The organism is Streptomyces sp. NPDC030799 (genome assembly GCF_055572255.1).
In genome coordinates this window covers 97,170-152,416 of the sequence record NZ_JBVIDS010000002.1, presented here as the reverse complement: position 1 = coordinate 152,416, position 55,247 = coordinate 97,170, and the positions used below count along the sequence as shown (strand labels likewise).

Genomic DNA, 55,247 nt, shown 5'->3' with positions numbered 1-55,247 from the left:
CGTTGAGCGTGTCCGTGTGGATGGCGACCTGGATGCCGGTGCGGTCGGCGACGGTGAGCGCGGCGTCGATGACGGCCGGGGTCGAGCCCCAGTCCTCGTGCAGCTTCAGGCCGACGGCGCCGCCGCGGATCTGGGAGAGCATCGCCTCGTGCGAGACGGTGTTGCCCTTGCCGAGGAAGCCGATGTTGAGCGGGTAGGCCTCCATCGCCTCCAGCATCCGGGCCAGGTGCCAGGGACCGGGCGTGACGGTGGTGGCCTTGGAGCCCTCGGCGGGGCCGGTGCCGCCGCCGACCAGGGTGGTGATGCCGGAGGCCAGCGCCTCGTCGGCGACCTGGGGACAGATGAAGTGGACATGCGCGTCGATGGCGCCGGCGGTGAGGATCCGCCCGTTGCCCGCGATGATCTCGGTTTCGGGACCGATGACCAGGTCGGGGTGGACCCCGTCCATGGTGTCGGGGTTGCCGGCCTTGCCGATCGCGGTGATCCGGCCGTCGCGGATGCCGACGTCGGCCTTGACGATGCCCCAGTGGTCGACGATGACGACGCCGGTGATCACGGTGTCGGGGGTGCCCTCGGCGCGGGTGGCGCGGGACTGGCCCATGGACTCGCGGATGACCTTGCCGCCACCGAAGACGGCCTCGTCGCCGGACGCGCCGGGCCCTCCGGAGCGGTCCTCCTCGATCTCGATCAGCAGGTCGGTGTCGGCGAGCCGGATGCGGTCACCGGTGGTGGGGCCGAACAGGTCGGCATAGGCGCCGCGGGAGATCTCAGGCATCGAGGGCACCTCCGGTCTCCCCGCGCAGCCCCGGCACGATCCGGGCGCCGGCCAGGGGCACGAGTTCGACGTCGACGGGGATGCCGGGCTCGAAGCGCACGGCGGTGCCGGCCGCGACGTTCAGCCGCTTGCCGCGGGCCGCGGCACGGTCGAACTCCAGGCCGGGGTTGGCCTCGGCGAAGTGGTAGTGGGAGCCGACCTGGACCGGCCGGTCGGCGGCGTTGAGGACGGTGAGGCGGGTGACCTCACGGCCCGCGTTGACGAGGACGGGGGCGTCCGCGAACAGAATCTCTCCGGGAATCATCGCGGCCCTCTTCAGATGATCGGCTCGTGGACGGTGACGAGCTTGGTGCCGTCCGGGAAGGTCGCCTCGACCTGGACGTCGTGGATCATCTCGGGGACCCCGTCCATGACGTCGTCCCTGCTGAGGAGCTTGCGGCCGGAGGACATGAGTTCGGCGACGGTACGGCCGTCACGCGCGCCCTCAAGGATGTGCGACGTGATGAGGGCGACCGCTTCCGGGTGGTTGAGCCGTAGTCCGCGGGCCCGGCGCTTCTCGGCCACGTCGGCCGCCACGTGGATGAGCAGCCTCTCTTGCTCGTGCGGGGTCAGTTGCACGTCCCACCTCACAGTCCTTGCTCCGGCCCGTGCGGGGTCCGGTTGCCGCAGCCATCACGACGGGATAGGTGTAACACACAGACAAATCCCCGGATCGTCGTCAATCCGGGCAGAAAAACCCCTGATGGCGTGGATCGGCAGGCTAGAACGCCGGAGTTTCAGCGACGTTAACCAGACCTTGATCCGTCGATGACCGCGCGATGGGACCCCTGATACCCGCGCCGTTCACGACACGCCAGGACCGCGATGCTCGGCGGCGATCCCGAAGCGCTGCTGTTCGCGCGGGACGGAACCGGCCTCGCGGACACCCGAGACCGAGCTGATGACCTGCTCCTCGGCCGGCTCGTCGAGCGCGTCCAGCCGCTCCAGGTCGGCGGCCGAGACCAGCGCGACCAGCGGCTTGCCGTGCCGTGTCACCACGACGCGCTCTCCGCCGTACACCACGCGGTTGATCAGGTCGGCGAGCTCAGCCCTGGCTTGCGTCACCGGAATCTCGTAGGCCATACCGTCATCGTACGTCAGGTACGTCCTGTACATTTTTTACAGAAGCCGAGCCCACCGGAGGCCGTGCGATGAGGAGGGGTATGCCCATGTCCCGAGCGTTCGCCCGCTATGTCCTGCCCGAGTTCACTGAGCGCACCAGCAGCGGCGTGCGCACGCTCGACCCCTACGGCAAGCTCTTCGAGGACCGGATCGTCTTCCTCGGCACCCCGCTCGACGAGGCCGCCACGAACGACGTCATCGCCCAGCTGATGTACCTCGAACACGCGTCCCCCGACCGGGACATCACGCTGTACGTCAACTCACCGGGCGGCTCGTTCAGTGCACTGACGGCCGTCTACGACACGATGCGCTACGTCAGTTGCGACGTGGCCACCTACTGCCTGGGCCAGGCCGCGTCCCATGCAGCGCTGCTCGTCGCGGCCGGCGCACCCGGCAAGCGGTTCGCGCTGCCCGGCGCACGCATGGTGATCGAGCAGCCCCGGCTTCCCGAGCCGATGCAGGGCCAGCCCAGTGACCTGCTCATCCGGGCCGAGGAATTGGCAAGGATGCGCGCACTGACGGAGGAGATGCTCGTACGGCACACCGGGCGCACGGCACAGGAGGTACACCACGACCTGGAACGAGACGTGATCCTGGACGCCCCCGGGGCGCTGGCCTACGGTCTGGTGGACGGCATCGTGCCCGGCCGGCGGAGCACGCCCGGCGCACCGGACGCGAGGTGAGCCGCCGATGCTGCCGGAACTGCCGCCCCTGCCCGCACTGACCCGCGCCGAGGGAGATCTGATCGACCGTTACCTGGAGGCGGTCGACCTGCTGGGCAGGATCAATCCGGGACGGGACGGAGACACCTATCACGGGCTGCGCGCGGCCCAGGCCCTGGTGCGCAAGGCCGCAGAGCTGCGCGACGCCCTCGCGTTGATGCACCAGCGGGGTGAGACGGAGCTGCACGGGAACACGCTGGCACGGGCCCTGCGAGTGCTGGACGGTGCACGCCGCACCGCTCGCGTCACGCTCCCGACCGACGGCGTCGGCTGATCCGGACGCCCGACCGGCAGGACGGACCCGGATGTCGACACGCGCCGTCCGGGGCGGGCTCGAAACGCCCCGAACGGCGTACCCCCGACCGACGTATATCCAGATCGTTCTACGGACCTCCCGACTTGCGCACCGCGCGGGTCGGCAGCGTGGAGGACGAGGCTCCGTCCCAGGTCGGCGGCTACGGCCGGGATGTGACGGTGCCTCGAACGCAGCCCTGTCCACTCGAACGGGTGAGTGGTGAGTAACGCCACAAATCCGCGGATCCATTGGGATTTTCAGACAGCTGTGAGTGAAGATCCCTGTCTGACGACAAGCCCCCGCCACAACGGCGGGGCGGTCCGGGCGGACGCCGAGTCCTGCCGCCGCACGGATGACCGGTCGACGGAGTGGATCGGCAGGAGTGGAGGACCCGAGCAAGACGGGTCGCCGGAACGGAAGTTCGTCTGTGCGTCACAGACGGCCGGACGTTCCGAGCAGCCCTTGGGGTGAAGCCGCGACGCGGCCGGGCAACTTCGCCAGCCCGAATCCGACAGGTCATCCTTCACAGGCGGCTGACGAAGGGTTGCGCATGACTGCGCTGAATCGTGTCCCGTCGCTCATGGCCCGGGCCGGCACGGCCTCGGCTCTCACCCTCGCCGCCGTCGGCGGCTCGATCGCGGTCCCTGGTCTCGCCACCGACGCCTCGGCCGCCACCCTCGCGACCAAAGCACTGCAGGTCGCGGCCTCCAAAAAGGGTTCCCCATACCAATGGGGGGCCACCGGTCCGCACAGGTTCGACTGCTCGGGGCTGACGCTCTACTCGTTCAAGAAGGCGGGCAAGAGCCTGCCGCGCACCGCAGCCCAGCAGTACAACAAGACACACCACATCTCGGCCCTCAGCCGTAAGGCCGGTGACCTGGTGTTCTTCCACTCGGGTTCCAACGTGTACCACGTCGGCATCTACGCCGGACACGGGAAGATCTGGCACGCGCCCAGGACCGGGGACGTGGTGAGGCTCCAGAAGATCTGGACCAGGAGCGTCTGGTACGGCCGGGTGAACTGACCCGCCGTCAGGGCAGGAGCGGCTCCAGCAATAGGGCCGCTCCCGCACCGTCAGCGCCACCCCGGTGCCCGCCTGGAGCCCACGGGCGGCCCGGGGCCGGCGCAGCCACCCCCGGGGTGCCTCCCACGCCTTCGAGGCAGGGCAGGGTGCTCGACGGGCTTCAGCAGGCCCGGCACGAGCCGGCGCAGCCGGCCGGACTGACCGGACGTGCCGCTGTCGGCCGCCGGCCAGGGCCACAGCGGTGGCGCCCGACGAGGCCGACCCGGCGCTGCCCCACACCTACCACCCGGCCGAGACCGTTCCCGTGCCGTCGCCGGGCCGTTGGCACCCGGCCCGTCGCGGTTCCCGGCCCCGCCCGGAGCACACCGCAGGGACTGTCCGGCCGGTCACGACGCCCGCCGGCTCGACGCCGACCAGCCGGTAGCCACCGAGACCACCGCCCCGGGCCCGCCCCACCCTGCCCGCCACCCAACCAGCTCTCAGCGCCCCCGACTCCCCGCCCCCACACACACGACCAACCCGACCGTCCGAACCCGCCGCCACCCTGTCCGTCATCCACCAGCCCCGCTCCGCCCAGCCCGCCTTCTCCCCGCCCAACGCCGTCGCGCCCGTCCTCCCAGCCCTCACCAGCCGCCCCTCGTCCCCGCGCCCGTCCCCGAGCCCGTCGCCCCGGACTCGCCGCCCGTCCCCCCGTCCCCGAGCCCGCCGTCCCTGGGACCGTCGCCGGCCGGACTCACCACCCGGGCGCCGCCGCCCGGCCCCATCGCCAAAGGCCTGTCGTCCGGCGGAGCCGCCTCAAAGGCCCCGGGTGAAACAGCCCAGCACCTCCGCCCGGAGGGCTACGGTTCCTGTGGACCCCCTGCCGGAACCGCCTCGGCCGGGATGGTCCAGGGGAGTTCGATGGAGACTGTCTTGCCGCCCTCGCGGGTGGGGCGGACGCGGAGTTTGCCGCCGCACTCGGCGGTGAGCCAGCGGATGATCACCATGCCGCGGCCGTTGTCCTGCTGGACCGCCGCGGGCAGTCTCTTCGGGAAGCGGGGGTGACTGTCCGTGACGCCGATGCGCAAGTGTTCGTCACGGTCCAGCGCGATGTCGACCGTGAAGGTGGGTGACTGGCCCAAGGTGTGCTGTACGGCGTTCGTGGCGAGTTCGGAGACGATGAGCCGCACGCTGTCGGCCACGTCGGTGTCCGACGGCAGGCCCCACTCCTCAAGCGTGTCCACGACGTAGGAGCGGGCGGCGGACACCGAGGCGGGATCGCTCGGCAGAGTGACGGATGCTTCCAGATGGTCTGCCATGGCGACGTCGTCCCTTTCCCACGGGACCGCAGTCCGACATGGAGCGGATGGTTCGAGTACGGTCCCGGACTGGTGCTTGCTCGTCAGACTGCCATCACCGGGCCGGTCACGGGGAGCGATCCACCAAGATATGCATATATCTGTCGCCCAAAGCGGTGAACTCTACGACGCGAGACCGTATTTGGACGGCCCGGAAGGAGTAAGGAGGAGCCCATGCAGAACGGGCCGGCAGTGCGCCGCCGCAAATTGGGCGCCGAACTGCGCACGCTGCGTACCGGCGCTGGGCTCACGAGCGGTGAGGCAGCCCGGCTGGTCGGCTGGCACCAGTCGAAGGTGAGTCGTATCGAGACGGGTGCCAGCGGCGTGAAACCAGCCGATGTCCGGTTACTCCTGGACGCCTACGGAGTGGAAGACGGGCAGCTGCGCGAGTTGCTGCTGATGCTGGCGGGTTCCGAGGGCACGGGCGACCGGCACGGCTGGTGGCACGCCTACCGCGGGGTGCTGCCGCCCACCTACCGGGATTTCATCAGCCTGGAGTCGCAGGCGAGAGCGATGCGCACCCTGGAGACCACGGTCGTGCCCGGACTGCTGCAGACACCCGAGTACGCCCGCGCGGTGACCCGGGCCGCCGTGAAGGGCCTGGACGACGAACGCCTGGACGCGCTGGTGGAGGTGCGGCTGGCCAGGCAGGACGTGCTCCGCGCCGACCCGCCGCTCAAGCTGTGCGCGGTGCTGGACGAGGCGGTGCTCCGACGCCAGGTCGGCGGCCCGGAGGTGATGAACCGGCAGCTGGCGCGGCTGATGGAGGCCGCCCGCCTGCCCCAAGTACGGCTTCAGGTGCTGCCGTTCGGGGCGGGAGCGCATGTCGGCCTCACCGGGCCTTTCGTTATTTTCTCATTTCCGAGCACTTCTGATCTGGACGTGGTTGTTCTCGACCAGTTGACGAGTAGCCTCTACCTGGAGCGGAAAGAAGACCTCATGGCCTACTCGGAGGCCTTCGACACCCTTCGGATGCACGCCCTTTCACCCGAGGACACGTTGGAATACATCGCCGGAATAGGTGACGGCGCGTAAGGAGGCACCATGTCAGCACTGCCTCGGAACGTCCCTGCCAGTACCGACCTGCACGACGTGCGCTGGCTGCGCAGCAGCTACAGCACGGGAGCCAACAACTGCGTGGAGACGGCCCGGCCGTGCTCCGGTCCCTGGGCCGGACTGCTCGCCGTGCGCGACTCCAAGAGCCCGGCCGGACCCGCGCTGCTCTTCTCCGCCGGGAGCTGGACCGGTTTCCTCACCGCCCTCTGACCGAGGACGGCCACCGACCCACAACACGACCACGCGCGAAGCACGGCCGTGTCACGCCGACTCATGGTCGCGTTTCGCCGATCAGACGTACAGCGCGTTCGATCTCGGCCCCGGACAGGTCCGCGCGGGCGGTCAGCCGCAGCCGTGAGATGCCGTCGGGCACGGAAGGAGGACGGAAGCAGCCCACGGCCAGCCCCGCCGTACGGCAGTCGGCCGCCCAGCGCACGGCCTGGTCCGGGGACGGCGCCCGAACGGAGACCACCGCGGCGTCCGGACGCACCGCCTCCAGACCTGCGGCGGTCAGCCGTGCGTGCAGTTCGGCGGCCACCTCGCGGGCGCGCGCCGCGCGCTGCGGTTCGCGGACGAGCAGCCGCAGCGCCGCGAGCGCGGCCCCTGCCGCCGCCGGAGCCAGGCCCGTGTCGAAGATGAAGGTCCGGGCCGCGTTGACCAGGTGGTCGATCACCGGCGCCGGGCCGAGCACCACGCCGCCCTGACTGCCGAGCGACTTGGACAGGGTGGCCGTGACCACCACGTCCGGGGCGCCGGCCAGCCCGGCCGCGTACGGCGCGCCCCGGCCGCCGTCGCCCAGTACCCCGAGCCCGTGCGCGTCGTCCAGGACCAGCCCCGCGCCGTACTCCCGGCACGCCTCCGCGAGCTCGGCCAGCGGCGCCCGGTCGCCGTCGACCGAGAAGACCGTGTCGGAGACGACGATCGCCGCTCCCTGGTGGCCGGCCAGGGCCTTGCGCACCGCCTCGGGGTCGGCGTGCCCGACGACCTGCCTGCCGCCCCGGGCGAGCCGGCAGCCGTCGATGAGGGAGGCGTGGTTGCCGGCGTCGGAGACGATCAGCGAGCCGTGCGGGCCGAGCGCGGTGACCGCGGCCAGGTTGGCGGCGTAGCCGGAGGAGAACACCAGCGCCGCCTCGAAGCCGCAGAACGCGGCAAGCTCGCGCTCCAGCTCGGTGTGCAGCTCGGTGGTGCCGGTGACCAGCCGGGAGCCGGTCGAGCCGCCGCCCCAGACCCGGGCCGCCCGCGCGGCCCCTTCGGTGACCTCGGGGTGGTGGGCGAGGCCCAGGTAGTCGTTGCTCGCCAGATCCAGCAGCGGCGACTCGGCCGGGCGCGGGCGCAGGGTCCGTACGAGTCCGGCGCGACGACGCGCCTCCGCCTGCTCCGCGATCCAGCCGAACGCCATGGCTCCTCCGATGTTTTGTAGGTAGCGGACAGACACTAGCGGCAGGACCAGCCCCCCAGGGTGTGGCAATACCCACACGGTGAACCGTCTCCGTTGTGCAAACTCTCCTTGGCCCGGGGCGGTCCCGTAGGACAAGATCGGGCCTCATGGACCTGCTGAACACGCTGGTGGACAAGGGGCTTCGGCGCGAGCTGCCGACCCGCGAGGAAGCACTCGCCGTACTGGCCACCTCCGACGACGATGTGCTCGATGTGGTGGCCGCGGCCGGCAAGGTGCGCCGGCACTGGTTCGGCCGCCGCGTGAAACTGAATTACCTGGTCAACCTCAAGTCCGGCTTGTGCCCGGAGGACTGCTCCTACTGCTCCCAGCGCCTCGGCTCCAAGGCCGACATCCTGAAGTACACCTGGCTCAAGCCCGACGAGGCCTCCCAGGCGGCCGCCGCGGGCCTGGCCGGAGGCGCCAAGCGGGTGTGTCTGGTGGCCAGCGGACGCGGCCCGACGGACCGGGACGTGGAGCGCGTCTCGGAGACCATCAAGGCGATCAAGGAGCAGAACGAGGCCGTCGAGGTCTGCGCCTGCCTCGGTCTGCTCTCCGACGGCCAGGCCGAGCGGCTGCGCGACGCGGGCGCGGACGCCTACAACCACAACCTCAACACCTCGGAGTCCACCTACGGGGACATCACCACCACCCACACCTACGCCGACCGGGTGGACACGGTGAACAAGGCGCACGCGGCCGGCCTGTCCGCCTGCTCCGGTCTGATCGCGGGCATGGGCGAGAGCGACGAGGACCTGGTGGACGTGGTCTTCTCGCTGCGTGAACTGGACCCGGACTCCGTTCCGGTGAACTTCCTCATCCCGTTCGAGGGCACCCCGCTGGCCAAGGAGTGGAACCTCACCCCGCAGCGCTGCCTGCGGATCCTCGCGATGGTCCGGTTCGTCTGCCCGGACGTGGAGGTCCGTATCGCGGGCGGCCGTGAGGTCCATCTGCGCACGATGCAGCCGCTCGCGCTGCACCTGGCCAACTCGATCTTCCTCGGCGACTACCTGACCAGCGAGGGCCAGGCCGGCAAGGCCGACCTGGAGATGATCGCGGACGCCGGTTTCGAGGTGGAGGGCGCCGGCGAGGTGACGCTGCCGGAGCACCGGGTGGAGGGCGCGGGCGGCTGCGGCTCGCACGGGAGCGCCGGCTGCGGCTCCGTCTGCGGCTCGCACGAGGGCTGCGGCTCGCACGAGGGCGCGGAGGCGTGCGGGAGCGGGGGCGCGGAGGCGTGCGGTACGGCGACCGCGCCGGCCTCCCAGGAGGCGCGCACCGACCTCGTGGCCGTCCGCCGCCGGGGCGCCGGAACGGACCTCGCGCCCAATGCCTGACCTGCCCGCCCTGAGCGTGCCCGAGCTGCTGGAGCTCGACCGACGGCATGTGTGGCACCCGTACGGCCCGATGCCCGGACGTGCCGAACCGCTGGTGGTGGAGTCGGCGAGCGGGGTCCGTCTGAGACTGCGGCTCGCCGACGGGGCCCAGGAAGACCTCGTGGACGGCATGTCCTCCTGGTGGTCGGCGATCCACGGCTACAACCACCCGGTCCTCAACGAGGCGGCGCACGAGCAGCTCGGGCGGATGAGCCACGTGATGTTCGGCGGGCTCACGCACGAGCCCGCCGTACGGCTCGCGAAGCACCTTGTCGACATGTCGCCAGAAGGCCTGGAGCATGTCTTCCTGGCCGACTCCGGCTCGGTGTCGGTCGAGGTCGCGGTGAAGATGTGCCTGCAGTACTGGCGCTCGGTCGGCAGGCCCGGCAAGCAGCGGCTGCTGACCTGGCGGGGCGGCTACCACGGAGACACCTGGAACCCGATGTCCGTGTGCGACCCCGAGGGCGGGATGCACGCGCTGTGGTCGGGCGTGCTGCCGCGCCAGCTGTTCGCCGACGCCCCGCCGGCTGAGTACGACGAGTCGTACGCCGACCACCTGCGCGAACTGGTCGCCCGGCACGCGGACGAGCTGGCCGCGGTGATCGTGGAGCCGGTCGTGCAGGGGGCGGGCGGGATGCGCTTCCACTCCCCCGCGTATCTGCGGGTGCTGCGCGAGGCGTGCGACGCGCACGGCGTACTGCTGGTGTTCGACGAGATCGCCACCGGCTTCGGCCGCACCGGTGCGCTGTTCGCGGCGGAGCACGCGGGCGTCACCCCGGATGTGATGTGCGTGGGCAAGGCGCTGACCGGCGGTTATCTGACGCTGGCGGCGACGCTGTGCACCGCACGGGTCGCGGACGGGATCTCCAGGGGCGAGGTGCCGGTGCTCGCGCACGGGCCGACCTTCATGGGCAACCCGCTGGCGGCGGCCGTGGCCTGCGCCTCCATCGAACTGCTCCTGGGCCAGGACTGGCGGGCGGAGGTCATGCGGATCGAGGCGGGTCTGTGGGAGGGCCTGGCGCCGGCCCGTGAGCTGCCCGGCGTCCGGGACGTCCGCGTCCTCGGCGCGATCGGCGTCGTCCAGCTCGACCACGAGGTGGACATGGCCGCGGCCACCGCGGCCGCCGTACGGGAGGGCGTGTGGCTGCGCCCGTTCCGCGACCTGATCTACACGATGCCGCCGTACATCACCTCGGACGAGGACGTGACAAGGATCGCGCGCGCGGTGTGCGCCGCGGCGCGGGAGGGATGACATGCCGGTACTGGTGATCACGGGGACGGGTACGGAGATCGGCAAGACCGTCACCACCGCCGCCGTCGCCGCGGCGGCGCTCGCGGCCGGACGCTCGGTGGCCGTGCTGAAGGCCGCCCAGACGGGGGTGGGGCCGGACGAGCGCGGGGACGCCGACGAGGTCGCGTGGCTCGCGGGTCCGGTGACGGCCGCGGAACTGGCCCGCTATCCGGAGCCGCTGGCGCCCGGTACGGCGGCCCGGCGGGCGGGCATGGCGCCCGTACACCCGCACGAGGTGGCCGACCGGGCGGGGAAGCTGGCCGCCGACCACGATCTGGTGCTGGTCGAGGGGGCGGGCGGGCTGCTCGTCCGGTTCGACGCGGCCGGCGGCACCCTGGCCGACGCGGCGCGGCTGCTGGGCGCCCCGGTGCTGGTCGTCACCCAGGCCGGTCTGGGCACGCTCAACACGACGGAACTGACGGCGCTCGAACTACGGCGCCGGGGGCTGGAGTTGGCGGGCATCGTGATCGGCAGCTGGCCCGGCTCGCCCGACCTCGCCACCCGCTGCAACGTCACCGAGCTGCCGGAGGTCGCAGCGGCCCCCCTCCTCGGCGCGATCCCCTCCGGGGCGGGGGCGCTGGCACCTGCCGACTTCCGCACAGCGGCACCGACCTGGCTGGCCCCCCGCCTGGGCGGAACCTGGGACGCGGAAGCATTCCAGGTCCGCGAGGCACCGTAGCGGCAGCGCCGCCCCGAGCACGGCCCTCCGGGCCGGAGCCACCCAGCAGGCCCACCCTCCAGCCGCCCGAGCCGCGTAGTGGGCCCACCCTCCAGCCGACCGAGTCGGATGGTGGGCGGGCGAGGCGGAGTCCGGGGCGGGTGGCGGGGATGTGGAGGCGTTGTGCGGGGGACACTCCCCCTAGGCCCTGTCGTCCTAGGCCCTGTCGTCCGTCGGGGAGGTTCGCCATGCGGCTGCTGTCCGGTTCCGGCAAGGTCGCGCGCAGTCCCGTGCACCATCCGCTGTCCGCCCGCTGCTACGCCCGGTACAGCGTGAGCGCCGAGACCCGGCTGGGCATGGCCGGGGTGCGCGAGCGGCTGCTCGCCGGGCTGTCCGGACGGGTGATCGAGATAGGCGCCGGCAACGGGCTGAACTTCTCGCACTATCCGGGCACCGTCGCGGAGGTCGTGGCGATCGAACCGGAGCCGCTGCTCAGGAAGTTGGCGCTGGAGTCGGCCCTGCGCGCCCAGGTCCCGGTCGACGTGGTGCCGGGCGCCGCAGAGGCGCTGCCGGTCAAGAGCGAGGCCTTCGACGCGGTGGTGCTGTCCCTGGTGCTGTGCAGCGTGCGGGACGTACCGCGGGCGCTGAGCGAGGTGCGGCGGGTGCTCAGGCCGGGCGGCCAGGTGCGGTTCTTCGAACACGGCCGGGGCGGTGGCCCGCTGATGACACTGACCCAGCGCACGCTGGACCGGACCGTGTGGCCCCTGCTGACCGGCGGATGTCACGTGGCCCGCCGGCCGGTGGCCGCGCTGCGCGAGGCCGGGTTCGCCCTCGGCCCCCACCGGTGCGTGATGATGCCGCAGAGGGGTCCGGCGCTGCCGGCGTCGTACTGCACGCTCGGCGTCGCCTGGCGCCCGGACGAGCCGTTCACGCGCTGATCACAGGCTCCAGCGCCGCAGCTCCCGCGCGATGTCGTCCACGTCGGCCGCGCCCTCCTTCACCAGCCGGGCGAGGTCGCGCACCTGCTCGGGCGTGGTGACCACCTTCACGCCGCTGGCGACCAGGTAGGCGTAGGCGACCGCCGAGGCGAACAGCGCGTTGGAGCGCTCCAGCGCCGGCAGATGGACCAGCAGCTGGAGCAGGGAGGCGGCGCGGGCGTGCGGGTTGTCGTAGACCGGCACGCCGAATATCTCGGCGCGGTGCCGGGCGACGGCGGCGACCAGTGCGCCCCAGTCGGTGACCTGCGGGTCCCCGGGCGTCTTCTGCTCGGCGAGCATGAGGAGCCAGGCGAGGTCGATGCTGAGCTCGTTCAAGGGATCAGCGGCCGTCCCCGGTGCCGGCACCGCGGGGGGTCTCGGTGAACTCCTCGGCGAACACGGACTCGTACTGCTTCATGAAGTCGGCGGCGGCCTCGACGAACGTACGGCCGGCCTCACCGGTGTCCTGTCTGACCAGCTCCTCGATATAGCGGTTGACGCTGATGCCACGGGCCAGGGCGCGTTCGCGGGCCGCGCGGGCGGTGCCCTCGTCCACGCGCACGTTCAGCTGGGTCTTCGCCATGCTTCGACGCTAGCGCCGAGGTGCTAGCAAGACAAGGGCGCGCGTACGCGCTGCGCCGGGTCGGCCTGTCCCTTACGCTCGCCCGGGAACGGGCGGTTCGAACGACCGGGAGGCTGTCTTGTCCACACCAGCTGCGCAGCACGCCCCGGGCCGCACGCCGAACGGCGGAATCGCGGCCCGCGCCCGCGGACTGACCAAGGCCTACGGCTCCGGCGAGACGGCCGTGATCGCCCTGGACTCGGTGGACGTGGACATCGCGCGCGGCCGCTTCACCGCCGTGATGGGCCCCTCGGGGTCGGGGAAGTCCACGCTCATGCACTGTCTGGCGGGCCTCGACACCGTGTCGGCCGGTCAGGTGTGGCTGGGCGACACCGAGATCACCGGTTTGAAGGAACGGGAGCTGACCCGGCTCAGGAGGGACCGGGTCGGGTTCATGTTCCAGTCGTTCAACCTGATCCCGACCCTGACGGCCGCCGAGAACATCACCCTGCCGATGGACATCGCGGGCCGGAAGCCCGACGAGCAGTGGCTGGACCAGGTCATCGACACGCTGGGGCTGCGCGCGCGGCTGACGCACCGGCCCGCCCAGCTCTCCGGCGGTCAGCAGCAGCGGGTCGCCTGCGCGCGGGCGCTGGCCTCCCGGCCGGAGCTGATCTTCGCGGACGAGCCGACCGGGAACCTCGACTCGCGGGCCGGTCTGGAGGTGCTGGGCTTCCTGCGCGACGCGGTGGACGATCTCGGGCAGACGGTCGTCATGGTCACGCACGACCCGGGCGCCGCCGCCCACTCCGACCTCGTCCTCTTCCTGGCCGACGGGCGGATCGTGGACGAGATGGCACAGCCGACGGCGGACGCCGTACTGGAACGGATGAAGCAGTTCGACGTGGTCCGGGGCCGGCTCGGCGACGGCACCGTCCAGGAGGGCTGACCCGGTGCTGAAAGCGACCCTGAGGAGCTTCCTCGCGCACAAGGGGCGGCTCGCCCTGTCCGCACTGGCCGTGATCCTGTCCGTGGCGTTCGTCGCGGGCAGTCTGATCTTCTCCGACACCGTGACGCGTACCTTCGACCGGCTGTTCGCCTCCACCGCCGCCGATGTGACGGTTCAGCCGAAGCAGGATCTGCGGTCGGCCCGGCTGAGCGGTGCGGTGCAGACCCTGCCCGCCGCGCTGCGGGACCGCGTGGCGAAGGTCGACGGCGTCGCGGCGGCCCGCGCCGAGGTGTCGGTGGAGAACGCCGTGGTGGTCGACGCCCGCAACAAGCCCGTCGGCCCGACCACGGGCGCACCGACGCTCACGATGGCCTGGTACGTCACGCATCGCAGCCCGGTGCAGCTCACCTCCGGCCATGCGCCGCGGGGTGCGGGTGAGGCGCTGCTGGACGCCGACACGGCCGGCAAGCGGCACGTACGGATCGGCGACACGCTGACCGTGCAGGCACAGCCGGGCACGTTCCGGGTGCGGGTGGTCGGCATCGCCACGTTCACCACCACCAACCCCGGCGCCGCCCTGGTCTTCCTGGACCCGGCGGTCGCGGGCCGGGAACTGCTCGGGTCGGCCGCACAGGCGACCAGCATCACGGCGGACGCGGCGCCGGGAGTGACCGACGCGCAGCTCAAGCAGCGTGTCGGCCAGGCGATCGGCACCGGCACCTACGACCTGAAAACCGCCGGCGAACAGGCCAAGTCGGCGGCGGCCGGCCTCGGCACCTTCCTCGACGTGATCAAGTACGTGATGCTGGGCTTCGCCGGTGTCGCGCTGCTCGTGGGCGTGTTCCTCATCGTCAACACCTTCTCCATGCTGATCGCGCAGCGCACGCGCGAGCTGGGACTGCTGCGGGCGCTGGGCGCGGACCGCAGGCAGGTGCGGCGCTCGGTGCTGACGGAGGCGCTGCTGCTCGGGCTGGTCGGTTCGACACTCGGCCTGCTGGCCGGTATCGGGCTCGCGCTGGGGCTGATCCGGCTGATGAGCGCGTTCGGGATGAACCTGAAGGCCACGGAAATGGTCATCGGCTGGGGCACGCCCGTCGCGGCGTACGTCGTCGGTCTCGGCGTCACCCTCGTGGCCGCCTATCTGCCCGCGCGGCGCGCGGCGGCCGTCTCGCCGATGGCGGCGCTCGCCGACGCCGAGGTCGCCGGTGTGGGCAAGCCGTTGACGGTGCGGGCGGTCGTCGGGGCGGTGGTCGGGGCGGCCGGGGTGGCGGCGCTGGCCGGGTGTGCGGCGGCCACGAAGATCGCGCAGGCGGCCTCGCTGCTGGGTCTCGGCGTGGTCCTGACGCTGATCGCGACCGTGGTCGCCGGCCCGCTGCTGGTGCGGCCGGTGATCCGGGTCCTGGGCGGTGCGTTTCCCGCGCTGTTCGGCCCGGTCGGCCGGATGAGCCAGCGCAACGCCCTGCGCAATCCGCGTCGTACGGGTGCCACGGCCGCCGCCCTCATGGTGGGCCTGGCCCTGGTCGGCGGGATGTCGGTGGCGAGCGCCTCGATGTCGGCGTCGTTCGACCAGCAGATCGACAGGAACCTCGGCGCCGACTTCATCGTCCAGAACACCAACTTCGCTCCGTTCACCAAGGAGGTGCGGGACGGCGTGGCTCGCACGCGTGGCGTCGGGCTCGTCGTTCCGCAGCGGCTCACCCCGGTCGCCGTACGGCTGCCGAAGGGAGACCCGGTCCGGACGACCGCCGCCGCCTACGGGCCCGGGCTCGACGACGTCCTGCACATGACCTACGCGCAGGGCGGTTCGCGGGCCGCGCTCGCGGCCGGGCATCTCGCCATGGACGCGGACTTCGCCCGGGACCACGGTGTGCGCGTCGGCAGCGTCGTGCCGGTCGAGTTCCCGGGCGGACGGCACACCGAGCTGACCGTCTCGGCACTCACCGACCAGGCCACGACGGAGGGCTTCGGCACCGAGGGCGGCATCTACTTCGGCCTGGCGACCCTCGCGAAGTTCGCGCCCGGCGCCCAGGACTCCGCGCTCTACGTCAACGCGGCCACCGGAACGAAACCGCAGGACCTGCGGCCCCGTCTGGAAGGCGCGCTCACGCCGTTCCCGCAGGTGCAGGTGCGCGATCAGACCGACTACAAGGACCTGGTCCACAACCAGATCGCCGTCCTGCTGTACCTGGTGTACGCGCTGCTCGGCCTGGCGATCGTCATCGCCGTGCTCGGTGTGGTGAACACCCTCGCCCTGTCGGTGGTGGAGCGCACCCGCGAGATCGGGCTGCTGCGCGCGATCGGGCTGGGGCGGCGGCAGCTGCGCCGGATGATCCGGCTGGAATCGGTGGTGATCGCGGTGTTCGGTGCGGTGCTCGGGCTGGCGCTGGGGCTCGTGTGGGGCGTGTGCATGCAGCAGGTGCTGGCCCTGCGCGGGTTGACGGCGCTGGCGTTCCCCTGGACGACGATCGTCGCCGTCGTCATCGGTGCGGCGGTGGTGGGCGTGGTGGCGGCTCTGCTGCCGGCGCTGCGGGCGTCACGGATGAACGTGCTGGCGGCGATCGCCCACGAGTGAGGCGCCCTGCTGAGCGTGCGGCGGACGTGATGGAATCCCAGGGCCAGGATCAAGTCACCTGCCCACGAGGAGAGTTCATGCCGCGTCCGTTCCGCTTCGGGGTCAATCTGCTCACGCCCGCGCCCGCCGCCGAGTGGCGCGCGAAGTGCCGGCGCGCCGAGGAGCTGGGGTACGACGTGATCCTCGTCCCGGATCACCTCGGCATGGTCGCCCCGTTCCCGGCGCTGGTCGCGGCGGCCGAGGCGACCGAGCGCCCCCGGCTGGGCACGTTCGTGCTCAACGCGGGATTCTGGAACCCGGCGCTGCTGGCCCGCGAGGTGGCGACCACGGACGCGCTGACCGGCGGGCGCCTCGAACTCGGCCTCGGCACCGGGTACGTTCCGGCCGAGCACGAGGCGGCCGGGCTGCCGTACGGCTCGCCGGGCGAGCGGGTGGACCACCTCCGCCGTACGGTGGCGGAGCTCGACCGGCTGCTCACTTCCCCGGATCACGAGCCTGGCTGCGCCCAGTCCCGGGTGCCGCTGCTGATCGGCGCCAACGGCGACCGGATGCTGCGGCTGACCGCCGAGCACGCGGACATCGCGGCCTTCACCGGAGCCCGGCCGGGGAGGACACCGGGCGGGCTGGAGCCGCTCACCGCCGAGGAGCTGGACGAGCGGGTGGCGCGCTACCGGAGCCTCGCGGCGGGCCGGGCGGAAGAGGCGGAACTGAACCTGCTCGTCCAGCTCGTGGCGGTCACGGACGACCCAGGACCGGTGCTGAAGCCGCTCCTGGAGCGGCAGTCGCAGCTGACCCTGGACGACGCACTGGCTCTGCCCATCGTGCTGGCCGGCCCGCTGGACGACGTCGTCGCGCGGGTGCGGGCGCAGCGCGAGCGGTTCGGCTTCTCGTACCTGACCGTCCTGGAGCCGTACATGGAGGCCTTCGCGCCGGTGATGGAGCGGCTGCGCGAGGAGTCCGCATGATGGAAATCCACACCCGGGCCACCCCCTCCGTGATCCGATGATCACATGACTGACCTGTGTATACGCCCGGCGGCGCAGGCCGACCTCGACACCGTCCTCGCCTTCTGGAAGACGGCCGCCGAGGGCACCAGCATCAGCGACGACCGGGACGGGGTGGAGCGGCTGGTCGCCCGCGACCCGGAGGCCCTGATCCTCGCCGAGCAGGACGGCGAGCTGGTGGGCACGGTGATCGCGGGCTTCGACGGCTGGCGCTGCCATCTGTACCGGCTCGCGGTACATCCGCGGCGGCGCCGGCAGGGCATCGGCTCGGCGCTGCTGGCCGCCGCCGAAGAGCGGTTCGTACGGCTCGGCGGGCGGCGTGCGGACGCGATGGTGCTGGTCCGCAACGAGCGGGCGCAGCACGCTTGGAGCGCCGCCGGTTACGGCCCGGAGGAGCACTGGCGGCGCTGGGTGAAGCCGCTCACCGACTGAGCCGCCGACCTTCTTTTGCTCATCCTTTACCATTGAGGGAGCACTCGGCCCTCCATGAAAGGTTGTGAGCGTCCGCCCATGGGCGACCCTCCCAGTACGCGCCACCGCGCGTCCCGTCCTGCCCTGTCCGAGCATGGGACGGGGGTGACCCGATGACCGAAGTGCTCCTGCTTCTGGTGGCGATCCTGCTGGCGCTCGCCTGTGGCGCCTTCGTCGCCGCGGAGTTCTCGCTGACCACGGTGGAGCGCGGTGAGCTGGAGCGAGCCGCCCAGCGTGGCGAACGCGGCGCCCCCGGCGCCCTGAAGGCCGTACGGAACCTGACCTTCCAGCTCTCCGGCGCGCAGCTCGGCATCACCGTGACCAATCTGGTGGTCGGCATGCTCGCCGAGCCGTCCATCGCCAAGCTGCTCGCCGGCCCGTTCCGGGCGATGGGTCTGTCGGGCGGCACGGCGAGTTCGGCCGCCCTCGTGCTCGGTACGGCCCTGTCGACGGTCTTCCTGATGGTCGTCGGCGAGCTGGTGCCGAAGAACTGGGCGATCTCCTCACCGCTGGCCGTGGCCAGGCGGGTGGGCAATCCGCAGCGCTGGTTCAGCGCCGCCTTCCGGCCCTTCATCACGCATCTGAACAACACGGCCAACCGTTTCGTGCGCCGGCTCGGCATCGAGCCCGCCGAAGAGCTGGCCTCCGCGCGCGGACCGCAGGAGCTGGCGGCACTCGCCCGGCACTCCGCCAGGGAGGGCGCACTGGAGCCGGACACCGCCGAACTGTTCGTGCGCACGCTGAACCTGGCCGACCTGACGGCGGAGAATGTGATGACCCCCCGCGTCCAGGTCGTCGCCCTCGACACCCAGGCCACCTGCGAGGACGTGGCGAACGCGACCCGGGCCACCGGGCTGAGCCGGTTCCCGGTCTACCGGGGCACCCTGGACTCGGTCGTCGGGACCGCCCACATCAAGGACGTGCTGGCCGTCCCCGCCGACCAGCGGCGCCACCGCACGGTCGCCCAGGTGATGCGCGAGCCGCTGCTCGTGCCCGAGTCCCTGACCGTCGACCGGCTGCTGGACCGGCTGGGCGGCAGGCGCACCATGGCCGTCGTCATCGACGAGTACGGCGGCACGGCCGGCGTGGCGACGCTGGAGGACATCGTCGAGGAAGTCGTCGGCGAGGTGCGCGACGAGCACGACCCGCACGAGACGCCGGACCTCGCCCCCGCCGGGGCGGACGAGGACGGGCGGGCCCTGTACTCGGCCGACGGCGCCGCCCGCACCGACCAGCTCGCGCGCGTGGGCCTGCGGGTGCCCGAGGGGCCTTACGAGACCCTGGCCGGGCTGGTCGCGACCCTGCTGGGCCGGATACCGCGGACCGGTGACACGGTCGAGGTCGCGGGCTGGCGGCTGGACGTGGTGGACGCCTCGGGCCGCCGTGCGGCGCGCGTGCTGCTGCACGCGCCGCTGGACGACGAACAGGCCCACGAGACCCCGGAGGAGGCACGATGACCGCCGTTCAGCTGCTGATCGGGCTGACGACCCTGGTCGTCAACGCCTTCTTCGTCGGCGCCGAGTTCGCGCTGATCTCCGTACGCCGCTCACAGGTCGAGCCGCTGGCCCAGGAGGGCGACCGGCGCGCGAGGGCAGTGCTGTGGGGCCTGGAGCACGTGTCGGCGCTGCTGGCCGCCGCCCAGCTCGGCATCACGCTGTGCACGCTGGTCCTGGGTGTGGTCGCCGAACCGGCGATCGCGCATCTGCTGGAGCCGGTGTTCCACGCCGTCGGTGTCCCCGTGAGCGCCGGCCACGCCGTGTCCTTCGTGATCGCGCTGACCCTCGCGACCTATCTGCACATGCTGCTGGGCGAGATGGTGCCCAAGAACATCGCGCTCGCGGAACCGGTGCGCAGCGCGCTGCTGCTGGGCCCGCCGCTCGTCGCCCTGTCCCAGGCCCTGCGCCCGGTGATCTTCGCGGTCAACGCCTTCGCGAACGGACTGCTGAAGCTGCTCAGGGTGGAAGCCAAGGGCGAGGTCGCCGCGACCTTCACGGACACCGAACTCGCCGAGATCGTCAAGGACGCCAGCGAGGCGGGCCTGATCGACAACCGGGCGCAGGAGCGGCTGCACGACGCCCTGGAGCTGGGCAGCCGGCCCGTACGGGACGTCGTGGTGCCGCTGGAACGGGTGGTGTACGCGCGCGTGGGCGTCACCCCCGAGCAGCTGGAGCGGCTGTCGGCCGAGTCGGGCTTCTCCCGGTTCCCCGTGGTCGACGCGAGCCGGCGGATCGTCGGCTATCTGCACGTCAAGGACGCGCTGGACGCCGCGCCGCGGGACGTGGCGTTCCGGCTGCGGGACATGCGGCCCATCGCGCGAGTGCGCGAGGGCACCCCGCTGGACGACGTGCTCACCGCGATGCGCGGCAGCCGTACGCATCTGGCGGCGGTGCTCGGCGACGACGGCCGGCTGGCCGGCCTGGTGACCATGGAGGACGTGCTGCGGCAGCTGTTCGGGCAGCCCGCTCCGGGATGACGCAGGGTCCTGCCGGGCGTTCCCGGGCCGACCGACCGGCGGGTATGGAGCCGGGATACCATCGCTCACGCCATGCAGACGAATCCCACACTTCCCCCTTACGGCAGCCTGGTCGCGGTCGGCGACTCCTTCACCGAGGGCATGTCGGACCTGCTGCCCGACGGCTCCTACCGGGGCTGGGCCGACCTGCTCGCCGCACGGATGGCCGCCCGGACACCGGGCTTCCGGTACGCCAACCTGGCCGTGCGCGGCAAGCTGATCGGGCAGATCGTCGACGAGCAGGTGGACACGGCGGCGGCCATGAACGCCGACGTGGTCACCCTGGTCGGCGGGCTCAACGACACCCTGCGGCCGAAATGCGACATGGGCCGCGTGAAGGGTCTGCTGACCGAGGCGGTGGAGCGGCTGGCGCCGTCCTGCAAGCAGCTGGTGCTGATGCGCAGCCCCGGCCGCCGGGGCCCCGTGCTGGAGCGGTTCCGGCCGCGCATGGAGGAGCTGTTCGCGTGCGTGGACGAGCTGGCCGCCAAGCACGGCGCGGTCGTCGTCGACCTGTACGGAGCGCGCTCGCTCGCCGACCCCCGACTGTGGGACGTGGACCGGTTGCACCTGACGGCGGAGGGACACCGCAGGGTCGCCGAGGCGGTGTGGCAGGCGCTCGGGTACGAGCCGGAGGACACCGAGTGGCATGTGCCGATGCCGGCCACGCTCCCGCCGGGCTGGGTGTCGCGCCGGGCGGCGGACGCGCGCTTCGCGCGGCAGCACCTGCTGCCGTGGATAGGCCGGCGCCTGACCGGCCGCTCCTCCGGGGACGGCCGCCCGCCGAAGCGTCCGGAACTGCTGCCGTACGAGGCCCAGGCATAGCCTCACCCGTGGGGCCGTCGTGCGGGCAGGTGTCCGTGACGGACGTCTCGTAGCTTCCGCCGAACCGAGGTGTGGCGCTGGCCTGCACAAACCGCCAGTAGAATCTGGACACGTGACTTCTGCGCCCGCCAAGCCCCGCATCCCGAACGTCCTCGCCGGACGTTACGCCTCCGCCGAGCTCGCCACGCTCTGGTCCCCCGAGCAGAAGGTGAAGCTGGAGCGGCAGCTCTGGCTCGCCGTGCTGCGCGCCCAGAAGGACCTGGGCATCGAGGTGCCGGACGAGGCGATCGCCGACTACGAGCGTGTCCTCGACACCGTCGACCTGGCCTCGATCGCCGAGCGCGAGAAGGTCACCCGGCACGATGTGAAGGCGCGGATCGAGGAGTTCAACGACCTCGCCGGGCACGAGCACGTGCACAAGGGCATGACCTCCCGTGACCTCACGGAGAACGTCGAGCAGCTGCAGATCCGGCTCTCGCTGGAGCTGATGCGTGACCGTACGGTCGCCGTGCTGGCGCGCCTCGGCAAGCTGGCCGGCGAGTACGCCGAGCTGGTCATGGCCGGCCGCTCGCACAACGTGGCCGCGCAGGCCACCACCCTCGGCAAGCGCTTCGCGACCGCCGCCGACGAGCTGCTCGTCGCCTACGGCCGGGTCGAGGAGCTGCTGGGCCGCTACCCGCTGCGCGGCATCAAGGGCCCGGTCGGCACCGCACAGGACATGCTGGACCTGCTGGGCGGGGACGCCGCCAAGCTCGCCGAGCTGGAGAACCGGATCGCCCGGCACCTGGGCTTCTCGCAGGCGTTCACCTCGGTCGGCCAGGTCTACCCGCGCTCCCTGGACTACGAGGTCGTCACCGCGCTGGTGCAGCTGGCGGCCGCGCCGTCCTCGCTGGCCAGGACGATCCGGCTGATGGCCGGGCACGAACTGGTCACCGAGGGCTTCAAGCCGGGCCAGGTCGGCTCGTCCGCGATGCCGCACAAGATGAACACCCGCTCGTGCGAGCGGGTCAACGGCCTCATGGTCATCCTGCGCGGTTACGCCTCGATGACCGGCGAGCTGGCCGGCGACCAGTGGAACGAGGGCGACGTGTCCTGCTCGGTGGTGCGCCGCGTCGCACTCCCGGACGCCTTCTTCGCGCTGGACGGCCTGCTGGAGACCTTCCTGACCGTCCTCGACGAGTTCGGCGCCTTCCCGGCCGTCGTCGCCCGCGAGCTCGACCGCTACCTGCCGTTCCTCGCCACCACCAAGGTGCTCATGGGCGCGGTGCGGGCCGGGGTCGGCCGCGAGGTCGCGCACGAGGCGATCAAGGAGAACGCCGTGGCCACCGCGCTCGCGATGCGCGAGCAGGGCGCCGAGCGCAACGACCTGCTCGACAAGCTCGCCGCCGACGAGCGGCTCCCCCTCGAACGCGAGCAGCTCGCCGCGCTGATGGCCGACAAGCTGTCCTTCACCGGCGCCGCCGCCGACCAGGTCGGTGTGGTCGCCGGCCGGATCGAGGAGATCGTCAAGCAGCACCCGGAGGCCGCCGGTTACACCCCCGGAGCGATCCTCTGACCCGCCTGACGAAGGCGGATCTGGAGGCCGCCCGCGACCGTCTGGTACCGGATGTCGTCGCGGACGGCCTCCGTGTGCTGTTCTGCGGCATCAACCCGGGACTGATGACGGCCGCGACCGGTCACCACTTCGCCCGTCCCGGCAACCGCTTCTGGCCGGTGCTGCACCTGTCGGGCTTCACGCCGAGGCTGCTGAAGCCCGCCGAGCAGCGGGAACTGCTGTCGTACGGGCTGGGGATCACGAACGTCGTGGCACGGGCGACCGCGCGGGCCGACGAGCTGACCGCCGAGGAGTACGCCGAGGGCGGGCTGGTGCTGACCGAGAAGGTGACCCGGCTGCGCCCAGGGTGGCTGGCCGTGGTCGGGGTGACCGCCTACCGGGCCGCCTTCGGCGACCGTACCGCGCAGGTCGGACCACAGGAGCGGACCATCGGGGACAGCCGGATCTGGGTGCTGCCCAACCCCAGCGGGCTGAACGCGCACTGGACGACGGCGACCATGGCGGAGGAGTTCGCCCGGCTGCGGGACGCGGCGCCGGCCTAGGGGGTGTCGTTTGGATCATCCCGGCGTCGCGGGCCTGGCGGTCACGGCGGGTCGATGGACGTGACCACCGCCAGCAGCTGGAACGGCAGCTCGTCGTCCCACTGGGACACGCCCAGGGCGACCCAGCGGCCCGCCGGCGCCTTCCACAGGTGTACATCCGGTACGTGCGAGGCGAGCGTGGCCCATGGCTCGTCGACGTCTTCCCCTTCCATGGCCCGCTCGAAGGTGCTGGACAGGCTGAACGCGTCGACCGGTCCCCATCGCTCGGCGAGCCGCTCCCCGAGGGCGTCCCGGTCCGCCTCGTACTGCTCCTGCGTCTCCTCCCGCTCGGTGCCGTCGTCCTCGTGGAAGTCACCGCTCGTCTCTAACTCGGCTATCAGGTACCCGGGCCCGCCCGTGCCGACGTCCGTCCTGCCGTGCTCCGCCGGAAACTCCCGGCCGCACAGCTGGTCGATCACAGCAAGGTGGTTCGCGATGTCCATGCGATCCAGTAAAGCGGGCACCACTGACAATTGGCGTGCCGTCAGGCGTCCCTGCGGTGCAGGGACCACGCGCCGGCCAGCAGGGCGGCCGCCGACCACAGCGCGGTCACCGCGAGCCCGCTCCACGGGCCGAGGGCGCCGTCCCAGGTGCTGTGCAGGGCGACTTGGCCGGCCCGGTCGGGGAGGAAGTCGGCGACGCTTCCGGACAGGTCGCCGATGACGAAGGACACGATCAGCAGGAACGGGATCAGCACGGACAGGGTCGCGACACCGCTGCGCAGCACCGCCGCGAGCCCGGCCGCGAACAGCGCCATCAGGGTCAGGTGCAGTGCGCAGCCGACCGCGCCGCGCAGCCCCTCACCCCAGACCGGCCCCGAGGTACCGAGGACGGCCTTCCCGACCAGCAGGGTGACCAGCCCGGTGAGGAAACCGACGGCCAGCACCGGCAGGGCGATCGCGGTGGCCTTGGCGGCGAACCACCGCAGGCGGTCGGGCACCGCCGACAGCGTCAGCCGTAGTGCGCCGCCCCGGAACTCGGCCGAGACGGCTGTCGTACCGAAGGCGATCGCGGCGATCTGACCGAGGCCGACGCCGAAGAACACCGAGTACAGCGGATCCGAGCCGGCGGCGCCGGCGGCGGCGAGCGCCGAGAACCCGGTGGTGACGAGGAGGACGGCGGCCAGGCTGCCGACGAGCGGGCGCAGCGTACGGATCTTGATCCACTCGGCGTGCAGAACGGGTGCGAACTCCATGCTCAGGCCTCCTGGGGCAGTGCGGTGAACTCGGCTTCGGCAGCGGTCAGATCGAGATAGGCCTCCTCCAAGGTGGCCTCGTGTGCGGCGAGTTCCAGGACGGGCAGACCCGCCTCGGACATCAGCCGGCCGATGTCGTCCACGCTCGCGTGCCGCACGGTCCTGGACCCGTCCGGGTCCGGGGTGGCGTCGAGGCCGTGGCGGGCGAGCAGGTCGTCCAGGGCGGCGGGCTCGCTGGTGCGGATGCGGACGTGCGGCCGTACGCGTGCGTGGATGAACTCCCGGACCGGCGTGTCGGCCAGCAGCCGCCCTCGTCCGAGGATCACGAGGTGGTCCGCGAAGGCGGCGGTCTCGCTCATCAGATGGCTGGAGACCAGGACCGTACGGCCCTCACCGGCGAGCCGGCGCAACAGCGTGCGGATCCAGACGATGCCCTCGGGGTCGAGGCCGTTGGCGGGTTCGTCGAGCAGGACGACCTCGGGGTCCCCGAGAAGGGCGGCGGCGATGCCGAGCCGCTGGCGCATGCCGAGGGAGTAGGTGCGAACCCGGCGCCGGGCCACCTGGGCGAGTCCGGTCTCCTCCAGCACCGTGTCGACCCGGCGGTCCGGGATGCGGTTGCTCGCGGCGAGGGCGCGCAGATGATCACGCGCGCTGCGGGAACCGTGCGCGGCCCGCGCGTCGAGCAACGCGCCCACCCGGCGCAGCGGTTCGCGCAGGGCCGCGTAGGCGTGGCCGCCGATGGTGGCGGTGCCCGAGGTGGGCCGGTCGAGGCCGAGGACGAGGCGCATGGTGGTGGACTTGCCGGCGCCGTTGGGGCCGAGGAAGCCGGTGACGCGGCCGGGGCGCACGCTGAAGGTGAGCTGGTCCACGGCCCGCCGTCCGCCGTACTCCTTGCTGAGGTCGCGTACGTCGATGCTGGTCATGGCAACAGCCTTGCTGTTGACGGGTGTCGGGGCCTCCCCCGCCGGTGGGGAGCGTCTCCCCCGTGCGGGGGAGGCCCGTTGTCGGTGCCGCCTGCGACGATGGCGTCATGGCCCGCATGCTCCGCTTCCTGCGCCCGCTGCTGCGCGGGACGACGTACACGCGCCTGCTGCATCTGTGGGTGCCGATGCTGGCGGTCAGCATCTGGCTCTTCATCGACATGTCGACGCCCTGGATACCCGCGCTGATGCTCGTCCCGCTCGGTCTCGTGCCGGCGGTGCGCAGGGGCGAGGGCGTGCAGGCACGGCTGCTGCTCACGCCCGGTGAGGCGGATCCGGGAATCTCCGAGGCACCGTCGGCGACCTGGCGGGACCGGGGGCGCACGGTGCTCTGGCTGGAGCTGCGGATGCTCCTCGGCGCGGCGGCGATGTCCAGCATGGTGTGGCTGCTCACCACCGGTTTCGAACTGGCGCGGTGCGCCTGGGGGCGGGCACCGTCCGGGGTGCCGCTGCTGGCGGGGCTGCCGCCGCACCGCGCCTGGGCCCTGCTGACGCCGCTTCCGCTGCTCGCCCTGTACGGCGTGGTGGTCGGGCTCGGCGAGCTGGTCACCGTCTGCGCGCGCCGGCTTCTGGGCCCTTCCGCGGCCGAGCGGCTGGCCGCGCTGGAGGAGCGCACCGAGCAACTGCTGGAGCGCACCCGCATCGCGCGCGAGCTGCACGACTCGATCGGGCACGCCCTGACGGTGGCGGTGGTGCAGGCCGGCGCGGCGCGGGCGGCGGGCGATCCGGAGTTCACCGACCGCGCGCTGGATGCGATCGAGGAGACCGGGCGGGCGGCCCTGGAGGACCTCGAGCGGGTGCTGGGTGTGCTGCGGGAGGCCGAGCGGCCGGTGAGCGCCCGCCCCACGCTGGCCGACGCCGGCCGGCTCCTGGAGTCGGCGCGGGCCTCCGGCGCGAAGGTCGACGCCGAGGTGACGGGCCCGGTGGCGGCCGTACCCGGGCCGGTGTCCCGTGAGGGCTACCGGATCCTGCAGGAGGCGCTCACCAATGTGCTGCGGCACGCGGGCGCCGTGCCCGTGCGGGTCCGCGTCGCGGTCACCGGCGGCCGGCTCTCGCTGGAGGTGCGCAATCCACTGCCGGGCGCCGTACCCGGCCCCGGGCGGGGCAGCGGCCTGCGCGGCATACGGGAGCGGGCCGCCCTGCTCGGGGGCAGCGCACGGACCGGCCCGGACGAGGGCGACTGGCAGGTGCGCGCGGAGCTGCCGATCAGCTGATCTAGTCTGGCCGGATGCCGGTCACCGTACTGCTTGTCGACGACGAACCCCTGGTCCGTGCGGGTCTGCGGGCCGTCCTGGAGGCGCAGCCCGACATCGAGGTGGTGGGCGAGGCCGCCGACGGGGCCGCGGTCGTCCCGCTGGTGCGGCGCCTGCGCCCGGACGTCGTCGCCATGGACGTCCGCATGCCGTTGCTGGACGGCATCGAGGCCACGCGCGTGGTGCTGCGCACGGTGGCCGAGCCGCCGAAGATCCTCGTGGTGACGACCTTCGAGGACGACGAGTACGTGTACGAGGCCCTGCGCGCGGGCGCCGACGGGTTTCTGCTGAAGCGGGCCCGCCCGGCCGAGATCGTGCACGCGGTGCGGCTGGTCGCGGAGGGTGAGTCGCTGCTGTTCCCGGCCTCCGTACGACGTCTCGCCGCTCGGTACGGCGACGGCGACCGGCCGGCGCGTGCCGTGCTGGAGCGGGCCCGGCTGACCGAGCGGGAGGCGGAGGTGCTGCGGCTGATGGCGCGGGGGCTGTCGAACGCGGAGATCGCCGCGCGGCTGGTCGTGGGCACGGAGACGGTGAAGTCGCATGTGAGCGCCGTGCTCGCCAAGCTCGGCGCGCGCGACCGCACCCAGGCGGTGATCGTGGCGTACGAGTCGGGGTTCGTCGAGCCGAGGTGAGCCGCTGCTGCTGCGGAACCCGGCACTCGCCGGGGTGCGCCGGGCCGAGTACGATCCGGCCAACACGCCCGCGAGCTGGAAGGACGGACGGTGGCGCAGCTGACCGGCGGCGATCCCTCGCTGCTGCGAAGGATCAATTCCGCGGTGGTGCTGCACGCGCTGCGTGCCGCGGACTGCGCGACGCTCACCGAGATCACCCGGGTCACCGGGCTGTCCCGGCCGACGGTGGAGGGGGTCGTCGAAGGGCTCATCGAGGGCGGGCTGGTCGTGGAGACGGCCGCCGACGAGAGCACGGCGCGCCGTCAGGGGCGGCCCGCGCGCCGGTTCCGGTTCCGGGCCGAGGCGGGGCATCTGCTGGGCCTGGAGATCGGGCCGCACCGGGTCGCCGCGCTGTTGTCCGACCTGGACGGCCGGGTACTGGGCTCGCAGGCCAAGGAGGTCGACGAGACGGCCACGGCGGACGAGCGGCTGGAGAGACTGCGCGGCGCGGTCGCCGAGCTGCTGCGGCGGGCCGGGGTCGCACGCGGCTCGCTGCGGGCCGTGGGTGTGGGCACGCCGGGCATCGTGGAGGCCGACGGCACGGTACGGCTGGGCACGGCGCTGCCGCAGTGGACGGGGCTGAGGCTGGGTGAGCGGCTCAGCCGTTCCTTCAAGTGCCCGGTGCTGGTGGAGAACGACGCCAACGCGGCGGCCGTCGCCGAGCACTGGAAGGGCGCGGCGGCCGAGTCGGACGACGTGGTGTTCGTGCTGGCCGGGCTGAGCCCGGGGGCGGGGGCGCTGATCGGCGGCCGGCTGCACCGCGGCTACGGCGGGGCGGCCGGGGAGATCGGCGCACTGCATCTGCTGGGCCGGGAGGCGACTCCCGAGACGCTGCTGTCCACCACCGACGAGCCGCTGCACCCGCTGGACGAGCAGGCGGTCGCCGAGGTGTTCACGCTGGCCCGTCAGGGCGACCAGCGGGCGCGGGCCGCCGTGGAGCGGTTCATCCAGCGGCTCGTGCACGACGTGGCCGCGCTGGTGCTGGCGCTCGATCCGGAGCTGGTCGTGATCGGCGGCTGGGCGGCCGGGCTCGACGGCGTCCTGGAGCCGTTGCGCCGCGAACTGGCCCGCTATTGCCTGCGGCCGCCTCGGGTGGCGTTGTCCCTGTTGGGTGAGGCGGCCGTGGCCACGGGGGCGCTGCGCCTGGCTTTGGACCATGTGGAGGAGCAGCTCTTCGCCGTTGACGGCACGGTGACGCGGCGCTGAGCGTGACGCGGCGATCTGCCGGGTGCGGTGGTCGTGCCGCTGCGGCGCCGTCGTGGCGGGGCGCGCAGTTCCCCGCGCCACTCGGCTTGGTGTCGCACCCGGCGTTACGGGGCTACCGGGGGGATCAGGAAGCCTGGCGTTCCGGGCCGTGATGTATTTCCACGTCCGGTGAGTCGCCGAAGGTCAGCCGGCAGGTGTCGGCGCGGTACGTCGCCACGGACAGGGCGGCGGTGCGACCCGCGGCGAAGAAGCGGGTGGTGACGACCAGGACGGGCGAGCCGGGGAGACGGTCGAGCTCCTTGGCGTCGTCCGCGCGGGCGGAGCCCAGCTCGACGGCGCGGTCCTGGCCCTCCAGCGTCAGGTGCTGCAGTTCGCGCAGCACCGCACGCGCGCGTGCCGGGGTGGACGGGGCGTCGATCGCGGTGAGGTCGGGCACCGAGGCCGCCGGGATGTAGAGCAGTTCGGTGGCGACCGGCTGGCCGTGGGACATCCGGGAGCGGCGCACGATGTGGACGGACTCGTCCGCGCCGGTCTGCAGGGCCGTGGCGACGGCCGGGGGCGGCACCGCCCGGTCGCAGTCGAGGGGCTGCCAGGCGTCCGAGGCGGCACCCGGCCAGGCGTGCTGCTCGGTGCCGACGGCCACGCCCACGCGCGGGGGTGCGACGGTCGTACCGACGCCGCGGCGGCGCTGCAGCCTGCCTTCCAGCTCCAGCTGTTCGAGGGCCTGGCGGAGCGTGGCGCGGGCCACGCCGAAGCGGGCGGCGAGGTCGCGCTCGTTGGGCAGGATCTCGCCGACCGAGAACTCCGAGTCCAGTGCCTCGGTGAGCACGGTCTTGAGATGCCAGTACTTCGGTTCCGGCACCGATTCCAGCTGCGTGGTCCCCACCCTGTCCTCCGCAAGAGCCGTGGTCCGGCGGTTTTTAGCGCCCTTGTTTATTAAAGGTTGTTGCACTTCTCTGCGACCATAGGGCGACCTTCACCCTTGGTCAAGACCAATCCTCGATCCCTTGGGCGGCGTTCGGGCGGCCTGCCGCGGAGCGTTCATGAGGCGTTCGTACGCGGCGGTGTGTGTGACATCGCGGCGAAGCCCCCGTCGCGGGACGGGGGCTCCGGGGCGCGTGGGGTTCAGCGGTCGGCGAGGTGCCGCAGCTTGTCCGGGTTGCGGACCACGTACACGGTCGTGACGCGGCCGTCGGCGACGTCCACCTGGACCAGACTGTCGGGCTTGCCGTCGGACAGGGTCAGCAGCGCCGGCCCGCCGTTGGTTTCCAGGAAGCGGTACGACGGCTCCGCCTGGAGCTGCTGCTGTGCGACGGCGATGAGGAAGCGGCCGACCTTGTCGGCGCTGTGCAGGATGCGCACCGGCGCCTTGGCCTTGCCGCCGCTGTCGCCGACCAGGCGGACGTCCGGGGCGAGCAGGGACATGAGCTCGTCCAGGTCACCGCCGCCCGCGGCGGCGAGGAAGCGTTCGGTCAGCTCACGCCGCTGGGCCGGATCGACCTCGTAGCGCGGCCGCCGTTCCTCCACGTGCCGGCGCGCCCGCCCGGCGAGTTGCCGTACCGCCGTCTCGGCGCGGTCGAGCAGGGCGGCGATCTCGGCGTACGGGTAGCCGAACGCCTCCCTGAGCACGAAGACGGCCCGCTCCAGCGGCGACAGCGACTCCATGACGACCAGGACGGCGAGGGAGACGCTGTCGGTGAGCAGGGCATGGTCCGCCGCGTCCGGGGCGGCGTCGCCGAACTCGGTGAGGTACGGCTCCGGCAGCCACGGCCCGACGTACGCCTCACCGCGCGCCTGCACCTGGCGCAGCCGGTCGATGGCCAGGCGGGTGGTGATGCGCACCAGGTAGGCGCGTGGTTCGCGGACCTCCGCACGGTCGGCGCGGGACCAGCGCAGCCAGGCGTCCTGGACCACGTCCTCGGCGTCGGCCACCCGGCCGAGCATGCGGTAGGCGACCCCCATGAGCAGGGGGCGGTGCGTTTCGAAGAGGTCCGTCGCGGCGTCGGCGGTCACCGGTCCATCCCATCCGACACGCGCCGGGTGTGTCCACCCGGAATCGGACCGTCCGGCGCCGGTCCGGATCACAATGACCGCGGACCGCCGGGGGTCGGCGGCCGGTGACCTGGAGGTGGCCGATGCGATACGCGGTGCTGGGCACGGGCGAGGTGGGCCGCACGCTGGGCGGCAGGCTGGTGGAGCTGGGGCACGAGGTGACCCTCGGGTCCCGCGTCAAGGACAACCCGGTGGCGCTGGAGTGGGCCACGGCAGCGGCGGAGCGCGCCCGCGCGGGCACGTTCGCGGAGGCGGCCGCCGCGGGCGAGGTGGTCGTCAACGCGGTGGGCGGCCGGGTGGCGCTCGACGCGCTGCGGGCGGCCGGTGCGGAGCACCTCGACGGCAAGGTCGTGGTGGACGTCTCCAATCCCCTTGCCTTCGAGGACGGCCAGCCGCGTCTGGACCCGGTGGAGTCGGACAGCGTCGGCGAGCAGATCCAGCGGGCCTTTCCGCACGCGCGCGTGGTGAAGGCGCTGAACACGGTCAACTGCCAGGTAATGGTGGATCCGGGGCGGGTACCGGGGGCGCACCACCTGTTCGTGTGCGGCGACGATGCCAGGGCCAAACAGCAGGTGACGGACCTGCTCGGGGAGTTCGGGTGGCCGGCGGACCGGGTGCTGGACCTGGGCGGGATCCGCGCGGCGCGGGCGGTGGAGATGTATCTGCCGCTGTGGCTCACCATGATGCGGCAGTTCGGGACCGCGGACTTCAACATCGAGGTGCGCCGGGCGGGTTGACGGACCCGGCGGCCAGTCGTACGCCGATCAGGCCTACCGGTCGGTAGCAATTGCTGACAAGCTGTCTACGGCGTCCGTCAGCACCCAGACGAGGAGCACCCCATGTCCGCCACCGTCTCCTTCAAGGTCCCCACTCCCCATGGCCCGAAGGACGTGGCCGTGTCCTACGCGCGCGTGGGACACGGTGAACCGCTGGTCCTGCTGCACGGGATCGGCCATCACCGGCAGGCCTGGGACCCGGTCGTGGACATCCTCGCCACCGAGCGCGACGTGATCGCCGTCGACCTGCCGGGCTTCGGCGCGTCCCCGGGGCTGCCGGACGGCCTCACCTACGACCTGCCGACCACCAACTCCGTCCTCGGCGCCCTGTTCGAGGCGCTGGAGCTGGACCGCCCGCACATCGCGGGCAACTCACTGGGCGGCCTGCTCGCCCTGGAGCTGGGCCGGGAGAAGCTCGTACGCTCCGTCACGGCGCTCTCCCCCGCCGGGTTCTGGACACAGGCCGAGCGCCGGTACGCCTTCGCGGTGCTGCTCGCGATGCGGGGCATCGCCCAGCGGCTTCCGCTGCCACTCGTGGAGCGCCTGTCGCGCACCGCGGCCGGCCGTACCGCGCTGACCAGCACCATCTACGCCCGTCCCGCGCGCCGCGACCCTCAGGCCGTGGTCGCCGAGACACTCGCGCTGGTGGGCGCCACCGGATTCGAGGCGACGCTGCGGGCGGGCGCCTCGGTGCAGTTCACCGACGCTCTGCCGGGCCTGCCGGTCACGGTGGCCTGGGGCAGCCGGGACCGGCTCCTCGTCCGCCGTCAGGGCGTACGGGCCAAGCAGCTGATCCCGCACGCGCGACTGGTGCGGCTGCCCGGCTGCGGACACTGCCCGATGAACGACGACCCGGCACTGGTCGCCCGGGTCATCCTGGACGGCAGCCGCTGAACACGGTGTGCCGGTCACAGCGCCGCCGGAGTGCGGGGCCACGGTCGTCTGCGGGACCGTCGTGGCCGATCGCGCAGTTCCCCGCGCCCCCGGGGAGTCGCACCACCGTCGGTGGCAGAGCTGCCGCGGTCCGGCAGGACAGGGCATGACCCCCGCTCGCCCCGCACCGCTCCGCGCCAAGTCCCGTTGTTCACCCCGTGTTTCCTCGCGCGCCGCAACGCCCCCGTAGGTGTGGCTCCGCACACTGGCCGGATCCCGTCTCTGGAGGCGCAGCCATGTCAGACCGTCCGTTCCCCGGCCGCCGCAGTGTTCTGCGCGGCTCCCTGGCCGCGTCGGCGGCACTCACCCTGCCCGTCGGCCCCGGCGCGGCCCCGGCGTTCGCCCGCTCCGGGCGCCCCCGGGCGGGCTGGGGCGTGCAGGCGGGCGATGTGACCACCGACTCCGGCCTGGTGTGGGTGCGTTCGGACCGGCCGGCCCGGATGATCGTGGAGACCTCGGCCACCGAGTCGTTCCGCAAGGTGCGCCGATGGCACGGCCCGCTGCTGGGCTCCGGCACGGACTTCACCGGTACCACCCGGCTGCACGGCCTGCCGTCGGGCGAGCAGATCCATTACCGGGTGCTGCTCGCCGACCCGGACGACCCGCGCGCCACCGGCGAGCCGGTGACCGGGAGCTTCCGTACCGCGCCCGCCAAGCGGCGTCAGGGGGTGCGGTTCGTGTGGTCCGGTGATCTGGCCGGGCAGGGCTGGGGCATCAACGAGTCGATCGGCGGTTACCGCATCTTCGACGCCATGGCGAAGGCCGACCCGGACTTCTTCCTGTGCAGCGGCGACAACATCTACGCCGACGGTCCGATCGCGCAGTCCGCGACCCTGCCCGACGGCAGCGTGTACCGGAACGTCACCACCGAGGAGAAGTCGCACTTCGCGACCACTCTGGACGACTACCGGGGCAACTTCCGCTACAACCTGCTGGACGCGGCGCTGCGCCGGTTCAACTCCCAGGTGCCGAACATCATCCAGTGGGACGACCACGAGGTCCGCAACAACTGGTACCCGGGCGAGGTCATCGGCACCGGCACCCCGTACCCGCCCGGCACCAGGCTCGACGACCTGGCGCTGCGCTCCCGGCAGGCGTTCTCCGAGTACTTCCCGGTCTCGACCCTCGGCGAGCGCCCGGACGGCCGGATCTACCGGGTCGTCCACCACGGTCCGCTGCTCGACGTGTTCGTGCTCGACATGCGCACCTACCGCAACGCGAACTCCCCCGACGACCAGACCACGGACCCGGTGGGCATCCTCGGGCGTGCGCAGCTGGAGTGGCTCAAGCGGGAGCTCGCGAAGTCCCGTGCGGTGTGGAAGGTGATCGCCAACGACATGCCGCTCGGTCTCGTCGTGCCCGACCCGGTGGAGGGCAAGCCGGACTTCGAGGCCGTCGCGCAGGGCGACCCGGGCGCTCCGCTCGGCCGCGAGCTGCAGATCGCCGAGCTGCTGCGCTTCATCAAGCACCGGCGGATCACCGGCACGGTGTGGCTGACGGCCGACGTGCACCACACCTCCGCCCAGCACTACGACCCGTCGCGGGCCGCGTTCAAGGACTTCGAGCCGTTCTGGGAGTTCGTCTCGGGACCGCTCAACGCGGGTGCCTTCCCGGCCAACGCGCTGGACGGCACGTTCGGCCCGGACCGGGTGTTCGTCAAGGCGCCCACCGCCTCCAACGTGTCTCCGGCCGAGGGTTACCAGTTCTTCGGACAGGTCGACATCGACGGCGACAGCGGCGAGCTGACGGTCCGGCTGCGGGAGTACGACGGCACCGTGCTGTTCACGCAGACGCTCCAGCCGGGCCGGGTCGGCCAGTAGCGCGCCGGGCGGATGCGGGGCGGCCCGGCCGTAGAAAATCCAACAAAAGGGACGGAGCATGCTTTACTCATCGGTCACAAGCCGTTCGTGATCACGCAACACGCTTCCTTCACAGTGGCTGCATGACTGCAGAGATGTCGAATGTGACCCGGGTGAAGCACGGACGCCCCGTGCACCACTGGCGGCGGGACCTCGTCGAGCTCGCCGCCCTGTTCACGGCCGTCGCGGTCGCCGACGGCGTGGCGAACCTGATCGGGCACGGCCCCGACGGTCCCGCGCTGCTGGTGGTCTCGGCGCTCGCGCTGGCCGCGACGGCCGGCTTCCACACCTGGTGGGCACGGCACCACGGACACGCACCTCCGGCCGGTGATACCGGTGCCCGGCCGGCCGCCGAGACGCGGTCGGCCGGGCCCTCGGCGCAGCCGGACGACACCGCGGACGACGTGGCCGGCACCGGCGCGCTGTGGCGGATGCGGACGACGGTGAAGGACGAGCCGGGCTCACTGGCGGCGCTGTGCACGGCGCTGGCCGAGCAGCGCGTCGACATCCTGAGCCTCCAGACGCACCCCCTGGCCGACGGCACCGTGGACGAGTTCCTGCTCCGGGCGCCCGGCGCGCTGACGGCGGCCGAGATCTCCCGGGCGGTCGCGCTGGCCGGCGGCGCGTCCACCTGGATCGAGCGGGCCGACGCCCATGACCTGGTCGACGCCCCCACCCGGGTGCTCGGTCTGGCCGCGCGCACCGCGCTGGACGCCGCCGAACTGCCGCTGGCGCTGCGCCAGTTGCTGGGCCGGTGCACGATCCGCTCACTGCCCGGGGCACCGGTCGGCGGTGGCCGCGGACCGGAGCCGGTGCCGGGCGAGGGCGTGCTGGAGGACACCGTGATGCGGCTGCCGGCACCGGAGGGCGGTGTACTCACGGTGGAGCGGCCGTATCTGCCGTTCACGCCCACCGAGTTCGCGCGGGCCCGGGCGCTGGTGGAGCTGGACAACCGGCTCGGTCCGCGGATCCCGCGCGGCAAGGACGTGCTGACGCTGCCGGAGGGCAACGACATCACCCTCCGCCGGGTCGACACCGGAGATCTGGCCGCCGCCAAGGCGATGCACGAGCGGTGCTCGCCGCGCACCCTCGCGTTGCGCTACCACGGCCCGGTCGGCGACGCGGACCGTTATCTGAACCACCTGCTCAGCCCCCGTTTCGGCCGGACGCTGGCCGCGCAGACCACCTCCGGACGCATCGTCGGCCTCGGGCATCTGCTCTGGGACGGCGACGAGACCGAGGTCGCGCTGCTGATCGAGGACGACTGGCAGCAGCGCGGCATCGGCGGTGAGCTGCTCGACCGGCTGGTGGCGATGGCCGTGGAGGCCGGCTGCGAGAGCGTGTACGCCGTGACGCAGGCGTCCAACACCGGCATGGTCGCCGCGATGCGGGGCCTCGGGCTGCCCCTGGACTACCAGATCGAGGAGGGCACGCTGGTCATCACGGCCCGCCTGAACGCCACACCGGCCGCGCAGCACCCGCCGTACGAGACCGGCCTGCGCCACGCCGGCGACCCGGCCCGCCGCGACTGACCCGGCCGCCGCGGCCGCCCCGGGCCGGGCCGGCAGCCCCGGGGCGGGGCCGTTGGTCCCCGGGTGCTCCACCAGGGCGGCCGCACCATGAATCCACCGCAACGGCGCTCAGCCACGACGGCGGTGTCCGGCGGTGCCGAACCCCGCGCAGCCCATGCTCGGCCGGTACCGCTCAGCGCACCGCTTCCCGCAGCGGTACCGGCGTCCGGGCGGGCTCCCCCAGCGCCTGGTCGAGGTCCGCCCACAGGTCGTCCACGTCCTCCAGCCCCACCGACAGCCGCAGCAACCGATCGCTCACCCCGGCGCCCCTGCGATCCTCCGCGTCGACGATGCGGTGGCTGATGGAGGCGGGGTGCTGGATGAGCGTGTCGACGCTGCCGAGGCTCACCGCCGGGGTGACGAGCCGGACCCGGGAGATGACCTCGTGCGGGTCCCCGTGCACCTCGAAGGCGATCATCGCGCCGCCGATGCGCGGATAGTGGACGCGGGCCACGCGCGGGTCGGCGGCGAGCCGGCGGACCAGTTCGGCGGCGTTCGCGGAAGCGGCCCGCACCCGGACCGGGAGCGTGGACAGTCCCCTCAGCAGCAGATAGCCGGCCAGCGGATGCAGGACGCCACCGGTGGCGAACCGTATCTGCCGCAGTCTGCCCGCGAACTCCTCGTCGCAGGCGACGACTCCGGCCAGCACATCGCCGTGCCCGCCGAGGTACTTCGTGGCACTGTGCAGCACCATGCGGGCGCCGTGCTCGGCCGGGCGCTGCAGCACCGGCGTGGCGAAGGTGTTGTCGGCGAGCAACGGCACCGAACCGCAGGCGTGCGCGACGGCCCGCAGGTCGAGTTCGGCGAGGGTCGGGTTGGCCGGGGACTCGACCATCACGAGCCCCGTGTCCGGGCGCAGCGCGTCGGTGATCCCGGCCGGGTCGGTCCAGGTGACCTCGGTGCCGAGCAGCCCTGCGGTGAGCAGGTGGTCGCTGCAGCCGTACAGCGGCCGTACCGCGACCACATGGCGCAGTCCCAGGGCGGACCGGGCGAGCAGGACCGCGCTGAGCGCCGCCATGCCGCTGGCGAAGGCGACCGCGGACTCGGTGCCCTCCAGCCGGGCCAGTGCGGTCTCGAAGCGAGCGACGGTCGGGTTGCCGAGCCGGCCGTAGATCGGCGGACCGGCCGGGTCGGCGCCGTCGGTGGCGAAGGAGTCGATGCGGGCGGCCTCACCACGGCTGTCATGGGAGGGGTAGGTGGTGGACAGGTCGATCGGCGGGGCGTGCAGGCCCTGGCGGGCGAGATCGTCGCGGCCGGCGTGCACGGCTTCTGTGGCCAGGGCTCTCGATGCGGTGCGTACGTCGTCGTAGGCACCGATGCTCGCTGTGTCCATGGGCGGAAGGGTGAACATCGAACGGTTCACTGGATTCGAACACCGTGCTACGTTCGGCCAATGGCCGAATCTGTCGTACTGGATCCGGTGGATCTCCATCTGCTGCGGCTGCTGCAGAACGACGCCCGGACCACCTACCGCGATCTCGCCGTGCAGGTGGGCGTGGCACCGTCGACCTGCCTGGACCGGGTGACGCGGCTGCGCCGCTCGGGCGTGATCCTCGGCCATCAGCTGCGGCTCGATCCGGCCAAACTCGGGCGCGGGCTCCAGGCGCTGCTGTCGGTACAGGTGCGGCCGCACCGGCGGGAGCTCGTGGGGCCGTTCGTGGAGCGGATCCGGGCCCTGCCGGAGGCACGGTCGGTGTTCCATCTGACCGGCCCGGACGACTATCTGGTGCATGTGGCCGTCGCGGACATGGCGGATCTGCAGCGACTGGTGCTCGACGAGTTCACGGCACGGCGCGAGGTGGCCCGGGTGGAGACCCGGTTGATCTTCCAGCAGTGGGAGTGCGGACCACTGCTGCCTCCCGGCCACGCCCAGAGCTGAATCCCCCCGCACGTGGGTGACGCGATGATCCTCCGCGTACGAGGATGGCCGCATGTCTGAGACCAAGAGCCCGCTGCCCCGTGAGGTGGCCGACGCGTACGTGGACGGCCTCATCGCCCTGGACCCGGTGACCGGTACCTACCTCGGTGTGAAGGAGAGTTCGCGTCGGCTGCCCGACTACTCGCCCGCGGGCCAGGCCGCCCTCGCGGAGCTGGCCCGGACCACCCTCGCGAAGCTGGCCGAGGCGGAGCGGCAGCCCGGTGCGGACAGTGACGTGGAGCGGCGCTGCGCGCGGCTGCTGCGGGAGCGGCTGACCGCCGAACTCGCCGTGCACGAGGCGGACGAACACCTGCGTGCGATCGGCAACATGAGCACGCCCGGTCACTCGGTGCGGGACATCTTCACCGTGACACCGCAGCAGACGGAGCAGGACTGGGCGGCGATCGCGGAGCGGCTGCGCGCGGTGCCGGCCGCACTCGCCGGCTATCGCGAGTCGCTGCAAGCGGGCCTGGACCGCAAGCTGTTCGCCGCGCCCCGGCCGACCGCGACGTACATCCAGCAGCTCACCGAGTGGACGGACACGGACGGCAACGGCCGCGGCTGGTACGAGGACTTCGCCGCCGCCGGGCCCAAGGCGCTGCGCACCGAGCTGGACACCGCGGCCCGCGCGGCGACCGGCGCCCTGGTGGAGCTGCGGGACTGGCTGCGCGACGTGTACGCGCCGGCGATCGAGGGCGCCCCGAACACGGTGGGCCGCGAGCGGTACGCGCGCTGGTCCCGCTACTTCAACGGCACCGATCTGGATCTGGACGAGGCGTACGCGTACGGCTGGTCGGAGTTCCACCGGATCCTCGGCGAGATGAAGCAGGAGGCCGAGAAGATCCTGCCCGGCGCCGAGACCCCGTGGGTGGCGCTCGCGCACCTCGACGAGCACGGCCGGCACATCGAGGGCGTGGACGAGGTCCGTGAGTGGCTGCAGGGCCTGATGGACAAGGCCATCGAGGACCTGGACGGCACCCACTTCGAACTCGCCGAGCGGGTACGGAAGGTGGAGTCGTGCATCGCCCCGCCCGGCGGTGCGGCGGCCCCCTACTACACGGCACCGACGGAGGACTTCTCCCGTCCCGGCCGCACCTGGCTGCCCACGATGGGCCAGACCCGCTTCCCGGTCTACGACCTCGTCTCGACCTGGTACCACGAGGGCGTGCCCGGCCACCACCTCCAGCTCGCGCAGTGGGCGCACGTCGCGCAGGACCTCTCCCGCTACCAGGCGACGGTGGGCATCGTCAGCGCCAACGCCGAGGGCTGGGCGCTGTACGCGGAGCGGCTGATGGACGAGCTGGGCTACCTCACGGGTCCCGAGGAGCGGCTCGGCTATCTTGACGCGCAGATGATGCGGGCGGCGCGGGTGATCGTGGACATCGGTATGCACCTGGAGCTGGAGATCCCCGCCGACTCTCCGTTCCACCCCGGGGAGCGGTGGACGCCGGAGCTGGCGCAGGAGTTCTTCGGCGCGCACAGCAGCCGGCCGGCGGACTTCGTGGAGAGCGAGCTGACCCGGTACCTGACGATTCCGGGCCAGGCGATCGGCTACAAGCTCGGCGAGCGGGCGTGGCTGCTGGGCCGGGAGAAGGCACGTCAGCGGCACGGCGACGCGTTCGACCTGAAGGCCTGGCACATGGCGGCGCTGTCGCAGGGTTCGCTGGGGCTGGACGACCTGGTGGACGAGCTGGCCCGGCTCTGACCGCGAGGGCGGCGCGGCTCTCGCCCGTGTCGTACCCGGTGCCGACCGGTGATCGGGGCGAGGCTGCCCGTCCGCAGGGCACAGGCACTCTCACCGGCACGCCACCACGGCTTCGGGGCTGTCGGCGCCCCGGGGATGGCACCGGAACGGGACCACCCCGGGCATGGCACCGGAACGGAACGGCTCACGGCTCCGGAGCGGGCGCGGGCTGCGGCGCCGGGTGCCGTGCCCGCTCGGGGGGGCGCGCACTGCGTCCCGGACCTCGGGTCGGCCCCCTCGGCCATGAGCCTCCTGCTGCCGGGCCGCCCCGCCGGACGGCGCCCTCGGCCGTACAGCCCTCCCCGGTGGCGCAGGCGGTCGGGCGGCGGCTAGCTGGTTCCGCAGGCGATGCGGAGGAGGCGGGCCGGGATGCGGCAGCAGGGGCAGGGACGGCGAGTGCTGGAGACACCGCGGGCGGCCGGGCTGGCGGGAGTGGTGTTCGCGCTGCTGTTCGCGGCGGTGATCGTCCTGCTGCGGCTGGGCATCCCCGAAGGGGCCGGCGCGGCCACCGCCGGAGGGTTCACGGACACCGGGCGCCGTAACGCGTTGCGTGCCGCCCTCGTGCTGGTGCCGTTCGCCGGCATCTTCTTCCTGTGGTTCGTCGGCGCGGTACGGGCGTACGTCGGCGCGGCCGAGGACAAGTTCCTCAGCACCGTCTTCCTCGGCAGCGGACTGGTCTTCACCGCCACCATGTTCGGTGCCGCCGCGGCCGCGCAGGCCGTCCTCGTGGTCGGACACGCCGCCGGCAGGGCGCCGGACCTGCCCGTGTGGGACTTCGGCCGTCATCTCGCGTACATCCTGATCACGGAGTACGCCACGCGGATGGCGGCCGTCTTCGTCTCCGCCATGTCGGTGATCGGCCACCGCCTGGCTGTCCTGCCCCGCTGGCTGTCGGTCGTGGGCTCCCTGACGGCCCTCACGCTGCTCTTCGTCGCATCCAACGTCCCCTGGGCGGAGCTGGCCTTCCCCGCGTGGTCACTCCTGCTCAGCGTGTATGTCATCGTGGCGAGCGGTCGCGCCGGGACGCGTACCACCGCGACCTCGTGACGGCCGGCAGCCCGAATGGGGTTGCCCGACGGGCGGGCTCGCTGCACGCCGCTCATGCTGGCAAACGGGACATGACCGCCGTCCGGGAATGCCGCGCGACAAGGCCGGCGCCACCGGACCTGGCCACCGGAAAGGCGGAGCGTCGATGAGGCTCGTCGTCGATCTCAACAAATGCCAGGGGTACGCCCAGTGCGCGTTCCTCGCGCCCGATGTCTTCGCCATGCACGGCGATGAGTCACTCGTCTACAACCCGCACGCCCCCGAGGAGCAGCGGGAGCGGCTGGCCCGTGCCGTCGCCGCCTGCCCGGTCCAGGCGATCACGGCGGACGGTCTGGACGGTACCGGGGCCGAGCCGGGGGCCGGGGCCGCCCGGGAGGCTTCCGATGGCCGCTGACCATGTGGACTGGCTCAGGCGTGAGGGCCGTATCGTCATCGTGGGTGCCTCGCTGGCGGGGCTGCGGGCCGCCGAGACACTGCGCGCCGAAGGCTTCACCGGTGAGTTGACCCTGATCGGTGACGAGCCGTACGAGCCGTACGACCGGCCGCCGCTGTCCAAGTCCGTCCTGCTGGGCATGGCGTCCGCGCGCCACACCGAGTTGCCGCACCGCCGGGAGATCGACGCCAAGTGGCGGCTCGGTGTCCCGGCGGCCGGTCTGGACCTGACGGCCAAGCGGGTCCGGCTGGCCGACGGGGACGAGGTGGAGTACGACCGGCTGCTCATCGCGACCGGCGTCCGCGCCCGGCCCTGGCCGAAGGAGGAGGAGGCCCGGCTGGACGGCGTCTGCCTGCTGCGCACCCGGGACGACGCAGCCGATCTCTACCAGCGGCTGAAGGCGGGGCCGCGCCGGGTGTTCGTCATCGGTGCGGGCTTCGCCGGTTCGGAGGTCGCATCGGCCTGCCGGGAGATGGGCCTCCCGGTGACCGTGGCGGAGCGGGCGGGGGCGCCGCTGGTGGGCGCGCTCGGCGGGGTCGTCGGCGCGGTCGCCGCCGACCTGCAGCTGGAGAACGGCGTGGATCTGCGCACCCATGTCACGGTGACCTCGCTGGAGGGCGACGCGACGGGCAGGGTGCGGGCCGTCCACCTGTCCGACGAGAGCGTCGTCGAGGCGGACGTGGTCGTGGTCTCGCTGGGCTCGGTGCGCAACACCGACTGGCTGGCCGGGTCGGGGCTGGGCGCCGGGCCCCGGGGCATCGCCTGTGACGCGGGCTGCCGGGCCTTCGACTTCCGAGGGATCGTCACGGACGACGTCTTCGTGGCCGGTGACGTCGCGCGCTCGCCGCACGCGCTGTTCGGCTACCAGTTCCTGTCGCTGGAGCACTGGGGCAACGCCGTCGCCCAGGCGGAGACGGCCGCGCACAACATGATCTGCCACGGCGCCGACCGTCGTCCGCACCTGTGGATGCCCGCGTTCTGGTCCTCGATGTTCGGCGTGAACATCAAGTCGGTCGGCGTGCCGCCGATGGGCGAGCAGATCATGATCACTCAGGGTTCGCTCGCCGAGCGCCGGTTCGTCGGCGTGTACGGCTACGAGGGCCGCATGATCGCCGCCGTGACCTTCGACAACACCCGGTGGCTGGAGTTCTACGCGCGGCAGATCGAGCGGGGCGCGCCGTTCCCGGTGGAGTTCCCGACGATGGACCGGCGTCCCGAGGGCCGGCAGCCGGTGCCGGCCGACTTCCCCGACCCGTCTCTGCCGACCCACGGTCCCACCGTGACCCTCAGTGGCTACTCACCGGCCGATCAGCAGCTGGTCTTCCACCCCGCCCGGCACTGACCGCCGCCCGGCCCCGACGCTCCAAGGACTTGTCATGACGCAGGCCTCGCTGTTCCGCCAGATCACCGACTTCGCCAACCGTGCCGACCCGTACCCGCTGTACGCGGAACTCCGCAAGACACCGGTGCTGCACGAAGAGGACGGCGGCCCCTATGTCATCAGTTCCTACTGGGACATCGAGGCGCTGCTCCACGATCCGCGGATCAGCTCCGACGCCGCCAATCTGGCCGCCGCCGGCGACGACGAACTGAGCCAGGCGGACGAGACGGGAGGGCTGCCGCCGTCGTTCATCCGGCTCGACCCGCCGGAGCACGACCGGCTCAGGCGCATCGCCAACCGGGGCTTCGGGCCGCCGCACCGGCCGCGCCGGGTGGAGAACATGCGCGGTGAGCTGGGCGCCATCGTGGACGGGCTGCTCGACGGGCTGAAGGACGAGCGGCAGATCGACCTGGTCGACGACTTCGCCTACCCCTTCCCCGTGACGGTGATCTGCCGGCTGCTGGGCGTGCCCCGGGAGGACGAGCCGCGCTTTCGCACCTGGGTGGACCCGCTGGTCGCGAGCCTGGACCCGGAGACGCGCCAGAACGCCGACGCGGAGTTCGTCAAGGCGGCGCAGGAAGCGCGGATGCAGCTCGGGATGTACCTCGCCGGACTGGTCGAGCAGCGCACCAGGGAGCCGCAGGACGATCTGCTGTCCGACCTCGTGGGCAGCAGGGGCCCGGACGGTGCCATGACGATGATGGAAGTGCTCAGCACCGCGGTGCTGCTGCTGATCGCCGGTCACGAGACGACGGTGAACCTCATCACCAACGGCATGCTCACCCTGCTGCGGCACCCGGAGGTTCTGCAGCGGCTCCGGGAGGATCCACAGCTGTCGGTGCGGATCGTGGAGGAGCTGCTGCGCTACGAGCCGCCGGTGCAGATCGTGCCGCAGCGCACCTGTATCGCCGACATCGAGCTGCGCGGGGTCGTCATCCCCAAGGGCTCCCGGATCTGGCTGATGCTGGCCGCGGGCAACCGGGACCCCGAGCGGTTCAAGGATCCCGAGCGCTTCGACCCGGACCGCGAGGACATCCAGCACCTGGGGTTCGGCAGCGGCATCCACAGCTGCTTCGGCGCTCCGCTGGCCCGGCTGGAGACCCAGATCGCCCTGTCCGAACTGGCCCGGCGGCTGGAGAATCCCCGTCTGGTCGAGGACCCGCCGCCGTACCGGCGCAACGCGGTGCTGCGCGGCCCGCGGCATCTGAACATCGCCTTCGACGGGCTGCGTTGACCGCTCGGCGGTCCGGTCAGGGGCCGAGCCGTCGGAGCTGCACCAGGCCGACCCAGGTCTCCGGTCCGGGCTGGACGTACGCGGCGCGCACCGCGTACGAGCCCGGCTCCAGCTCGATGCGCACATGCTCCTGGCTCGGGCGCCGCCCGGCCAGGCCGAGTCGAAGAGCAGCACCGGGCCGGGCACCCGCCAGCGCATCTCGTCGGCCCACACCGCCGTGTCGAGGGCAGCGGGGACGGTGGCGAGCAGTTCGGCCTCGGAGTTCGCGGCGGACCACCGTACGAAGGCGGTGTGGTCCGGCAGGTAGGCGGTGGAGGCGGGTTCGTCGCCGAACACCAGGGCCGCGCTGTCGCCGACCGGGAGCAGGCCGACGTATCCGTCGACCTCGCATGCCCGGTCGTAGTCGGTGTCGAGTTCCTCGCTGTCGGCGCCCGCCCAGAACGGCAGCACCGTCTCCGGGACGGCTATCAGCGGGCCACCGCCCGATTCCACCCACTCCAGCGCGCCTGGATCCGCGTATCGAGCCATGGGCAGAGAACCTACACGCGCGCGGGTCAGCAGCCGCACTCGCCTTCGACGGGTGCGGTCAGGGGATCGGCGGCGTGTTGTGCAGGCCCCTGCCAGGTCTCGTAGGCGAAGCCCTCCCGGGCCCAGTACTCGAAGCCGCCCAGCATCTCCTTGACCCGGTAGCCGAGTTCGGCGAGGGCGAGGGCGGCGCGGGTGGCGCCGTTGCAGCCGGGGCCCCAGCAGTACGTCACCACCGGCACGGACTTGTCGAGGAGCTGCTCGGCCTGCTCGGGGATGAGCGCGGTGGGCAGGTGGATCGCGCCGGGGATGTGACCCTGGTCCCAGGACTCGGTGGAGCGGGTGTCCACGACGGCGAAGCCGGGGTCGCCGCCGGCCGCGAGCGCGGCGGCCACGTCGGAGACGTCGGCGTGGAAGGCCAGGCTCGCCCGGAAGTAGGCGGCGGCTTCGGCGGGCGCGGCGGGGGCGACGCGCAGGACGGGGTTCTCAGAGGTCACGGCGTTCACAGCGGGCTTGGTGATCATGACGAGAAATCTACGGCCCGGACCCGGCTCCCTGAAGGAGGGATCCACGGCATCCCCCTTGTCCAAGCCGGGATTTCCCTGCTATCTCTCCGGGATGACCGTGTATTCCCCGGACGCCACCGACTGGCGCATTCTTGAGGTCCTCCAGCGGGACGGACGGGCCAGCTACGCCGAGCTGGCGCGGGCCGTCTCCATGTCGCCGAGTGCCGTCACCGAACGGGTGCGGCGGCTGGAGGAGGCGGGCGTGATCCAGGGGTACGCGGCGGTCGTCGACCCCGAGCGGCTCGGACTGCCGATCCTGGCGTTCGTCCGGCTGCGGTATCCGAACGGCAACTACAAGCCGTTCCACGACCTGGTTGCCGCGACGCCCGAGATCCTGGAGGCGCACCATGTGACGGGCGACGACTGCTTCGTCATCAAGGTCTCCGCACGGTCGATGGCACATCTGGAGGAGATCTCCGGGAAGCTCGGCGCGCTGGGCTCGGTGACCACCAGCGTCGTGTACTCCTCACCGCTGCCCCGGCGACCGCTCGGACGCTGACGCCCCGCTGCGGTCCGTCCCCGCACCGGACGTCCCGATGCACAGCACCGCGTGACGTGCAATTCCACCGGGATGCGCGGGCGAGCAGATGGTGAAATGCTGTGGGTGAGAGGCGGATCCGCCGTGACCGGCAGGGGGTTCCTGCCCGACGCCCCCAGCGGCCGCACCTTCGCAGCTGCTCACCGAGGCCTGGCGGCCTGTGGCAGCGACGCCCTCTTTACCCTCCTCCTCACCCTGCCATCGGTCTGTCCGGAGGCTTCGCATGCCTGGATCCCCACACCTGGACCAGATCGACCACCTCGTGGTCCTGATGCTGGAGAACCGCTCGTTCGACCACATGCTGGGATTCCTGTACACCGACGAAGGAAACCGGTCACCGTCCGGCGCCCCGTACGAGGGATTGACCGGCGGCGAGTCCAATCCCGATGGCAACGGCGCAGACGTCACCGTCTTCCGGATCGACCCGACCATTGCGGGCGCGTACTTCATGCCCGGCGCCAACCCCGGAGAGGGGTATCGGGCCACCAACCACCAGGTGTTCGGCACCGCCACACCCGCCGCCGGGCAGAAACCGACCAACAACGGCTTCGTCACCGACTTCGCCCTGACCCTCAAACGCCACGAGCAGCGGCACGATTCGGTGTATCCCGGTACAACGACCGCTGACATCATGGGCTGTTTCACCCCGCAAGGGCTGCCGGTGCTCTCCGGGCTGGCCCGCGGTTACGCGGTGTGCGACCACTGGTACAGCTCCGTGCCCACCGAGACGCTGCCCAACCGGGCGTTCGCCCTGGCCGGAACGAGTCAGGGCCACATGGACGACCACACGCACACCTTCACCACGCCGAGCATCTTCGGTGAACTCTCCCGGAACAACGTCGAGTGGACCGTGTACGGCTACCACGCCCAGCCGCTCACCCGCGGTGACTTCCCCGACATCGCCGCTGCCGCCGCGCCGCATTTCGGCCAGTTCATCGACTTCAAGCAGGCGGCCGCGCAAGGCGCCCTGCCCGCCTTCGTGTTCCTTGAGCCCGCCTGGTCGCCCACCGGCAACAGTCAGCACCCCAACTACGACGTGGCCCTCGGGGAACAGCTGATCCACGACGTGTACTACGCCCTGCGCAGCGGCCCCGACTGGGCGGGAACGCTGCTCGTCATCACCTATGACGAGCACGGCGGCTGTTACGACCACATACCGCCGCCCTCGGAGGCAGAGCCGCCCACCAGGCGGTGGGCGAGTTCGGCTTCGACTTCACACGCTTCGGTGTGCGCGTGCCCACCGTGCTGGTGTCCCCGCTGATCGAGCCCGGCACCGTCTTCCGTGTCCCCAACGGATCCACGCCGCTGGATCACACGTCGCTGCTCAAGACCGTGGAGGAACGCTGGGGGCTGGACTCGCTCACCGCACGCGACCGGAACGCCCCCGGCATCGGCGCCGTACTCACCCTCGGACAGCCGCGCGACGACGACCCCCTCGACGGCGTCATCGTCCCCACCTCCATCGGAGTCAACCCGGCCCGGAGCGAGACCTCCCACCTGGAGCAGGTGCACGCCGACCTCGTCGCACGCCGGCTCATCCCGCCGGTCTGAGCCAGGTCACCTACTTGCTTCAGCGGCTGAGGTCCCTGCTGGGAACCCCCCGCTGGAGCAGCGTGGAGCCCGCTCTGGCCTTCACCACCTCCAGCTGGGCGTGGATCCGCCGGCGCAGATCGCCGACGTGGCTGACGATGCCCACGCTGCGGTCGCGTTCGCGAAGCGAGTCCAGGACGTCCAGGACCTCGTCGAGGGTCTGGTCGTCGAGGCTGCCGAAGCCCTCGTCGATGAAGAGGGTGTCGAGGCGGACGCCGCCGGCCTCGTCGGTGACGACGTCCGCGAGGCCGAGGGCGAGGGCGAGGGAGGCGAAGAAGGTCTCGCCGCCGGACAGGGTGGCGGTGTCGCGTTCGCGTCCGGTCCAGGCGTCGACCACGTGCAGCCCGAGTCCGCTGCGGCCGCGTCCGGTGCGGTCGTCGGAGTGGACGAGGGTGTAGCGGCCCGAGGACATGCGCTGCAGCCGTGCGGTCGCGGCGGCGGCGACCTGCTCCAGGCGAGCCGCCAGCACATACGACTCCAGGCGCATCTTGCGTTCGTTGTCGGCGGCGGTGCCCGCGGTGAGGGCGGCGAGGCGGGCCACCCGGTCGTACTCCGCGCGGAGCGGGGCGAGCGCTCGTACGGCTTCGGTGGCATGCGCGGAGAGGCGGTCGAGCTCGGCGCAGCAGCGGGCCGCCGCGTCCTGCGCGGACGCCGCCTCGCGCAGCCGGTGTTCGGCCGCGGCCGCCGCGCGCTCGGCCGTGGCCGGGTCGGCGGGCGGGCGCTGCGCGGCGGCCGCGGTGTCGGCCTCTGCCAGCGCCGCACGCACGGCGGCCTCCTCCGTCTGCCAGGCGTCCAGGCGGTGCTGCAGCTCGCGGTGGGCGGCGGGGTCCAGGAGGGCGTCGGCCGCGGCCTGCGGGGTGTCGAAACCGGCGCGGTAGGCGGCGTCCGCGAGGCGGGCGTCGGCGTCCTTCAGGCGCTGGGCGGTGTCCTCGGCGGTGCGCGCGGCGTCGGCTGCGTCGGTGAGCAGGGCCACCTGACGCTCCAGTTGTGCGGCGCGCGCGGCCACACTGCCCGAGCTGCCGCGCGCCGTCGCCAGCTCCGCCTTCAGCGCGGTCTGTTCACGCTCCAGGGTCTCGCGGCGGGTGAGCCGGGCGGCGGACCGTACGGCGGCCTGCTGGCGGTCGGCGAGGCGCTGTTCGCGCTCGTGCTCGGCGCGCCGCAGCTCTTCGTGGGCGGCGTGCAGCGCGGAGGCGTCGCGCCGGGCGCGGGCGTACTCCTGCTCCAACTCGATGGCCAGCGCTTCGAGTTGCGCGGTGGGCTGGTCGCCTGCCTCGGCGGTGGCGGCGGCCAGGGCCTCGCGGACGACGCCGAGGCGCCGTTCGTCCTCGATGTGCCGGGCGTCGGCCTGCTGCCAGGCCTGGTGGGCCCGCTCCTCGGTCTCGCGGTCGACGTGGCCCTCGACCTTGCGGGCCGGTGCGGGGTGTTCGACGGCTCCGCAGACGGCGCAGGGCTCGCCGTCGGTGAGGTGGGCGGCCAGCTCGGCGGCGATGCCGTTCAGACGCTGTTCCTTGAGGTCGAGCCAGTGGGCGCGGGCGTCGAGGGCGCGCTGCTCGGAGGCTCGCGCGCGCTGCCGGGCCTGCTCCAGGTCCGCGGTCAGCCGGTCCCGGGTGCGGGCCGCGTCGAGGCGGCTGCGCATCGGTTCCCGCTGCACGGCGAGCTGTTCGGCGCGGGTGGCGGCCTCCTGCGCGGAGTCGACGCGGGACTGCAGCGCCGCGCGGGTGGTGTCCCACTCGGCGAGCCAGGCCTCGGCCTCGCGGAGCGCCTCCTCGTCGGCGCGCTCCTGGCGGTCGAGGCCGGACTGCTCCTCGGCCAGCTCGGTGAGCCGCCGCTCGGCGCGCCGGGCCGCGTCCAGGCCGCCCAGTTCCTCGGCGGCCCTGCGGGCGGCGGAGGCGAGTCCGGCGGCGCACGCGTCGGCGCAGGAGTCGGGGAGCAGGCCACGCGCGCGTGCCTCGGTCCGGATCGCCCTGTGGTGCTCCTGCTCGGCGGCCTCGCGCAGCTCCAGCGCGGGTGCGACCGCCTCCGCCTTGCGGGCCCGTTCCATGCGCCGACGGTCCTCGCGGTGGGCGCCGGTCCGCTCCTGGAGCCGCTCGGCGCGCTGCCGGGCCTCGGCGAACCGGCTCTGCAGGCGGGCGAGTTCGCGTACGTCGTCCAGGGCGCGCCGGGTCTCGGCGTGGGCGGACTCGGCGGCGGCGAGCCGGCAGCGGGCGGCGGTGAGGCGTTCCCGGACGGTGGCGCGGGCGACGGCGGCGGCGCCCAGCACGGCGTCGGCCAGGCCCGGATCGCCGGGGGCCAGCTCCGGCAGCTCCATGGCGTCGCCGGCCTCCTGCTGCATGCGGTGGGCAGCGGCGAGGAGTGCCGCGTCGCCCTCACGCACGCGTGCCTCGGTGGCGCGGCGTCGCTCGGCGAGGCGCTTTTCGACGTCGGCGAACCGCTGGGTGTCGAAAAGGCGGCCGAGCAGCCGGCCGCGGGCCTCGGCGTCGGCGCGCAGGAAGCGGGCGAAGTCGCCCTGGGGCAGCAGCACGACCTGGCAGAACTGCTCGCGGCTCATACCGAGCAGCTGGGTGATCTCCTCGCCGATCTCCTGGTGGGAGCGACTGCGGTCCTTCCAGGCGCCGGCCGCGGCGTCGTACTCGCGCAGCCAGGTCTGGGCCTTGTCGACGGTCGTGCCCTTGCCGCGCAGTTTGGGCCGTTCCCACGGGGGCTGCCGGGTGATCTCCAGGCGGCGGCCGGCGACGGTGAGGTCGAGGCGGACCTCGGTACGGGTGCGCGGCTCGGCGTGGTCGCTGCGCAGGTGCATGCCCTGGCCGCTCTGCCGGGCGCCGGGGACGGAGCCGTACAGGGCGTAGCAGACGGCGTCCAGGACGGTGGTCTTGCCGGCGCCGGTGGGGCCGTGGAGCAGGAACAGTCCGGCGGCGGACAGGGCGTCGAAGTCGACGCTCTGGGAGCCGCCGAAGGGCCCGAAGGCGGTGATGTCGAGCCGGTGCAGCCTCACCGGGCCACCTCCCGTACGGCAGCGTCGGCGCGCACGGCGTCGAACGCCTCGCGGAGCACGGCGGCCTCCTGCTCGTCGGGCCCGGCGCCGCGCACATGGGCCACGAAGTCCTGGGCGATCTGCTGGTCGCTGCGGCCGGCGAGACGCCGGGCGTACGACACCTGGGGATCGTCCGGGGCGCGCTCGGGGGCGAAGACCAGGCTGAGGGTGTGCGGGAAGCGTTCGGTGAGGCGGGCCATGGGGTCGGCGGGGCGGACCGCGTCGGTGAGGGTGGCCTCGACCCAGGAGTCCTCGTGGCGGGTCAGCTCCGGGTCGGCGCGCAGGTCCTCCAGGGTGCCGCGGAGGCGGGCCAGCGGGCGCGGCACCGGGCAGTCGAGGCGCTCGGCGGTGACGGAGCCGTCGGCGGCCAGGTCGACGAGCCACATGCTCTTGCGGTGGCCGGCCTCGGAGAAGGAGTAGGCGAGCGGCGAGCCGGAGTAGCGCACGCGCTCGGTGATGGTCTGGCAGCCGTGCAGATGCCCGAGGGCCACATAGTCGACGCCGTCGAAGACCCCGGCCGGTACGGCGGCGACCCCGCCGACGGTGATGTCCCGCTCGCTGTCGCTGGGCTGGCCGCCGGTGACGAAGGCGTGGGCGAGGACGACCGAGCGGGTGCCCGGCGCGCGGGTGGCGAGGTCGGCGCGGACGCGGTCCATGGCGGCGGCCAGTACGGCCTCGTGGCCGGCCTTCTCCACCCCGAACTCGTCCTTCACCAGGGCAGGTTCGAGGTACGGCAGGCCGTAGAAGGCGACGTCGCCGTGGGCGTCGGCCAGCACGACCGGGGTTCCTGCGGCGGACGGCTCGGTGCGCAGGTGGATGCCGGCGCGGTCGATGAGCCCGGCGCCGACGCCGAGCCGGCGGGCCGAGTCGTGGTTGCCGGAGATCATCACCGTGGGCACGCCGAGGTCCGCGAGGCGGTGCAGGGCGTCGTCGAACAGCTCGACCGCGGCGAGCGGGGGCACCGCGCGGTCGTACACATCGCCCGACACGACCACCGCGTCCACCTCGCGCTCGCGCACGGTGGTGACGAGGTGACCGATGAACTCGGCCTGGGCCCCGAGCATGTTCACCCGGTGGAAGGCCCGGCCGAGATGCCAGTCGGACGTGTGCAGAAGTCTCATGATCCCCGAGATTAACGGCCGGGTCTGACATCACGGGCGGTTGCTCCCGTATCAGACCGTGACACCCGGTCGACCTTGATGAGTTATGACCGATTTGCGCCATTCATCAGGCATCTCCGTAGGCTTCTCCGCCCAGTTCGAACCCTGCCGTGCCCGCCGTCACATCTGCGAGCCATGCGCGGAAGGCGTCCACGTCGGCGTCCGGCAGGCCGATCTCGATGGTGACGGCCTCGCCGTAACGGACGTCCCGCACCTCGCGCCCGGTGGCGCGCAGATCGTTCTGCACCTTGCCCGCGCGCTGATGGTCGACGGTCACCGTGGCCAGCCGGAAGCGGCGCCGGGTCAGCGTGCCGAGCGTGTCGAGGGCCTCGCCCACGGCGCCGCCGTAGGCGCGGATGAGTCCGCCGGCACCCAGCTTGACGCCGCCGTAGTAGCGGGTGACGACCGCCACGACGTAGCGCATCTCACGGCGCAGCAGCATCTGGAGCATGGGGACGCCGGCGGTGCCGCCCGGTTCCCCGTCGTCGCTGGCCTTCTGCACGGAGGCATCGGCGCCGATGACGTACGCCCAGCAGTTGTGGGTGGCGTCGGCGTGCTCCTTGCGCACGGAGGCGATGAAGTCCTGCGCCTCCTGCTCGGTGGCGGCCGGGGCGAGGGCGCACAGGAAGCGGGAGCGGTTGATCTCGGTCTCGTGCACGCCCGCGCGGGCGACTGTGCGGTACTCGTCCTGCATCCCGTCAGCGTATGCGCTCCGCCGGGGAGGGCCGACCGGCAGGTGCCTCGCTGTGCCGTCCTTCGTCTGCCGCCTCGTTGTGGCCGGTCGCACCCGCGCGGCGGTGGCCGCATGCCGAACACGGCCCACGCGCCCTTCGAGAGGCTAGCCCTTGGGTCCGCGTGGCACCGTGAAGGACGTCAGGAGGGCCGTTCCCGGGGCGAGGGCGGCCCAGCCGCTGCCGTGCCAGTCGAGGACGGCGATCGCGCAGGTCGGGAACTTCACACGGACCCGCTCCAGCGTGTCGCCGAGACCGTCACCGGCCAGCTCCAGCACCAGCTCCTCCAGCCCCGGGTTGTGTCCCACCACCAGGAGCGTCTCCACCTCGGGCGGCGCCTCGCGGAGCACCTCCAGCAGCTCGGGGACGCCGGCCGCGTACAACCGCCGGTCGTGGCGCACCGGTGGCGGGGTGCCCCACTCGGCGGAGGCCAGCTCCCAGGTGCGCCGGGCGCGTACGGCCGTGGAGCACAGGGCGAGGTCGGGCAGGCAGTCGGCGTCGGCGAGGGCGCGTCCGGCGGCCGGGGCGTCGCGCAGGCCGCGCGGCGCCAGCGGCCTGCGGTGGTCCTCGACGCCCTCGGGCCAGGCGGACTTGGCGTGCCGCAGTACCACCAGCCGGCGCAGCGGGCCCGCGCCCGCCCGCGCGATCACGCGAGGCTCCCGAGATCGCGGGCGAGGTCGAGGGCGAGCAGGCGGTCGGCATAGACGTACGTCTCGAACCGGGCGCCGTCGGAGATGTCCGCGCCGGTCTCCACGGACCGCAGCACCTCCAGCACCCCGGGCAGGTCGAGGTCGTCCTCCCACGCGGAGCGCAACCGCACCCGCACGTCATCGGGCACCGGTCGCGACGGCTGCCGCGCCCACCCGGCGACGGCCCGCCGCCACCGCGCCAACCGTCCGGCAGCCTCACCCAGCGCCGCGGGGTCCAGCCGGACAGTGTCACCGCGCGGGACGGAGAGCAGCGCGAGCCGCAGGGCAGCGGGATCGGCGAGCAGCACCGGGAGCGCGGGGTGTACGGCGGTCTCGGGGGTGGGGGCGGAAGGGGGTGCGGAAGCCTGCGCGGGGGTGGCTTCGCCGGTCGCGTTCCCCGTCCACTCCACCGGGGCCACCCGCATCACCGGACCCGTGTTGAGGACGTTCGCGGGGTCGGACGTCACATGGATCGCCTGAGCCGCGCCCAGCCCCGACGCCAGGTCGCGGCCGTCCTCGAAGGGGCGGATGGAGAGGGTGGTGGCGGCCGTGCGGAGTTCGGCGTGGCGGTGGGGGGCGGTGAGGATCGTCCAGACGGGGGTGCCGGACAGTTCCAGGGCGCGGACCAGGAGGTCGGCGGTGAGCAGCACCCGCAGGGCGGTCGGGTCGAGGCCGGAGGCGTAGGCCTCGATGCGGGTCAGGCCGCGGCGGGCGGGCGCGGCGGGGACGGGCTCACCGGTTCGGGCGTCGAGGATGTGCAGCACGGGGCGAGCGTAGGCGGGCGGGCGGTCGCGCGCAGGCACCTTGCGCCGATTCCGGACATGGTGGCGGCTACGGGACGGGAATCCGGACCCGCCGGGGTGCTGTTGCCCGGGCGAACAGTTATCACCGGCAACCAGGAGGCGGCCGTGTACGGCGACGAAGCCACGATCCGCAGGATTCTGACCGAGCTGGGCGACACCTGGGCGGTGGTCGGCCTGTCCACCAACCGGAGCCGGGCCGCCTACGGGGTGGCGCAGGTGCTCCAGCGGTTCGGCAAGCGGATCGTGCCGGTGCACCCCGCGGCCGAGACGGTGCACGGCGAGCAGGGCTACGCCTCCCTCGCGGACATCCCCTTCGACGTCGACGTGGTGGACGTCTTCGTCAACAGCGAGCTGGCCGGCGCGGTGGCCGACGAGGCCGTGGCGAAGGGCGCGCGGGCGGTGTGGTTCCAGCTCGGTGTCGTGGACGAGACCGCGTACCAACGGACCCGGGCGGCCGGTCTGGACATGGTCATGGACCGTTGCCCGGCGATCGAAATTCCCCTTCTGCAGTAGCGAATCTTTCCTTCTACTCACAATTCGCTGCTGAATATTGACATTCACAGTGAGCATCTGAGCTGTGACAAGGCTGTAACCGAGCGTGCGCCCAAGGCAGCTAAGATCCCAGGTCAAAATTTGGTTAACACTCTTTTGCTCAGTTGGAAAGCCTCCCTAGCCTGTGGCCTCCTTGCTCGTTAATCCCGCGTTTACGATCTGAGAGGCCACTTGACATGGCGAATGTCGACCAGGCTGCGCCGGTAGCCACAAGCGACACCGGTGGCGGTCTGCGCCGCGACGTCGGACTCATCGGTCTGATGTGGGCCTCGGTTGGCTCCATCATCGGCTCCGGTTGGCTCTTCGGTGCCGAGAAAGCAGTAGTGGCGGCCGGCCCCGCCGCGATCATCTCGTGGATGATCGGCACGGTGGCCATCGTGCTGCTCGCCCTCGTGCACGCCGAACTGGGCGGCATGTTCCCGGTGGCGGGCGGTACCGCGCGCTACCCGCACTACGCCTTCGGCGGCCTGGCCGGTATGTCCTTCGGCTGGTTCTCCTGGCTGCAGGCCGCGACGGTCGCGCCCATCGAGGTCGAGGCCATGATCGGCTATGCCAAGCACTGGCACTTCGCCGACGGGCTGCAGAACACCAACGGCACGCTCACCACCAGCGGCATCGTCGTCGCGGTGGTCCTGATGGCCGTGTTCGTCGCGGTCAACTTCCTCGGCGTCCGCGTCCTGGCCCACACCAACAGCGCCGCCACCTGGTGGAAGATCGCGGTCCCGCTCGCGGCGATCTTCGTCATCGCCATCGGCAACTTCCACCCGGGCAACTTCACCTCCGAGGGCTTCGCCCCGTTCGGCGCCAAGGGCGTCCTGACCGCGATCAGCTCCAGCGGCATCATCTTCGCGCTGCTCGGCTTCGAGCAGGCGATCCAGCTGGCCGGTGAGAGCCGCAACCCGAAGCGCGACCTGCCCCGCGCCACGCTCGGTTCGGTGGCGATCGGCGCCACGATCTACCTGCTGCTCCAGGTCGTGTTCATCGCCGCCCTGCCGCATGCCTCCTTCGCGAAGGGCTGGGCGAACCTGGACTACGTGGGCATCAGCGGCCCCTGGGCGGGTCTCGCCACGCTGTGCGGTCTGGGCTGGCTGGCCTGGGTCCTGTACGCCGACGCGATCATCTCCCCCGGCGGCACCGGCCTGATCTACACCACCGCCACCTCCCGTATCTCCTACGGCCTGGCCAAGAACGGCTACGCGCCGAAGGTGTTCGCCAAGACGGACAAGCGCGGTGTGCCGTGGTTCGGTCTCGCCATGTCGTTCGTGACCGGCGTGATCTGCTTCCTGCCGTTCCCGAGCTGGCAGACGCTGGTCAGCTTCATCACCTCGGCGAGCGTGCTGATGTACGCGGGCGCCCCGCTGGCCTACGGCGTCTTCAAGGACCGTCTGCCCAACCACGAGCGTCCGTACAAGCTGCCCGCCGGCAACATCATCTCGCCCCTGTCCTTCGTGGTCGCCAACCTGATCATCTTCTGGTCCGGCTGGGACACCCTGTGGCGTCTGGGCTGCGCGATCCTGCTCGGCTACCTGCTGCTCGGCTCCTACGCCGCCTACGCCATCCGCAAGGGCCTGCCCGACGCTCCCCGGCTGGACTTCAAGGCCGCGCAGTGGCTGCCGCCGTACCTGGCGGGCCTGGGCCTGATCTCCTACCTGAGCACCTTCGGTGGCACCGGTGACC

At 72.4% G+C, this 55,247-nt stretch carries 56 protein-coding genes and 1 pseudogene (2 of these 57 cut by a window edge); 36 read left to right on the top strand and 21 right to left on the bottom strand.

Annotation, left to right across the window (positions count from 1 at the left end; genetic code table 11):
- The 4 genes from ACZ41I_RS04595 to ACZ41I_RS04580 all read right to left on the bottom strand — a co-directional run.
- Window positions 1–775, bottom strand: the start of a protein-coding gene (locus tag ACZ41I_RS04595) for an urease subunit alpha (protein ID WP_468513144.1). It extends 947 nt beyond the left edge of the window; the window shows 775 of its 1,722 coding nt (coding positions 1–775); it begins with the start codon at window positions 773–775; its stop codon lies off the left edge, out of view.
- Window positions 768–1,079, bottom strand: coding sequence for an urease subunit beta (locus ACZ41I_RS04590; protein ID WP_363220380.1), 312 nt, complete (start codon window positions 1,077–1,079; stop codon window positions 768–770). The genes ACZ41I_RS04595 and ACZ41I_RS04590 overlap by 8 nt, the downstream gene beginning before the upstream one ends.
- A gap of 11 nt (window positions 1,080–1,090) precedes the next feature.
- Window positions 1,091–1,393 (bottom strand): urease subunit gamma, encoded by a 303-nt coding sequence (locus ACZ41I_RS04585; protein WP_031160134.1) that lies wholly within the window; start codon window positions 1,391–1,393, stop codon window positions 1,091–1,093.
- A 225-nt stretch (window positions 1,394–1,618) separates the two neighbouring features.
- Window positions 1,619–1,897, bottom strand: coding sequence for a type II toxin-antitoxin system Phd/YefM family antitoxin (locus ACZ41I_RS04580; protein ID WP_363220381.1), 279 nt, complete (start codon window positions 1,895–1,897; stop codon window positions 1,619–1,621).
- An 86-nt stretch (window positions 1,898–1,983) separates the two neighbouring features.
- Here ACZ41I_RS04580 and ACZ41I_RS04575 point away from each other — a divergent pair, with 86 nt between their 5' ends.
- From ACZ41I_RS04575 to ACZ41I_RS04565, 3 genes are all read left to right on the top strand, one after another.
- Complete coding sequence (locus ACZ41I_RS04575; RefSeq protein ID WP_363220382.1) at window positions 1,984–2,619, top strand: ATP-dependent Clp protease proteolytic subunit; 636 nt, start codon at window positions 1,984–1,986, stop codon at window positions 2,617–2,619.
- A 7-nt stretch (window positions 2,620–2,626) separates the two neighbouring features.
- Entirely contained in the window at window positions 2,627–2,932 is a 306-nt protein-coding gene (locus ACZ41I_RS04570) for a hypothetical protein (RefSeq protein ID WP_363220383.1), read from the top strand.
- Between the two features lie 571 nt (window positions 2,933–3,503).
- Window positions 3,504–3,977, top strand: a complete 474-nt coding sequence (locus tag ACZ41I_RS04565; protein WP_399763214.1) for a C40 family peptidase — start codon at window positions 3,504–3,506, stop codon at window positions 3,975–3,977.
- Between the two features lie 839 nt (window positions 3,978–4,816).
- Here ACZ41I_RS04565 and ACZ41I_RS04560 read toward each other — a convergent pair.
- A complete protein-coding gene (locus tag ACZ41I_RS04560; RefSeq protein ID WP_363220385.1) occupies window positions 4,817–5,275 on the bottom strand; it encodes an ATP-binding protein in 459 nt (152 codons plus the stop codon).
- 213 nt (window positions 5,276–5,488) lie between these two features.
- Between ACZ41I_RS04560 and ACZ41I_RS04555 the strand changes: the two genes are divergently transcribed.
- Window positions 5,489–6,349, top strand: a complete 861-nt coding sequence (locus ACZ41I_RS04555; protein ID WP_399763218.1) for a helix-turn-helix domain-containing protein — start codon at window positions 5,489–5,491, stop codon at window positions 6,347–6,349.
- A 9-nt stretch (window positions 6,350–6,358) separates the two neighbouring features.
- Complete coding sequence (locus ACZ41I_RS04550) at window positions 6,359–6,580, top strand: DUF397 domain-containing protein (RefSeq protein ID WP_399763221.1); 222 nt, start codon at window positions 6,359–6,361, stop codon at window positions 6,578–6,580.
- A gap of 61 nt (window positions 6,581–6,641) precedes the next feature.
- On the opposite strand, the gene ACZ41I_RS04545 is transcribed toward ACZ41I_RS04550, so the two are convergent.
- Entirely contained in the window at window positions 6,642–7,769 is a 1,128-nt protein-coding gene (locus tag ACZ41I_RS04545) for an 8-amino-7-oxononanoate synthase (protein ID WP_468513143.1), read from the bottom strand.
- 146 nt (window positions 7,770–7,915) lie between these two features.
- Here ACZ41I_RS04545 and bioB point away from each other — a divergent pair, with 146 nt between their 5' ends.
- The 4 genes from bioB to ACZ41I_RS04525 all read left to right on the top strand — a co-directional run bounded on the left by bioB (window position 7,916) and on the right by ACZ41I_RS04525 (window position 12,065).
- Window positions 7,916–9,139, top strand: coding sequence for a biotin synthase BioB (gene bioB / locus ACZ41I_RS04540; protein WP_468513142.1), 1,224 nt, complete (start codon window positions 7,916–7,918; stop codon window positions 9,137–9,139).
- Window positions 9,132–10,430, top strand: coding sequence for an adenosylmethionine--8-amino-7-oxononanoate transaminase (locus ACZ41I_RS04535; RefSeq protein ID WP_468513141.1), 1,299 nt, complete (start codon window positions 9,132–9,134; stop codon window positions 10,428–10,430). Before bioB ends, ACZ41I_RS04535 begins: the two co-directional genes overlap by 8 nt.
- 1 nt (window position 10,431) lies before the next feature.
- Window positions 10,432–11,148: a dethiobiotin synthase gene (gene bioD, locus ACZ41I_RS04530; protein ID WP_468513140.1), complete on the top strand. Its 717-nt coding sequence runs from the start codon at window positions 10,432–10,434 to the stop codon at window positions 11,146–11,148.
- Between the two features lie 227 nt (window positions 11,149–11,375).
- Window positions 11,376–12,065: a class I SAM-dependent methyltransferase gene (locus ACZ41I_RS04525; RefSeq protein ID WP_468513139.1), complete on the top strand. Its 690-nt coding sequence runs from the start codon at window positions 11,376–11,378 to the stop codon at window positions 12,063–12,065.
- On the opposite strand, the gene ACZ41I_RS04520 is transcribed toward ACZ41I_RS04525, so the two are convergent.
- Window positions 12,066–12,440, bottom strand: coding sequence for a fic family toxin-antitoxin system, toxin component (locus ACZ41I_RS04520; protein ID WP_363218372.1), 375 nt, complete (start codon window positions 12,438–12,440; stop codon window positions 12,066–12,068).
- 4 nt (window positions 12,441–12,444) lie between these two features.
- Window positions 12,445–12,687 (bottom strand): toxin-antitoxin system HicB family antitoxin, encoded by a 243-nt coding sequence (locus ACZ41I_RS04515; protein WP_363218373.1) that lies wholly within the window; start codon window positions 12,685–12,687, stop codon window positions 12,445–12,447.
- 118 nt (window positions 12,688–12,805) lie between these two features.
- Between ACZ41I_RS04515 and ACZ41I_RS04510 the strand changes: the two genes are divergently transcribed.
- From ACZ41I_RS04510 to mug, 9 genes are all read left to right on the top strand, one after another.
- Window positions 12,806–13,615 (top strand): ABC transporter ATP-binding protein, encoded by an 810-nt coding sequence (locus ACZ41I_RS04510; protein ID WP_399763234.1) that lies wholly within the window; start codon window positions 12,806–12,808, stop codon window positions 13,613–13,615.
- 4 nt (window positions 13,616–13,619) lie between these two features.
- On the top strand, window positions 13,620–16,187 hold the full coding sequence (locus ACZ41I_RS04505; RefSeq protein ID WP_468513138.1) for an ABC transporter permease: 2,568 nt from the start codon (window positions 13,620–13,622) through the stop codon (window positions 16,185–16,187).
- A gap of 77 nt (window positions 16,188–16,264) precedes the next feature.
- Window positions 16,265–17,152: an LLM class F420-dependent oxidoreductase gene (locus tag ACZ41I_RS04500; protein WP_468513137.1), complete on the top strand. Its 888-nt coding sequence runs from the start codon at window positions 16,265–16,267 to the stop codon at window positions 17,150–17,152.
- Between the two features lie 45 nt (window positions 17,153–17,197).
- Window positions 17,198–17,623 carry a GNAT family N-acetyltransferase gene (locus ACZ41I_RS04495; protein WP_363218377.1) on the top strand — a complete coding sequence of 142 codons (426 nt, stop codon included), beginning with the start codon at window positions 17,198–17,200 and terminating at the stop codon, window positions 17,621–17,623.
- A 152-nt stretch (window positions 17,624–17,775) separates the two neighbouring features.
- On the top strand, window positions 17,776–19,119 hold the full coding sequence (locus ACZ41I_RS04490; protein ID WP_363218378.1) for a hemolysin family protein: 1,344 nt from the start codon (window positions 17,776–17,778) through the stop codon (window positions 19,117–19,119).
- Entirely contained in the window at window positions 19,116–20,135 is a 1,020-nt protein-coding gene (locus ACZ41I_RS04485) for a hemolysin family protein (protein WP_399763243.1), read from the top strand. The genes ACZ41I_RS04490 and ACZ41I_RS04485 overlap by 4 nt, the downstream gene beginning before the upstream one ends.
- A gap of 72 nt (window positions 20,136–20,207) precedes the next feature.
- A complete protein-coding gene (locus ACZ41I_RS04480; RefSeq protein WP_468513136.1) occupies window positions 20,208–20,996 on the top strand; it encodes an SGNH/GDSL hydrolase family protein in 789 nt (262 codons plus the stop codon).
- A gap of 112 nt (window positions 20,997–21,108) precedes the next feature.
- Window positions 21,109–22,551: an adenylosuccinate lyase gene (gene purB, locus ACZ41I_RS04475; RefSeq protein WP_363217773.1), complete on the top strand. Its 1,443-nt coding sequence runs from the start codon at window positions 21,109–21,111 to the stop codon at window positions 22,549–22,551.
- Window positions 22,548–23,093 carry a G/U mismatch-specific DNA glycosylase gene (gene mug, locus ACZ41I_RS04470; protein WP_399763563.1) on the top strand — a complete coding sequence of 182 codons (546 nt, stop codon included), beginning with the start codon at window positions 22,548–22,550 and terminating at the stop codon, window positions 23,091–23,093. Before purB ends, mug begins: the two co-directional genes overlap by 4 nt.
- A gap of 41 nt (window positions 23,094–23,134) precedes the next feature.
- On the opposite strand, the gene ACZ41I_RS04465 is transcribed toward mug, so the two are convergent.
- Genes ACZ41I_RS04465 through ACZ41I_RS04455 form a run of 3 tightly spaced genes read right to left on the bottom strand, consistent with a single transcriptional unit; the run spans window position 23,135 to window position 25,250 of the window.
- A complete protein-coding gene (locus ACZ41I_RS04465; RefSeq protein WP_468513135.1) occupies window positions 23,135–23,575 on the bottom strand; it encodes a hypothetical protein in 441 nt (146 codons plus the stop codon).
- A 41-nt stretch (window positions 23,576–23,616) separates the two neighbouring features.
- Window positions 23,617–24,327: an ABC transporter permease gene (locus tag ACZ41I_RS04460; RefSeq protein ID WP_468513134.1), complete on the bottom strand. Its 711-nt coding sequence runs from the start codon at window positions 24,325–24,327 to the stop codon at window positions 23,617–23,619.
- A 2-nt stretch (window positions 24,328–24,329) separates the two neighbouring features.
- Window positions 24,330–25,250: an ABC transporter ATP-binding protein gene (locus tag ACZ41I_RS04455; protein ID WP_363217770.1), complete on the bottom strand. Its 921-nt coding sequence runs from the start codon at window positions 25,248–25,250 to the stop codon at window positions 24,330–24,332.
- Between the two features lie 116 nt (window positions 25,251–25,366).
- Between ACZ41I_RS04455 and ACZ41I_RS04450 the strand changes: the two genes are divergently transcribed.
- From ACZ41I_RS04450 to ACZ41I_RS04440, 3 genes are all read left to right on the top strand, one after another.
- Window positions 25,367–26,521 (top strand): sensor histidine kinase, encoded by a 1,155-nt coding sequence (locus ACZ41I_RS04450; RefSeq protein WP_468513423.1) that lies wholly within the window; start codon window positions 25,367–25,369, stop codon window positions 26,519–26,521.
- A 14-nt stretch (window positions 26,522–26,535) separates the two neighbouring features.
- Complete coding sequence (locus ACZ41I_RS04445) at window positions 26,536–27,192, top strand: response regulator transcription factor (protein ID WP_363217769.1); 657 nt, start codon at window positions 26,536–26,538, stop codon at window positions 27,190–27,192.
- 90 nt (window positions 27,193–27,282) lie between these two features.
- Window positions 27,283–28,437, top strand: coding sequence for an ROK family transcriptional regulator (locus ACZ41I_RS04440; protein ID WP_363217768.1), 1,155 nt, complete (start codon window positions 27,283–27,285; stop codon window positions 28,435–28,437).
- A gap of 124 nt (window positions 28,438–28,561) precedes the next feature.
- Here ACZ41I_RS04440 and ACZ41I_RS04435 read toward each other — a convergent pair whose 3' ends face one another.
- Together ACZ41I_RS04435 and ACZ41I_RS04430 are read right to left on the bottom strand one after the other, a co-directional pair.
- On the bottom strand, window positions 28,562–29,323 hold the full coding sequence (locus ACZ41I_RS04435) for a GntR family transcriptional regulator (RefSeq protein WP_468513133.1): 762 nt from the start codon (window positions 29,321–29,323) through the stop codon (window positions 28,562–28,564).
- A gap of 239 nt (window positions 29,324–29,562) precedes the next feature.
- Window positions 29,563–30,450, bottom strand: coding sequence for an RNA polymerase sigma-70 factor (locus ACZ41I_RS04430; protein ID WP_468513132.1), 888 nt, complete (start codon window positions 30,448–30,450; stop codon window positions 29,563–29,565).
- Between the two features lie 122 nt (window positions 30,451–30,572).
- On the opposite strand from ACZ41I_RS04430, the gene ACZ41I_RS04425 reads away from it, so the two are divergent.
- From ACZ41I_RS04425 to ACZ41I_RS04410, 4 genes are all read left to right on the top strand, one after another.
- Entirely contained in the window at window positions 30,573–31,226 is a 654-nt protein-coding gene (locus ACZ41I_RS04425) for an NADPH-dependent F420 reductase (protein WP_399763264.1), read from the top strand.
- Window positions 31,227–31,328: 102 nt separating this feature from the next.
- Window positions 31,329–32,159, top strand: a complete 831-nt coding sequence (locus tag ACZ41I_RS04420; RefSeq protein ID WP_468513131.1) for an alpha/beta fold hydrolase — start codon at window positions 31,329–31,331, stop codon at window positions 32,157–32,159.
- Between the two features lie 275 nt (window positions 32,160–32,434).
- Window positions 32,435–34,018: an alkaline phosphatase D family protein gene (locus ACZ41I_RS04415; RefSeq protein ID WP_468513130.1), complete on the top strand. Its 1,584-nt coding sequence runs from the start codon at window positions 32,435–32,437 to the stop codon at window positions 34,016–34,018.
- Between the two features lie 122 nt (window positions 34,019–34,140).
- Entirely contained in the window at window positions 34,141–35,589 is a 1,449-nt protein-coding gene (locus tag ACZ41I_RS04410) for a GNAT family N-acetyltransferase (RefSeq protein ID WP_468513129.1), read from the top strand.
- Window positions 35,590–35,761: 172 nt separating this feature from the next.
- Here ACZ41I_RS04410 and ACZ41I_RS04405 read toward each other — a convergent pair whose 3' ends face one another.
- The gene (locus tag ACZ41I_RS04405; protein WP_399763272.1) at window positions 35,762–36,961 is read right to left on the bottom strand and encodes a trans-sulfuration enzyme family protein; all 1,200 of its coding nucleotides are present in this window, start codon (window positions 36,959–36,961) and stop codon (window positions 35,762–35,764) included.
- A gap of 60 nt (window positions 36,962–37,021) precedes the next feature.
- On the opposite strand from ACZ41I_RS04405, the gene ACZ41I_RS04400 reads away from it, so the two are divergent.
- From ACZ41I_RS04400 to ACZ41I_RS04375, 6 genes are all read left to right on the top strand, one after another.
- On the top strand, window positions 37,022–37,507 hold the full coding sequence (locus ACZ41I_RS04400; protein ID WP_360085500.1) for an Lrp/AsnC family transcriptional regulator: 486 nt from the start codon (window positions 37,022–37,024) through the stop codon (window positions 37,505–37,507).
- Window positions 37,508–37,559: 52 nt separating this feature from the next.
- The gene (locus tag ACZ41I_RS04395) at window positions 37,560–39,251 is read left to right on the top strand and encodes a DUF885 domain-containing protein (RefSeq protein ID WP_468513128.1); all 1,692 of its coding nucleotides are present in this window, start codon (window positions 37,560–37,562) and stop codon (window positions 39,249–39,251) included.
- A 408-nt stretch (window positions 39,252–39,659) separates the two neighbouring features.
- Window positions 39,660–40,337 carry a hypothetical protein gene (locus tag ACZ41I_RS04390; protein WP_363217759.1) on the top strand — a complete coding sequence of 226 codons (678 nt, stop codon included), beginning with the start codon at window positions 39,660–39,662 and terminating at the stop codon, window positions 40,335–40,337.
- 145 nt (window positions 40,338–40,482) lie between these two features.
- Window positions 40,483–40,731 (top strand): ferredoxin, encoded by a 249-nt coding sequence (locus ACZ41I_RS04385; RefSeq protein WP_363217758.1) that lies wholly within the window; start codon window positions 40,483–40,485, stop codon window positions 40,729–40,731.
- A complete protein-coding gene (locus tag ACZ41I_RS04380) occupies window positions 40,721–42,112 on the top strand; it encodes an NAD(P)/FAD-dependent oxidoreductase (protein WP_468513127.1) in 1,392 nt (463 codons plus the stop codon). Before ACZ41I_RS04385 ends, ACZ41I_RS04380 begins: the two co-directional genes overlap by 11 nt.
- A gap of 34 nt (window positions 42,113–42,146) precedes the next feature.
- Window positions 42,147–43,385, top strand: coding sequence for a cytochrome P450 (locus tag ACZ41I_RS04375; RefSeq protein ID WP_399763287.1), 1,239 nt, complete (start codon window positions 42,147–42,149; stop codon window positions 43,383–43,385).
- A gap of 16 nt (window positions 43,386–43,401) precedes the next feature.
- Here the strand turns inward: ACZ41I_RS04375 and ACZ41I_RS04370 are convergent.
- Window positions 43,402–43,913, bottom strand: a pseudogene (locus ACZ41I_RS04370) (immunity 21 family protein).
- Window positions 43,914–43,939: 26 nt separating this feature from the next.
- Window positions 43,940–44,434, bottom strand: coding sequence for a rhodanese-like domain-containing protein (locus ACZ41I_RS04365; RefSeq protein ID WP_363217754.1), 495 nt, complete (start codon window positions 44,432–44,434; stop codon window positions 43,940–43,942).
- A gap of 94 nt (window positions 44,435–44,528) precedes the next feature.
- On the opposite strand from ACZ41I_RS04365, the gene ACZ41I_RS04360 reads away from it, so the two are divergent.
- From ACZ41I_RS04360 to ACZ41I_RS04350, 3 genes are all read left to right on the top strand, one after another.
- Complete coding sequence (locus tag ACZ41I_RS04360; protein WP_363217753.1) at window positions 44,529–44,975, top strand: Lrp/AsnC family transcriptional regulator; 447 nt, start codon at window positions 44,529–44,531, stop codon at window positions 44,973–44,975.
- A gap of 262 nt (window positions 44,976–45,237) precedes the next feature.
- Entirely contained in the window at window positions 45,238–46,275 is a 1,038-nt protein-coding gene (locus ACZ41I_RS04355) for an alkaline phosphatase family protein (protein WP_468513126.1), read from the top strand.
- A complete protein-coding gene (locus ACZ41I_RS04350; protein WP_468513125.1) occupies window positions 46,248–46,565 on the top strand; it encodes an alkaline phosphatase family protein in 318 nt (105 codons plus the stop codon). Before ACZ41I_RS04355 ends, ACZ41I_RS04350 begins: the two co-directional genes overlap by 28 nt.
- A gap of 19 nt (window positions 46,566–46,584) precedes the next feature.
- On the opposite strand, the gene ACZ41I_RS04345 is transcribed toward ACZ41I_RS04350, so the two are convergent.
- The 5 genes from ACZ41I_RS04345 to ACZ41I_RS04325 form a co-directional block, all read right to left on the bottom strand.
- Complete coding sequence (locus ACZ41I_RS04345; RefSeq protein ID WP_468513124.1) at window positions 46,585–49,596, bottom strand: AAA family ATPase; 3,012 nt, start codon at window positions 49,594–49,596, stop codon at window positions 46,585–46,587.
- Entirely contained in the window at window positions 49,593–50,756 is a 1,164-nt protein-coding gene (locus tag ACZ41I_RS04340; RefSeq protein WP_468513123.1) for an exonuclease SbcCD subunit D, read from the bottom strand. Before ACZ41I_RS04340 ends, ACZ41I_RS04345 begins: the two co-directional genes overlap by 4 nt.
- A gap of 106 nt (window positions 50,757–50,862) precedes the next feature.
- Window positions 50,863–51,489, bottom strand: coding sequence for a YigZ family protein (locus tag ACZ41I_RS04335; protein WP_363218726.1), 627 nt, complete (start codon window positions 51,487–51,489; stop codon window positions 50,863–50,865).
- Between the two features lie 144 nt (window positions 51,490–51,633).
- On the bottom strand, window positions 51,634–52,176 hold the full coding sequence (locus ACZ41I_RS04330; RefSeq protein ID WP_468513122.1) for a SixA phosphatase family protein: 543 nt from the start codon (window positions 52,174–52,176) through the stop codon (window positions 51,634–51,636).
- Window positions 52,173–52,979, bottom strand: a complete 807-nt coding sequence (locus ACZ41I_RS04325) for a hypothetical protein (protein WP_399763308.1) — start codon at window positions 52,977–52,979, stop codon at window positions 52,173–52,175. The genes ACZ41I_RS04330 and ACZ41I_RS04325 overlap by 4 nt, the downstream gene beginning before the upstream one ends.
- Before the next feature lie 144 nt (window positions 52,980–53,123).
- Between ACZ41I_RS04325 and ACZ41I_RS04320 the strand changes: the two genes are divergently transcribed.
- Window positions 53,124–53,531, top strand: a complete 408-nt coding sequence (locus ACZ41I_RS04320; protein ID WP_363218729.1) for a CoA-binding protein — start codon at window positions 53,124–53,126, stop codon at window positions 53,529–53,531.
- Between the two features lie 215 nt (window positions 53,532–53,746).
- Window positions 53,747–55,247, top strand: partial view of an APC family permease gene (locus ACZ41I_RS04315; RefSeq protein WP_363218730.1) — the 5' portion only. The gene runs 140 nt beyond the window's last position; only the first 1,501 of its 1,641 coding nucleotides appear in the window; it begins with the start codon at window positions 53,747–53,749; its stop codon lies off the right edge, out of view.

Excerpts from the sequence above, each read along its gene's own strand:
- ACZ41I_RS04590 (WP_363220380.1), bottom strand. The coding sequence starts at position 1,079 with ATGATTCCCGGAGAGATTCTGTTCGCGGACGCCCCCGTCCTCGTCAAC.
- ACZ41I_RS04580 (WP_363220381.1), bottom strand. The coding sequence starts at position 1,897 with ATGGCCTACGAGATTCCGGTGACGCAAGCCAGGGCTGAGCTCGCCGAC.
- ACZ41I_RS04575 (WP_363220382.1), top strand. The coding sequence starts at position 1,984 with ATGTCCCGAGCGTTCGCCCGCTATGTCCTGCCCGAGTTCACTGAGCGC.
- ACZ41I_RS04570 (WP_363220383.1), top strand. The coding sequence starts at position 2,627 with ATGCTGCCGGAACTGCCGCCCCTGCCCGCACTGACCCGCGCCGAGGGA.
- ACZ41I_RS04565 (WP_399763214.1), top strand. The coding sequence starts at position 3,504 with ATGACTGCGCTGAATCGTGTCCCGTCGCTCATGGCCCGGGCCGGCACG.
- ACZ41I_RS04560 (WP_363220385.1), bottom strand. The coding sequence starts at position 5,275 with ATGGCAGACCATCTGGAAGCATCCGTCACTCTGCCGAGCGATCCCGCC.
- ACZ41I_RS04555 (WP_399763218.1), top strand. The coding sequence starts at position 5,489 with ATGCAGAACGGGCCGGCAGTGCGCCGCCGCAAATTGGGCGCCGAACTG.
- ACZ41I_RS04550 (WP_399763221.1), top strand. The coding sequence starts at position 6,359 with ATGTCAGCACTGCCTCGGAACGTCCCTGCCAGTACCGACCTGCACGAC.
- ACZ41I_RS04545 (WP_468513143.1), bottom strand. The coding sequence starts at position 7,769 with ATGGCGTTCGGCTGGATCGCGGAGCAGGCGGAGGCGCGTCGTCGCGCC.
- bioB (WP_468513142.1), top strand. The coding sequence starts at position 7,916 with ATGGACCTGCTGAACACGCTGGTGGACAAGGGGCTTCGGCGCGAGCTG.
- ACZ41I_RS04535 (WP_468513141.1), top strand. The coding sequence starts at position 9,132 with ATGCCTGACCTGCCCGCCCTGAGCGTGCCCGAGCTGCTGGAGCTCGAC.
- bioD (WP_468513140.1), top strand. The coding sequence starts at position 10,432 with ATGCCGGTACTGGTGATCACGGGGACGGGTACGGAGATCGGCAAGACC.
- ACZ41I_RS04525 (WP_468513139.1), top strand. The coding sequence starts at position 11,376 with ATGCGGCTGCTGTCCGGTTCCGGCAAGGTCGCGCGCAGTCCCGTGCAC.
- ACZ41I_RS04515 (WP_363218373.1), bottom strand. The coding sequence starts at position 12,687 with ATGGCGAAGACCCAGCTGAACGTGCGCGTGGACGAGGGCACCGCCCGC.
- ACZ41I_RS04500 (WP_468513137.1), top strand. The coding sequence starts at position 16,265 with ATGCCGCGTCCGTTCCGCTTCGGGGTCAATCTGCTCACGCCCGCGCCC.
- ACZ41I_RS04495 (WP_363218377.1), top strand. The coding sequence starts at position 17,198 with ATGACTGACCTGTGTATACGCCCGGCGGCGCAGGCCGACCTCGACACC.
- ACZ41I_RS04490 (WP_363218378.1), top strand. The coding sequence starts at position 17,776 with ATGACCGAAGTGCTCCTGCTTCTGGTGGCGATCCTGCTGGCGCTCGCC.
- ACZ41I_RS04485 (WP_399763243.1), top strand. The coding sequence starts at position 19,116 with ATGACCGCCGTTCAGCTGCTGATCGGGCTGACGACCCTGGTCGTCAAC.
- ACZ41I_RS04480 (WP_468513136.1), top strand. The coding sequence starts at position 20,208 with ATGCAGACGAATCCCACACTTCCCCCTTACGGCAGCCTGGTCGCGGTC.
- ACZ41I_RS04465 (WP_468513135.1), bottom strand. The coding sequence starts at position 23,575 with ATGGACATCGCGAACCACCTTGCTGTGATCGACCAGCTGTGCGGCCGG.
- ACZ41I_RS04460 (WP_468513134.1), bottom strand. The coding sequence starts at position 24,327 with ATGGAGTTCGCACCCGTTCTGCACGCCGAGTGGATCAAGATCCGTACG.
- ACZ41I_RS04455 (WP_363217770.1), bottom strand. The coding sequence starts at position 25,250 with ATGACCAGCATCGACGTACGCGACCTCAGCAAGGAGTACGGCGGACGG.
- ACZ41I_RS04450 (WP_468513423.1), top strand. The coding sequence starts at position 25,367 with ATGCTCCGCTTCCTGCGCCCGCTGCTGCGCGGGACGACGTACACGCGC.
- ACZ41I_RS04445 (WP_363217769.1), top strand. The coding sequence starts at position 26,536 with ATGCCGGTCACCGTACTGCTTGTCGACGACGAACCCCTGGTCCGTGCG.
- ACZ41I_RS04425 (WP_399763264.1), top strand. The coding sequence starts at position 30,573 with ATGCGATACGCGGTGCTGGGCACGGGCGAGGTGGGCCGCACGCTGGGC.
- ACZ41I_RS04420 (WP_468513131.1), top strand. The coding sequence starts at position 31,329 with ATGTCCGCCACCGTCTCCTTCAAGGTCCCCACTCCCCATGGCCCGAAG.
- ACZ41I_RS04415 (WP_468513130.1), top strand. The coding sequence starts at position 32,435 with ATGTCAGACCGTCCGTTCCCCGGCCGCCGCAGTGTTCTGCGCGGCTCC.
- ACZ41I_RS04410 (WP_468513129.1), top strand. The coding sequence starts at position 34,141 with ATGACTGCAGAGATGTCGAATGTGACCCGGGTGAAGCACGGACGCCCC.
- ACZ41I_RS04405 (WP_399763272.1), bottom strand. The coding sequence starts at position 36,961 with ATGGACACAGCGAGCATCGGTGCCTACGACGACGTACGCACCGCATCG.
- ACZ41I_RS04400 (WP_360085500.1), top strand. The coding sequence starts at position 37,022 with ATGGCCGAATCTGTCGTACTGGATCCGGTGGATCTCCATCTGCTGCGG.
- ACZ41I_RS04395 (WP_468513128.1), top strand. The coding sequence starts at position 37,560 with ATGTCTGAGACCAAGAGCCCGCTGCCCCGTGAGGTGGCCGACGCGTAC.
- ACZ41I_RS04390 (WP_363217759.1), top strand. The coding sequence starts at position 39,660 with ATGCGGCAGCAGGGGCAGGGACGGCGAGTGCTGGAGACACCGCGGGCG.
- ACZ41I_RS04385 (WP_363217758.1), top strand. The coding sequence starts at position 40,483 with ATGAGGCTCGTCGTCGATCTCAACAAATGCCAGGGGTACGCCCAGTGC.
- ACZ41I_RS04380 (WP_468513127.1), top strand. The coding sequence starts at position 40,721 with ATGGCCGCTGACCATGTGGACTGGCTCAGGCGTGAGGGCCGTATCGTC.
- ACZ41I_RS04375 (WP_399763287.1), top strand. The coding sequence starts at position 42,147 with ATGACGCAGGCCTCGCTGTTCCGCCAGATCACCGACTTCGCCAACCGT.
- ACZ41I_RS04365 (WP_363217754.1), bottom strand. The coding sequence starts at position 44,434 with ATGATCACCAAGCCCGCTGTGAACGCCGTGACCTCTGAGAACCCCGTC.
- ACZ41I_RS04360 (WP_363217753.1), top strand. The coding sequence starts at position 44,529 with ATGACCGTGTATTCCCCGGACGCCACCGACTGGCGCATTCTTGAGGTC.
- ACZ41I_RS04355 (WP_468513126.1), top strand. The coding sequence starts at position 45,238 with ATGCCTGGATCCCCACACCTGGACCAGATCGACCACCTCGTGGTCCTG.
- ACZ41I_RS04340 (WP_468513123.1), bottom strand. The coding sequence starts at position 50,756 with ATGAGACTTCTGCACACGTCCGACTGGCATCTCGGCCGGGCCTTCCAC.
- ACZ41I_RS04335 (WP_363218726.1), bottom strand. The coding sequence starts at position 51,489 with ATGCAGGACGAGTACCGCACAGTCGCCCGCGCGGGCGTGCACGAGACC.